The sequence below is a fragment of the Streptomyces sp. NPDC057424 genome (assembly GCF_042803315.1).
Classification (GTDB): Bacteria; Actinomycetota; Actinomycetes; order Streptomycetales; family Streptomycetaceae; genus Streptomyces.
On record NZ_JBHVCP010000001.1, the window covers coordinates 119,201 to 174,911 of the forward strand.

Consider the following 55,711-nt stretch of genomic DNA (forward strand, 5'->3'; position numbering starts at 1 on the left):
CCCAGCTCGTGGGCCGTGGTCACGACGTCGATCCAGTCGGCCGCGGGCAGCTTGCCCTTGGTGAGGATCCAGCGGACCTCGTCGTCGAGGATCTCGGCGGCCGTGCCCGGGATGGTGTCCAGACCGGCCTCCTTGGCGGCGGTCAGCCACTCGCGGACCGACATGCCGGTGCGGGTCGCGCCGTTGACGACCTCCATCGGAGAGAAGGCGTGCACATGCATGCCCGGGACGCGTTCCCTCACGGCCCGCGCGATGTCGAAGTACGCCGTGCCGGGCAGGTCCGGGTGGATGCCGCCCTGCATGCAGACCTCCACCGCGCCGACGTCCCAGGCCTGCTGGGCCCGGTCGGCGACCTGGTCGAGGGAGAGGGTGTAGGCGTCGGCGTCCGTGCGGCGCTGGGCGAACGCGCAGAAGCGGCAGCCGGTGTAGCAGACGTTGGTGAAGTTGATGTTGCGCGTGACGATGTAGGTGACGTCGTCGCCCACGGCCGACTTGCGGACGTCGTCGGCGACCCGCGCGAGGGCGTCCAGCGCCGGGCCGTCCGCGTGCAGCAGGGCCAGCGCCTCGTCGTCGGTGAGCTTCGTCGGGTCGTCGGCGGCCGTGCGCAGGGCCTGCCGTACGTCGGTGTCGATGCGCTCGGGTGCCATGCCCGGGGCGGCGGCCTCGCGCAGGGCGCCCCAGTCGCCGTACACCTCGTCGAAGTCGTCCCGGCGGTCCGACGTACGGCCCTCGGAGTCGATCGAGGAGTGCAGGTCGGTGCGGCCGGACGCCACGAAGACCTCCTCCGGCTCCTGCCACGGCAGGCCCTCCGGCAGGGCCTCGGGGCGGGCGAGGCCGGTCTCCGGGTCGGCCAGCGCGGCCACGTGCGGGCGCAGCCGCGGGTCCAGCCAGGGCTCGCCGCGCCGCACGAACTCCGGGTACACGCACAGGCGCTCACGCAGTTCGAAACCGGCCGCGCGGGACTTCTCGGCGAGCTGCTCGGTCTGCGGCCAGGGGCGCTCGGGGTTGACGTGGTCGATGGTGAGCGGGGAGACCCCGCCCCAGTCGTCGATACCGGCGCCGATCAGCCGCTCGTACTCGTCGTCGACGAGGTTGGGCGGGGCCTGGATGCAGCCCGAGGGGCCCATGAGGAGGCGGGCGACGGCCACCGTGGCGACCAGTTCGTCGAGTTCCGCGTCGGGCATGCCGCGCATCGCGGTGTCCGGCTTGGCGCGGAAGTTCTGGATGATCAGCTCCTGGACGCCGTGGTAGGACCGCGACACCTTCCGCAGCGCGAACAGCGACTCGGCGCGCTCCTCGTAGGTCTCACCGATGCCTATGAGGATCCCGGAGGTGAAGGGGACGGAGGAACGCCCGGCGTCCTCGATGACCCGCAGCCGGACGGCGGGCTCCTTGTCGGGCGAGCCGTGGTGCGGGCCGCCCGGCTCCGACCAGAGGCGGGTCGCGGTCGTCTCCAGCATCATGCCCATGCTGGGCGCGACCGGCTTCAGACGCTGGAAGTCCGTCCAGCTCATGACGCCCGGGTTCAGGTGCGGGAGCAGGCCCGTCTCCTCCAGGATGCGGATGGAGATGGCACGGACGTAGGCGATGGTGTCGTCGTAGCCGTGCGCGTCGAGCCACTCGCGCGCCTCCGGCCAGCGGTCCTCCGGCTTGTCGCCGAGGGTGATGAGGGCTTCCTTGCAGCCGAGGGCCGCGCCCTTGCGGGCGATGTCCAGCACCTCGTCCGGGGACATGAACATCCCGTGGCCCTCCCGGCGCAGCTTGCCCGGGACGGTGACGAACGTGCAGTAGTGGCACTTGTCCCGGCACAGCCGGGTGAGCGGGATGAAGACGCTCTTCGAGTACGTGATGACGCCGGGGCGCCCGGCCGCCTCCAGGCCCGCGTCCCGCACCCGGGCGGCCGACGCCGCCAGGTCCACCAGCTGCTCACCCCGGGCCTGGAGCAGCACCGCCGCCTCGGCGACGTCGAGCGAGACGCCGTCCCTCGCCCGTTTCAGGGCGCGACGCATGGAGTTCTCGGTGGGGCCGGTTCCGGAGGTCGCGGAAGTCGTCATCCTTCGAGCATACGAGTGTGCTGATCAGGCTCGGGTGAGCCCCGTCAGTGGAAGGCCAGCCACCCTATGCCCAGCGCCGAGGTGAGTCCGGCGGCGACGGCGGCGGCCGGTCTGTTGCGGTGCAGGGCGAACCAGACCAGCGCGGCGGTCACCAGCACGGCCGTCGTGCCGATCGCGGCGCGCAGCAGCCCCTGGCTGTAGCCGAACTCGGTGAAGTGACGTACGAGCCAGGAAAACCAGGCAAGCCTCATGAGGCTCTCCCCCCGTGGAGACGAGAGCCGGACGCGGCACGCCGTTCGGCGCGGTGGTCGGCCGCGCACCCGTGCGCACCCGGCTCGGTTACTGACCGGAAGTTTAGTAGCAGGAGCCAACCGCCCTGCCGGGCAGGGGAGTTGTCAGAGGTGTCCGGCGAGGCCGTCCAGGGCCTTCAGTACCTCCGCCTCCCCCGCCGGAGGCAGCTGTGCCACGACCTCCTCGATGCCGAGGTCGGCGTAGTGGGCGAGCTTGCCCGGGCTGGGGTGGACGGCGTAGGGGACGACCTGGAGGGCCTGGGGGTCGCGGCCGGCGTCGGCCCAGGCGGTGCGCAGGACCGGCAGCGCCTCGCCGAGGCCGCGGCCGCCGATCGGCAGCCAGCCGTCGGCGTACTCGCTGATGTGGGCGAACAGCTTGGGTCCGGCGGCCCCGCCGACGAGCGTGCGGGGGCCGACGACCGGGCCACGCGGCTTCTGCACGGGCTTCGGATACGCGTGGCTGGCCCGGACGCCGCCGAACTCGCCCTCGTGGGCGACCGGCTCCCGCGACCACAGGGCCCGCATCAGCGCCATCCGGTCCCGGACCAGCTCGCGCCGGGTGCTCCACCGCACGCCGTGGTCGGCGGCCTCCTCGACGTTCCAGCCGAGGCCGAGCCCGAGGGTGAACCGGCCGCCGGAGAGATGGTCGAGGGTCGCGACCTGCTTGGCCAGGACGATCGGGTCGTGCTGGGCGACCAGCGTGATGCCCGTGCCGAGCCCGAGCCGCTCGGTGACGGCGGCGGCCTGGCCGAGGGCCACGAACGGGTCGAGGGTGCGGCCGTACTCGGACGGCAGGTCACCACCGGGCGGGTACGGGGTGGTCCGCTCGACGGGGATGTGGGTGTGCTCGGGCAGGTACAGCCCGGCGAAACCGCGGTCCTCCAGCTCCCGGGCGAGCCGGGTCGGGGTGATCGTCTCGTCGGTGAGGAAGATCGTCACGGCGATGCGCATGACCTCATCACTACCCGAGAGAGGACCGACTGTCGATACCGACCGGTCGGCACTCCGCAGCCTCCGTTTCGGCGAAATCCGCCGATCCCCTTCCCGTGCGCGGGAGTTCACGGCTGAATGCCAGGGTTGCACGCACCACCCCCGCACCACCCATGCCTGGTCACCGACGACACCTTGGGAGCAGCAGCATGTGCGAGGACAGCCACGGCGGGCTCGGCCGGCGCGCCCTGTTCGTGACGGGAGCGGCGGCCGCGCTTACGTTGGGACATGTGAGCTTCGCTTCAGCGGCCGACGGGGACCAGGAGAGCAGGACCGTGCGCGGCACGCTGCCGCCCGGCTCCCCGGACTTCGTGTACGTGCCCGTCGAGGTCCCGGCCGGTGTCCGGGAGCTCAAGGTCGCCTACACCTACGACCGGCCGTCCGTCCCGGCCGGCACCACCGGCAACGCCCTCGACATCGGCGTCTTCGACGACCGCGGCACCGAGCTCGGCGGCCGGGGTTTTCGCGGCTGGTCGGGCGGGGCGCGCACCGGGTTCTTCCTCCGCGCGGACGACGCCACCCCGGGGTACCTCCCGGGCCCGGTGCGCGAGGGCACCTGGCACATCGCGCTCGGCCCGTACACGGTCGCCCCGCAGGGCCTGTCGTACGAGCTCACGATCACGCTGACGTACGGGGAGCCGGGCGAGACCGCCCGGCCGGTGTATCCGCCGGAGCGCGCGAAGGGCCGGGGACGGTCGTGGTACCGGGGCGACTGCCATCTGCACTCCTGGTACTCCGACGGCCGCCGCACCCCCGCCGAGATCGGGGAACTGGCCCGCGCGGCCGGCCTGGACTTCATCAACTCCTCCGAGCACAACACGCACGCGGCGCACGCCCACTGGGCCGACGTGGCCGGGGACGACCTGCTCGTCCTGCTGGGCGAGGAGATCACCACCCGCAACGGGCACGTCGTCGCGCTCGGCACCGACCCGGGCACCTTCGTCGACTGGCGCTACCGGGCCCGCGACAACCGCTTCGGCCGGTTCGCCCGGCAGATCCGCCGCGCCGGCGGCCTGGTCGTCCCGGCCCACCCGCACGCCACCTGTGTCGGCTGCCACTGGAAGTTCGGCTTCGGCGAGGCCGACGCGATCGAGGTGTGGAACGGCCCCTACACGCCCGACGACGAGATGGCACTGGCCGACTGGGACAGCATGCTCGTGGCGTCCGTACGGGACGACCGGGACTGGATCCCGGCGATGGGCGGCAGCGACGCCCACCGCTCCCCGGACGCGGTGGGCAGCCCCCAGACGGTCGTCCTGGCCGACGACCTGACCCGGGAGGCCGTGCAGGAGGGCATCCGGGCGGGGCGGTCCTACATCGCCGAGTCCGCGCGGGTCGCACTGTCGTTCCGGGCGTCCGGCGGTCGTGGCGAGCACGCGGGCATCGGCGAGCGCCTCACCGTCGGCCGCGACACCCCGGTCACGGTCCGCCTGGAGGTCACCGGCGCCCCGCGCTGCACGGTCCGCCTCGTCACCGACCAGGGCGTACTCCACACCAGCGGCCCGCTGCCGGTGTCCGGCTCGGGGGTGGTCGAGTGGCGGACGACACCGTCGTACGCGGCGTACGTACGGGCCGAACTGCGGCACGAGGCGGCGGCGGGGCCGCTGCCCGGGCCACTGGCGGCGTTCACCAACCCGATCTTTCTCGGACGCCAGTGAGATCGGGCGCGGGGCCGGGAGGCTCCCATGGCGGCCGCGAGCTCCTCCTCGAACCGCTCCCGGTCGCCCGGGATCCGTATGCCCAGCCACCCGCTCCCGTCGTTGCCGCGTCCGGGATCATCGGAGCAGGAGCCGTTGCAGAAACCGTGAGAGCTTCGTGTGAAGGAGACCGCCGGCCATGTCCCGCCCCACCGACCTGAGGTTCCGCGCCACCACCGCCGTCCAGCGCCGCCTCAACCCCCTCCTGCGGCGTCTCCCTCTCCAGACGGTCCTGGAGACGAGGGGCCGCGTCTCGGGGCTGCCCCGTCAGACACCGGTGGGCGGGCGCCGCGTCGGCGGCTCCTTCTGGCTGGTGTCGGAGTTCGGCGAGAAGTCGCAGTACGTGCGCAACATCAAGGTGGATCCGCGAGTGCGGGTACGGATCCGCGGGCGGTGGCACGAGGGCACCGCGTATCCGATGCCGCAGGACGACCCGGTGGCGCGGCTGCGGGGGCTGCCCCGGGTCAACGGCCTGGGGGTGCGGGCCCTCGGGACTAATCTGCTGACCGTACGGGTGGACCTGGATACCTGAGAGGCGTCAGCCCGGCCACACGATCGCCTGCACCTCGCTGTAGGCGTGCAGCGCGTAGCTGCCGACGTCCCGGCCGACGCCGCTCTTCTTGAAGCCGCCGAACGGCGCCTCCATGTTCCGCCCGACGGTGTTGACCCCTACGCCACCGGCCCGCAGTCGCCGCGCCACCCGGAACGCCCGGGCCACGTCTCCCGACCAGACGTAGTCGATGAGCCCGTAGTCGGTGTCGTTGGCGAGCGCGATGCCCTCCTCCTCGTCGTCGAAGGGGACGACGGCCACCACCGGCCCGAAGATCTCCTCGCGGACCACCCGCATGTCGTTGGTGCAGTCGGCGAGCAGGGCCGGGGCGACGTAGAAGCCCGAGGGCAGGTCGGGGCGTTCGCCGCCGGCGACCACCACCGCGCCTTCCTTCCGGCCCAGTTCGACGTACGACTCCACCCGGTCCCGGTGCGCCGCCGAGATCACCGGGCCGACCACGGTGTCCGGCTCGCGCGGATCCCCGACCTTCAACAGCCTTGCGTAGGAAGCCAGTTGCTCCACCAGCCGGTCGTAGATCCCGCGCTGTGCCAGCACTCGTGTCGGTGCCGTGCAGATCTGCCCGCTGTAGAAGGAGAAGGTGGTGCCGATCCCGGCCACGGCCGAGCCGAGGTCGGCGTCGTCGAGGACGACCGCCGCGCCCTTCCCGCCCAGCTCCATCAACTGCCTTTTCATGCCGCGTCCGCACACCTCGGCGATGCGCTGCCCGACCGCCGTGGAGCCGGTGAAACTGACCATGTCGACGTCGGGCGACGCCACGGCCGCCTCGCCGACCCCGGTCGACCGCCCCGACACGACGTTGACCACGCCCGGCGGCACCCCGGCCGCCTCCAGCGCCTCCGCCATCCGGTAGACCGACAGCGGATCCTGCGGGGCGGGCTTCACCACGACCGTGTTGCCCATGGCCAGGGCGGGGGCGACCTTCCCGGCCGTATTGGCCCAGGGGTTGTTGTACGAGGTGATGCAGGTGACGACCCCGACGGGCTGACGGACGGCCAGCGCGCCCATGACCCCCGCCCTCCCCATCGGCCCCGCTTCGTTAATCTGCGGCGGGATCGCCCACTCGGCGGGCTCCACGCGCGCGTAGCGCCGGAAGCGGGCGGCGGCGACCCCGACCTGCATGCCGCGTGCGGTGCCGGTGGTCGCGCCGGTCTCGGCTTGGGCCAGTCCGGCGTACGGCACCAGGTTCTCCCGGATGAGGTCCGCCGCCCGGCCGAGGACCGCCGCCCGCTCCTCCGCGGACGTCCGCGACCACGGCCCGAAGGCCTCCCGGGCCGCGGCGCAGGCCGCGAGCACCTGATCCCGGGAGGCCTCCGGCGCCCACCCGGCGGTCTCCTCGGTCGCCGGGTCGATCACCGCGTAGTGCCCGCCGTCCGGCTCCACCCAGGAGCCGCCGACGAACAGCGACTGCCGTGCCGTCACCTCGTGCTCACCGTCGCCGTGTCCCGCCCGGAGCGGAGCACCCGGCCGGGCACGGCCCCCGTCACCACGTCGTCCCGGATCGCCTCCACGCCGTTGACCCACACGGCCCGCACGCCGAGTGCCCGGGAGTCCAGCCGAGGGCTGTCGCCCGGCAGGTCGTGCACCAGGGTGGCCGGGCCCGCGTCGATCCGCTCCGGGTCGAACAGGACGAGGTCCGCATGCCAGCCCTCCCGCACCTGCCCCCGCTCGCGCAGACCGAAGAGCCGGGCCGGGTCGTCGGTCAGCATCTTCACGGCCTGCTCGAGACCGAGCAGCTTCCGGCCGCGCAGACAGTCCCCGAGGAACCGGGTCGTGTACGGCGCCCCGCACATCCGGTCCAGGTGGGCGCCCGCGTCGGACCCGCCGAGCAGCACGTCCTCGTGCTGCCAGGTCTCCGCCCGCAGCGCCCAGGACGCCGGGTCGTTGTCGGAGGGCATCGGCCACAGCACCGTACGCAGCTCGTCGTTGGCGCAGATCTCCACCAGGCACGCGAAGGGTTCCTGGCCGCGCTCCTCGGCGATGTCCTTCACGACCCGGCCGGTCAGCCCCGCGTTCGCCTCGCTGTAGGTGTCGCCGATGACGTACCGCCCGAAGTTCGCCAGCCGCCGGAAGACGCCCGCCTCCTTGGAGTTCGCGCGTCGCAGCAGCTCGGCCCGCACGTCCCCATCACGCAGCTTGCGGATCCGCTCGGGCACGGGCAGCCCGAGGACCGGGCCCCAGCCGGGTATGAGGTTCAGCGCGCAGAACGTCCCCAGCGACATGTTCATCGGCGTGAGGATCGGCATGGTCAGGGCCACGACCCTGCCGCCCGCCTTCCGTGCCTGCTCGCTCGCGAGCAACTGCCGGGGCACTCGCTCGGGCACGGCCGCGTCGATCGTGAGCACGTTCCAGTTGAGCGGCCGCCCCGCCGCCGCGCTCATCTCCACGAACAGGTCGATCTCGGCGTCGCTGAACTGATCGAGACAGCCCGCGACGATCGCCTCGATCTGCGTGCCCTCGTGCTCACCGACGGCCCGGGAGAGCGCCAGGAGTTCGGCCGGCTCGGCGTGCCGGGAGGCGACCGGATTCCCGTCGCCGTCGGAGTGGCTGGTCGACTGGGTCGTGGACAGCCCCCACGCCCCGGCGTCCATGGCCTCGCGCAGCAACCGCACCATCGCGGCCAGTTGCTCCGGCGCCGGCTGCCCGCCCACGGCCTCCGGGCCCATCACGTACCGCCGCAGCGCACAGTGCCCCACCATGAACCCGGCGTTCACGGCGATCCGCCCCTCCAGGGCATCGAGATACTCCCCGAAGCCGTGCCAGTTCCAGGGCGCACCCTCCTCCAGCGCCACCAGCGCCATGCCCTCGACCTTGGACATCATCCGCCGTGTGTAGTCGGCGTCCTCGGGCCGGTCCGGGTTCAGCGGCGCGAGAGTGAAACCGCAGTTGCCGCCGGCGACGGTGGTGACCCCGTGGTTGAGGGAGGGGGTGGCGTACGGGTCCCAGAAGAGCTGCGCGTCGTAGTGGGTGTGGGGGTCGACGAAGCCGGGGGTGAGGACGAGGCCGGTGGCGTCCTCGACCGACCGGGGTTCCTCGCCGACCGTCCCGACGACGGCGATACGCCCGTTCCGTATGCCGACGTCGGCGGTGTACGCCGGAGCGCCCGTCCCGTCCACGACGGTCACACCCCGGATGACGTGATCGAGCATGAGCTAGTCAACTCCCTTGGGTTCGTCGCCCCTGAGGGGCGCGGGGAACTGCGCGACGAGCCACGACGCACCCGCACCCGCCAACGGCGATCAGGCAGCACCCCGGAATCGCGAAGTCCGATGCACAGGATCCGTGTCGATCTTGGGAATCACGTGCTCCCCGACCAGCCGGATCGTCTGCAGGGTCTCCTCCTTCGGCACCCCCACGGGCAGCCCGAAGCTCAGCTGGTCGGCCCCGGCCTGCTCCCACCGCTTGCACTGCCGCAGCACCTCGTCCGGATCGCCGCAGATCAGCAACTCCTCCTCGATCAGCACCTCCACGAACTCCTCGGTGTACTCGGGCAGCGTCTCGGGCCAGACGGGAAAGCCCTCGGGCCGGGGGAACGTGTCGTGGTAGCGGAACACCAGCGACGGCAGGTAGTGCAACTGGCCGTTCGCCGCGATCCGCACCGCCTCCTCGTGCGTGGGCGCGCAGATCGCCGTGGTCGTCACCATCACGTTGTCGTTCACGAAGTCCCCGACGGGCTCCGCGTCGACGATCGCCGTCTTGTACTGCTCCAGCACCCACTCCATGTCGGAGACCTTCTGCACGCTGAAGCCGAGCACGCCGAGCCCCTTCCTCGCGGCCATGGAGTACGACGGCGGCGACCCGGCGGCGTACCACATCGCCGGGTGCGACCTGCCGTACGGCTTCGGCAGGACCTTCCTCGGCGGCAGTGACCAGTGCTTGCCCTGGAAGCCGACGTACTCGTCCTGGAGCCACATCTTGGGGAACTCGGCGATGGTCTCTTCCCAGAGCTCCTTGGTGTGGTTCATGTCGGTGATCCCCGGCAGGAACCCGAGGATCTCGTGCGACCCCGCCCCCCGCCCGCTGCCGAACTCGAACCGTCCCTCGCTGAGGTGGTCGAGCATGGCGACCTTCTCGGCGACCTTCACCGGGTGGTTGACCGGCGCGAGCGGATTGAAGATCCCGGAGCCCAGGTGGATCCGCTCGGTGGCGTGTGCCAGGTACCCGAGGAAGACGTCGTTGGCGGAGAGGTGCGAGTACTCCTCCAGGAAGTGGTGCTCGGAGGCCCAGGCGTACTTGAAGCCCGACGTGTCGGCCTGGATGACGTACTCGGTCTCCTCCATCAGTGCCTTGTGCTCGGCGAGCGGGTCGGTCTCGGCCCGTTTGCCCACGTATCCCTGTACGAAGACCCCGAATTCCAAGGAGACTCACCGCCCCACGATCACGTCCGACGTTTTCTGACGATCCGTCAGATTCATGGCTCCGACTGTTCCACCGGCCCTCATGAGCGTCAATAGCTGATACGCCGTCAGGTCAGATGACGCTGACGCCGGCCAGCCACCCCCCGTCGATCACGAACGGCTGCCCGGTGATGTACGACGAGTCCGCGGAGGTGAGGAAGAGGGCGAGCCGGGCCACCTCCTCCGGCCGTCCGGCCCGCCCCAGCGGCACGAGCTTGCGGTACAGCCGGTCGAGCCCCTTCGCCGCCTCCTCCTGGTCGGCGCCCGGATCCAGCCGCGCCGGGTTGGACATCGCGGTGTCGACGGCCCCCGGGCAGACGGCGTTGACGCGGATCCCCCGCCCGGCCAGCTCCAGGGCGGCGACCCGGGTCAGGCCGACGACGGCGTGTTTGGACGCCGCGTACGCACCCACCGCCGCCATCCCGGCCAGGCCCGTGTACGAGGCCGTGTTGACGATCGTGCCGCCGTCGGACATCTCCGGGGCGACGGCCTTGATACCGAGGAAGCACCCCACCTGATTGACCCGCACGACCTGCGTGAACTCGTCGAGGGGGGTGTCGAGGAGAGCGTTGAAGCGCAGGATGCCGGCGTTGTTGACGAGCCCGTCGACATGACCGTACGCCTCCCTTGCCGCGGCGACGGCCGCCTGCCAGTCGTCCTCCCGGCCGACGTCGAGATGGACGTACTTCGCGCCGATCTCCTTCGCCAGGGCCTCGCCCTGGTCGTCCAGGACGTCCGCGACGACCACCCTGGCGCCCTCGGCCGTGAACAGCCGCGCCTCCTGCTCACCCTGGCCCCGTGCGGCGCCGGTGACGATGACGACCCGTCCGTCGAGCTTGCCCATTACGGCCCCCTTCACGGGTGGACACGGTGGACTCCGCATCGTAGCGACATACCTGACGATGCGTCAGATGCAAGCCTCGGACGTTGCTGAGGCGAAACTCACGTGACCGGCAAGTAGGGATGTTTGACTCTGTCGGGGGCGATCAGGACCGTCCAGGATCTGGCTCATGGCCAAGAGAAGACTGAAGAACAGGAAGATCAGGACCGTCGCGATCGGATCGGCTCTCGTGACCGGCGGAGCCGTGGCCACGGTACTGCTGCCGTCGGCGAACGCCGCCGACGAGAAGACGCCCGAGCAGATCATGACGATGTGCCAGCGGGCGAAGGTACTCGACGGCAAGCAGCAGTCCATCTTCGATTTCGGCGGCCACCCGATCGCCGGACCGGGATTCGCGTCGGACAACTGCGAGTTCGTCGAGACGGACTTCGAGACCTTCGACGGACCGACCGAAAAGGCCTCCATCGACTTCCCCAACTGCGAACCCAACGCCACCGAACCGGCGAAGGTGTCGATCAGTTGGTCGGCGACGACGGCACAGGGCCAGGGCAAGTACACCGTCACCCAGCAGGGCGGCGGCGGAGGACTCTTCGGAGCCCTGAGCGGCTCCTGGGTCAAGCACAAGGGCACCCTCGACCTCACCCTGACGTCGGCGACCGCCAGTGACACGGAAGAGCGGGAGGTGCCGGTCGGCAAGGTGCTCCACATGGAGTTCACGCCCAAGATGCAGCGCATGACGGGCGAATGGCGGGTGCGGATCGACGCCCGCGCGGCGACGACCACCACCAACGCCACGCCGGAACAGAACTTCGTGGCACCGGAGGTCGTCGAGGGGCCGGTCATGCTGCCGGGCGCCGCAGGCGCTCCCGGTGTCGTGGACGGCACGTCCAGGCCCGTGCTGACCGATTGCTGACACCCCGCGCACCCCTTCCCCCACCCCCTTTCCCCCACAGGAGAACCCCATGACAAGCGCCGGCCGCAAGAGAAGCCACCGGAGCAGGAAGAAGCGCATCACCCTCGCCCTGGCCCCGGTGGCGGCCGTCGCGGTGGCCGTACCGCTGATGAACCCGGCCGGTGCCGCCACCCCTTCCGAAGTGAGCGCCGACTGTTCGGCGGACTCCGACAGGCTGGAGAACTGCGAGTTCGTCGACGTCCAGTTCAAACGGGACAACCTCGGGCCGAACCAGCGGGTCTCCCCGGTGTCCGACAACTGCGGATCGACGAGCACCGCCTCGAAGACCTTCGATGTGAGCACGTCCGTCACCAGGGTCGTTCAACTCGAGGACGGATTCACGGCCGGCGCCGACACGAAACTCGGCAACTCCTTCTTCGAGATCGGCCTGAAGTTCAGCACCTCGGACATCAACATCACGCGTGACGACAAGGCGACCGGCCTGGCGTTCAGCAGGACGGACACCGTGCAGGCGGACAGCATCGCCTTCTTCATGTGGTCCGCGAAACGCACCGACGTGAGCGGATTCCTGCGGGCCACGTACAAGGAGCCGCAGAACGGCCGGAAGGTGTTCTTCTCGCCGAGTGAGGGCGGCACGAGTGTGCACGTCTTCTATCCGCAGATCCTGAAGAACGGCACCCCCGACGGGCGCCTGTGGCTGCGCAACGTGAAGTGCGGGACGCCGGAGGCCGCGGGGCTGCTGAACTCCACGCGCGCCCTCAGGTCCGAACCGGGCTTCGGTGAGGGCGGCGAGAACGTCACCGACGTCGACATCCCCCTCTCGGAGATACCGGCGCCGTAACCGGGCGCACCGGAGGTTCTCAGACGCGAAGCATGGGCGCGGCTCCCACCCACCTCAGGACCGCGTCCGTGCTGCCGCGTGCGTCCAGCTTGGCGTAGATGTTGCTGAGGTTGTTGCGCACGGTCTTCTCGCTCAGCCGTAACCGCAGCCCGATCTCCTTGGCGCCCAGCCCGGTCGACAACAGTTCCATGATCTGGCACTCGCGCGGGGAGAGCAGCGTCCGCAGCCGCTCCATCGCCGCCCCGCCCTCGGACAGCCGCCGCAGTCCTTCCCGCAGGGCCGCGCAGGCCGCCGGGGAGAGGCAGGTGTGCCCGGCCGTGGCCCCCACGACGGCTGAGGAGAGCATGCGGGCGCAGTGGTCACCCTCGACCAGATAACCCGCTCCCGCGCGGAAGACCTCGATGATCGTCCTGTAGTCCCGGCGAGGGCTGACGACGATCACCGGAGCCGCCGTACGCTCGCGTACGGCGGGCAGACCGGACGCCGTGTCCGACGGATCCTCGCAGCGCAGGAGCACCACTTCCACGCCCCGGAGAGTCCGGAGCTCCTCGAAGGGCGGAGTCACCCGCACCGTCCGCCCCACGCACGGATCGTCCGGTGCCGGCCAGCCGGTGTGCGGCCAGGCGCCCTCGGGGCAGGCGAGGGCGACGGAGACTGACTGGGAAGTACGCACGTCGTTGTGTCCTTCCACCGGATCCGTGGGTCCGTACGTGCGTATATACGCGACGCGACGCGGACATGTTCAATCTTTCAAGGATTCTCGGCCCCCTGGTCGACGGCTGCGTGCTTCAGGTCCACGGGTTCGCGGAGCACGGCGTCGCGGTGGCGGCCCCGGTGGCGGGCACCTCCGGGACGATCAGCTCCTGGCCGGGGCTCAGCACGGGTTGGTCCAGGAAGTTGAGCGCCATGAGGTAGGGGACGTTCGTCCCGTACCGGCAGGCGAGTTCGGGCAGGGTGACGTTCGGCGGCACCCGGATCGTGCGGTGGGAGACGGCATCCTGGCCACTGGGGCTGGGCAGGGGCAGGCAGACGTACTGGTACGGCCGGTACCCGGACGGGCATGTCGGTGTCCGCGGCTCCAGGGTGGGTGTGAACACCGGTGGCGTGGTGCGATCCGGCGGCGGGAGATGAGAGATCCGGTAGTTGCCGTAGAACAACAGCAACGTCACCACGGACGCCAGGAAGGCTCCCACCTGAAGCTTTCGCGGCGGGCCGGCGGGGCGTCCCCGGCCGGCCGGCTCGGCGGGCCGGGCCGGGCCGGCGGCCCGGGACGGAACACCGGCGGCGGGACCGGCCGAGGCGAGCGGGGTCTCCAGGGCGACCTCACAGCGCAGGAGCGCGGACCGGAGCCGGGCCACCCGCCCGGGGCCCTCGACCGCACCGGCCACCGCCTCCAGCGCCGTGACCGCGTCGGTGTCCGCCGGGACCGGCACCCCGGGCCGCCCGGTCCAGTCGGCCCGCCAGCCCGCCCGGCCGGCGTCGACCAGGCTCTGGCCCACGAGCACCCGTAAAGCCACCGCGGACCGCTCCTCGCCGAGATCACCCCACTGCCGGGCACCCCAGCGGACGTCCCGCAGCGCCTGCGCCAGTTCCTCGCCCCGGCCCGCTTCGACGAGGTCCAGGACACCGCCGAGCGTCCGGCGGGAGCGCGCGAGGAGTCCCAGGGCCGCGTCCAGATCCGTCACGGCACGGACGGTTCGCCACTCCTCCGCCCGGGCCCGCCATTCCCGCCAGGGAACCGTGGACGGCTCCCCGTCCGGGGGAGCCACCTCGGACAGCAGCGCGGTCAGCACACCCTCCGGCAGGGTGCCCGAGGGGCCGAGCAGCGCCGCGGCGGGTCGTGGGTCACCGTGGTCCGGCGACGACGGGCACCGCTGAAGCGCCTGGAGCCGCTCGCGGAGCGGCGGGTGCGAGTCGAACAGCCGCCGCCGCTCCTGCGGGCGCTCCCGGCACCGGCGGTCCAGCACCGGGCGGTACCCGGCGTCGGTGAACATCGCGGTGAAGGCGGCCATCGGGTCGTCGGGCAGCCGGCCGGCCTCGGCCATGGGGGTGAGGTAGCGGGCGCGGAAGTCCTCCCAGGCGCCGGCGACCGTGCCGATGGCGCACAGGGCGTCGGCCGTCGCCCGGCCCCCCGCGACCGCGGCGGCCGCCGCGTCGGCCTCCAGCTCCTGGCGGCGCCGGACCGCGAAGGACAACGCCCGGTACATCCAGGCGTACGCGGAGACCGTCAGATGCTGGAAACCGGTGTAGACGGTGACGACGGGGTTGCCCACCTCCGGTCGTGCGAAGCTCTGCTGTGCGCGGTCCAGAGCGACCGCCCCCTGGTACACGGTCGCGGCGAAGCGGGTGTGGCCGTGCGAGTAGTGGCCCAGTTCGTGGCAGAGCACCGCGCGCAGTTCGTCCGCCCGCAACGCGGCCAGCAGCGGCAGCCCGACGTACAGGCACCGGCCGCCGCCCTGGGAGGGGCCCTCGCCGACCGCCGCGTTCGGCTCCAGGGTGACGCGGATGTCCGTGGGGATCGGCGCGTCCACCGCGTCCGCCAGCTCCATCACCGTCTCCCACAGCTCGGGGGCGTCGTCCAGGTCGACCGGCGTGGTCCCGGGACGGGGCCGGTGGCGGTCCGGAACGAAGACCTTCGTCAGCGCCAGAGCCGCCAGCACGCCGAACACGGCGTAGAACGGCGACATCGGCCAGCCCCACCGGGTCTCCGGATCGAACATGATCCGCATCATCTGCGCGCCGAAGACGGCGTAGCCCACGGTCAGCGCGACGGCCAGCAGGTAGAAACCCACCACCAGGGTCAGCGCGAGCAGGGAGCGCAGGGCGGCCGTCACGCCCGGTCCCCCGTCCCCCCGGGCCCGGTCGCCCGGGTCGCCCCGGCCGTCCCGGTCACCGCGGCGAGCACCGCGTCCAGCGCGTCCGACCGGGCGGCGACCCCTCCGCGCAGCCACAGCTCGGTGCGCCGCAGTGCTCCGGCCAGCGGATCCGCCGGTTCCGGCCCCGCGACCCGGTTCGCGGCGGGAGCGTCCCGGAAGGCGCCGGACGGCACCAGTTCGTCCCAGCCGTGCAGTCCGTCCCGGTCGCCCCCGCCCTCGTCGTCCACCATGCCGAGCCCCTTCTCGAGGTGCCTGCGGGCCCTGAACACACCAGCCGCGACCGAGCCCCGCCGCAGGCCCAGTTCCTCGGCGATCTCCGCCTGCGTCATCCCCTCCAGGCAGTGCAGGACCAGCACGGTCCGCTGCCGGGGCGGCAGCCCGGCCAGGGCGGACAGCACGGCGCGCGCCTCGGCCGTCTGTTCCACGCTCGCCGTCGGCGGCGGCTGGGGCAGCCGGGTCTCGGCCGAGCGGCGCCGGGCACGACGGCGGCCGGCCGCCCACAGCCGCTGGCGGACCACCCGGTACACCCAGGCGTCGGGCGCGTCGTAGGCACGCAGCCGCTCCCAGCGGCGGAACGCCTCCGCGTACCCCTCCTGGACGGCGTCCTCGGCGTCCTGGCGGTGGCCGCACAGCAGGAGGGCACGTGCCAGCATGCCGGGGTACGAGCGCTCGAAGAAGCCCGCGAACCCCCCGTCGGCCGTCTCGCCGGCCTCCTCGATCCCCGCCCTCTCCGCCCTCTCCACCTTCTCCGTCGTCATCCGCGTGCGTCCTCTCCCCGTGCCTGCCTCAGCGCCAGCCGCGCGCGGTCCGCTCCGCGGTGTTCCAGGACGAGTCCGTCGTGTCCGCAGGCCCGGGCCAGCATGACGAGCCGCCGCCGTTCCCGGCACATCAGGCAGAAGATCAGCACCCTCGGGAACGCCGTCACCACGCCCACCAGGGCCACTACGGTTACCGTGTCACGCATCGGGCAAGCACTCTCCTGTGTCCGGGGACGAATGGTGTGTCTGCCCAGTAACAGCACCTGAGCGGCAGAGTGTTTACCCGCACTTCGGGAATTCCCGCAGCACGCCCCGGCGACACCCGGTATCGGTGCCTCCCGGCCCGCCGGTATGCGCCCGCAGCGGTCCTTGCACCAGGAGGGTCCGATCAGGTCGCGTGGTCTGGTGCCGTGCATCGCGAGGCGCCGGAGGCCCCTGGACGGGGGTGCCCCGTTCTCGTGGAGGTCCGGCGCCGGTGACGGGCCGCGTGACCCGGGCGCTCGCAGGGCGAGGCCCCCTCAGAGCAACGGCCCCACCTCGGCTCCGAACGCGGCGATCTGGTCGACGAGTTCGCGTCTGCCCCGGCTGCGGAACCGTACCTGGATCTGGTGCACGCCCATCGCCCGGTACGCCCGCAGCGACTCGGCGAGCTCCTGGGGCCCGCCGGTGAGGGTCCGGCGCCCCGCGTCCCATCGGGGCGTGCCGACGTACAACGGCTCGACGATGGCGCCCACGGTGAACGCGCCCTGGACATGGGCCTTCTCGCGCAACTCCCTGATGCGTGCGATCTGTGCGGGCAGCCGGTCCCTCGGATCCCCCTGCGGGAGCCACCCGTCGCCCTTGAGCGCGGCCCGTCGTACGGCGGCGGGCGAGGAGCCGCCGACCCACAGGGGGACCCGGTCCTGCACCGGCCGGGGCCGCTGCCCGAGCCCCTCGAAGTCGTAGAACTTGCCGTGGTGTTCGGGGAACTCGTCCGGCCCGAGCGCGGTGCGCAGGGCGTCGACGCACTCGTCGAGCACGGCCCCGCGCCCGCGGAAGTCGACGCCCAGGGCCTCGAACTCCTCCTGGACGTGCCCGGCGCCGACCCCGAGGACCAGCCGGCCGCCACTGAGATGGTCGAGGGTGGCGTACTGCTTGGCGGTGAGCAGGGGGTGGCGCAGCCCGACGATCGCGACATGGCTGAGCAGCCGGACGCGTTCGGTGGCGGCGGCGAGGAAGGCGAGGGTGGCGACGGGGTCGTACCAGACGGTGCTCATGGCGGCGGCGAGCCGGCGGGGGATGCCCACGTGGTCGCAGCCGGCGAGGTAGTCGAACCCGGCCCGGTCGGCGGCGCGGGCGATCTCCAGCAGGTCCTCCGGCCCGGCCTCCGCCTCCCATCCCTCGGCGTAGAGGGTGCTCTGCGACTGGACGGGAAGCTGCATCCCGTACCGCAGGCTCACCGCGCGCCGCCGGCGCCCGGCCACAGCCCCTCGGCCGTCAGCCCGAGCAGCTCGATGGCGTTCCCCCGCACGATCCGCTCGACCACGTCCGGCTCCAGGTGCCCCATCTGCGCCTCGCCGACCTCGCGGGACTTGGGCCAGGTGGAGTCGGAGTGCGGGTAGTCGGTCTCGTAGAGGACGTTGCCGACGCCGATGGAGTCGAGGTTGCGCAGGCCGAAGGCGTCGTCGAAGAAACAGCCGTAGACGTGCCCGGCGAAGAGTTCGGACGGCGGCCGGTGCACCTTGTCGGCGACACCGCCCCAGCCGCGGTTCTCCTCCCACACCACGTCGGCCCGCTCCAGGATGTAGGGGATCCAGCCGATCTGCCCCTCGGCGTACATGACCTTGAGGTTCGGGAACTGCTCGAACTTGCCGCTCATCAGCCAGTCGACCATGGAGAAGCAGCAGTTGGCGTACGTGATGGTGGAGCCGACGGCGGGCGGGGCGTCCGCGGAGGTGGACGGCATGCGGCTGCTGGAGCCGATGTGCATGGCGATGACGGTGCCGGTCTCGTCGCAGGCGGCGAGGAAGGGGTCCCAGTCGTCGGTGTGGATGGAGGGCAGCCCGAGGTACGGCGGTATCTCGGAGAAGGCGACGGCCCGGACACCGCGGGCGGCGTTGCGCCGGACCTCCGCCGCCGCCAGTTCGGCGTCCCACAGGGGGATGAGGGGCAGGGGTATGAGCCGCCCGTGCGCGTCCGGGCCGCACCACTCCTCCACCATCCAGTCGTTGTAGGCGCGCACGCAGAGCAGGCCCAGCTCGTGGTCCTTCGCCTCGGTGAAGGTCTGGCCGCAGAAACGCGGGAACGTCGGGAAGCACAGGGCGGACTGGACGTGGTTGACGTCCATGTCGGCGAGCCGCGCGGTGACGTCGTAGGACCCGGGCCGCATCTGCTCGTACGTGATGACCTCGAGCTTGATCTCGTCCCTGTCGTACCCGACCGCGGTGTCGAGCCGGGTCAGGGGCCGCCTGAGTTCCTCGTAGACCCACCAGTCCCCGACGGGTCCGTCGTCCCCGGGCTGCCCCATGACCGGCCTGAAGCGGCCGCCGAGGAAGGTCATTTCCTTCACGGGAGCCCGGACGATCCGCGGTCCGACGTCCCGGAACCGCTCGGGAAGCCGGTCCTGCCAGACGCCCGCGGGCTCCACGGTGTGGTCGTCCACGGAGATGATCAGCGGAAACGTGCTGTCGTGGGTGTCCATGGCGCTCACGGTAGCGCCGATCTGACGGTGCGTCAGCTATGCGGTACCGGAGCGTTTGGGGCTCCAGCCCCTGCCCGTACCTGCCGCCGGGTTCTGGACACACCTCGGCCGCGACGGCTCCCCCTCCGCGCCGCCGCGGCCGAACCCCGTGTGGTGGTGGACTACTTCGCCGGCTTGAAGGGCTCCGACGTCGCGTGCAGGTCCTTGACCTCGAGCGGCTCCCCGGTGGCGTGCAGGTCCTGCTTCTTGACGGCGCCCTCGTCCGTGGCGTGCAGGTCCTTGGTCTCCAGCGGCTCGTCGGTGGCGTGCAGGTCCTGCGGCTTGAGCTCGTCGCCCATGATCGTCACTCCCCTTGGCATGGTTCACGCAGTGAGGTCGGTGGGCCCGCCCGGTCACTCCCCCGAGGATGACCGGGCGGGCCCACCCGGGCCGCTCGCCCCGGATCACCGGAGCGAGGCCCGTGCGGTGACCCGTCTGCCCCCCGACGCGACGGATCGACTGCGTCCATGATGGCGTGGGGCGATAAACGAATGATGAACGCCTCCACGGCGGCTCAGGCCGCCTGCACCGGGGACAGCAGCGCACGCACCTCGGCGGCCTCCGGAGAGCCCAGCTCCTCGTAGATCGCGGCCGCTTCCTGCCAGCAGACCTGGGCCCGGCCGGTCTGGCCGATGCCGCTGAGCGCGCGTCCGAGGACGGTGAGGACGTTGCCCCGCCGCCACTCGCCGCCGATCCCGCGGAGCACCGTGAGCGCCATCTCGGCGTTGGCGGCGGCCCGTGCCGCGCGCCGGGCGGCGAGGTCCACCTCGGCCAGCCGGAACAGGCTCATGCCCTCCCAGAGGCGCTGCCTGCTGTCGCGGAACACCTCCAGCGCCTCCCGGAGCCGGTCGGCCGCGTTGCCCAGCTCCCCGCTCTGGGTGAGGGCGAGCCCCAGGGCGTAGCGGGCGTTCGCCCCGCGCATGGAGTTGCCCATGACGTCGTAGATGCCGATGCCCTCCTGGGCCAGTGAGACCGCGCTCTGGGTCCGCCCGGTCGCGAGGTGGATCCGGGAGAGGTTGCAGAGCGCGGAGGCCTCGCCGGGGCGGTCACCCAGGGCCCGGAAGTGCTCGATGGCCCGGGACAGGTGTTCCTCGCCGTCCTCGTGCCGGTTCTGGTACAGCGCGATGATGCCGCGCGCGTTGCGCGCCCAGCAGACGGGGAGCAGGTCGTCGGACTCCTGCGCGAGGCGGATGGCCCGTTCCGCCTCCTCCTCGGCCCGTTCGAAACGGCCGCTCACGTGGTGGACGTTGACGAGCGTCATCAGCGCCCGAGCCTCGGCCCGCCCGAGGCCGTGCGACCGGGCCGCGTCGACGAGCGCCCCGGCCGTGGCCTCGTACTCGCGGGAGTTGGCCCCCGACTCGGAGAGGTCGTGCGCGGCCCACAGCATGTCGATGGCCCGGGGGAGCGTCTCCGGCCGCCCCGCGGACTGCCGTACGCACGCGAGGAGGCAGATGGCCTCCGCGTACAGCCAGTCCTGCGCCGCGTGCCGGTTGTCGAACCGCAGGCCCGGATACGACGTGGGCTCCAGGTGATCCACCAGCCGGTCGCCCGGCCGCTCGATCGCGTACACGCCCGCCGCGGACGCCAGGTAGAAGTCCAGCAGCCGGGACAGCGCCGACCCCCGCTCGCTGGGCGGCAGTTCGTCCCTCTCCGCGCAGGCACGCGCGTAGAGCCGCACCAGGTCGTGGAAGCGGTAACGGCCGGGGGCGGCCGATTCGAGGAGGGAGGTGTCCACGAGGGACTCCAGCAGGTCCTCCGTGTCCTCGGCCGGCAGGTCCAGGACGGCCGCCGCGGCGGCGAGGGAGATGTCGGGGCCGTCCGCCAGGCCGAGCAGGCGGAACGCGCGGGCCTGGGCGGGTTCCAGCTGGCCGTAGCCGAGCTCGAAGGTCGCCTTGACGGCCAGGTCGCCGGCCTGGAGTTCGTCCAGGCGGCGGCGCTCGTCGGCGAGCTTCGCCGCGAGGACCGACACCGTCCAGGTGCGGCGGGCCGCCAGGCGGGACGCCGCGATGCGGATCGCCAGCGGCAGGAAACCGCAGGCCGCCACCACGTCCAGGGCGGCCTTCCGCTCGGACGCCACCCGCTCCTCGCCCACGATCTTCGTGAACAGCGCCAGTGCCTCGTCCGGGGACATCACGTCGAGGTCGATGAGGTGGGCGCCCGCCAGGTCCACCATCCGCACCCGGGAGGTGACCAGCGCGGCGCAGCCGTCCGTGCCGGGCAGCAGGGGGCGTACCTGGGCGGCGTCCCGGGCGTTGTCCAGCAGGACCAGCACGCGGCGGCCGGCCAGGACCGAGCGGTACAGGGCCGCGCGCTCCTCCAGGGAGTCGGGGATCGCCGAGTCTGCCGTGCCGAGGGCACGCAGGAAGGAGCCCAGGACGGCCTCCGGTTCCGCCGCCCGGGCGCCCGCGCCCTGCAGGTCGACGTACAACTGCCCGTCCGGGAACGTCGCGCGGGCCTGGTGGGCCACGTGTACCGCGAGGGTCGTCTTGCCGACGCCGCCGATCCCGGCCAGGGCCGAGACCGCCATGACCCGGCCCTCGGCGGAGGCGAGGATGTCGCCGAGTTCGCGTACGAAACCGGTGCGGCCGGTGAAGTCCGGTACCGTCGCGGGCAGTTGTGCCGGGCGTACCGGGACGGAGGCCGGCTCGGGGGCCGGGGAGGACGGCTCCGCCAGCCCGGGGTCCGCCTGGAGGATCCGCTGCTGCAGCTCGCTCAGGCCGGGGCGCGGGTCCACGCCGAGTTCGTCGGCGAGCAGACGGCGGGTGTCGGCGTACACGGCGAGTGCCTCGGCCTGGCGACCGCTGCGGTAGAGCGCCAGCATCAGGAGCTCGCGGAGCCGCTCGCGCAGCGGATGGGCCGCGGTGAGGGCCGTGAGCTCCGAGACGGCCTCGGCGTGGCAGCCCTGCTCCAGGTCCATGTCCAGGCGCGATTCGAGGAGCTGGAGCCGCCACTCCTCCAGGCGGACGCGCTGGGCCTCCGCGTAGGGGCCCGGCACTCCGGCGAGGGTCTCCCCGTCCCACAGGGCGAGGGCGCGGCGCAGGGTGTCGCGGGCGTGGCAGAGGTCGCCGGTGGAGCGGGCCTTCTCCGCCTCGGTCGCGAGGTCCTGGGCGACGGTGAGGTCCAGGGCGCTCTCGGCGAGGCCGCGGACCGCGTAGCCGCCGGACTCGCTGACCAGGGCGGTGGGGGCGGTGGTGCCGGTGCCGCCCGACCGGCGTCCCGCACCGCCCGGGTCCAGCACCTTGCGCAGGCGGGAGGCGTACGTCCGTACCGCCGCCAGTGCCTGCGAGGGCGGTTCCTCGCCCCACAGGGCGTCGATCAACTCCGCCGCCGTGGCCGTGCGGCCCTCGCGCAGCAGCAGGGCGGCGAGCAGGGCGCGTTGCTGGGGGGACCCGGTGGCGACCGGCTCGTCACCGCGCCAGGCGCGCACGGGGCCGAGCACGCTGAAGCGCAGGGTCGCGGACTCCGCCGGCTTCTCCGGCCCAGCCGTCGTCGCCGGCTCGGCGCGGGCGGCCGGCGACATCGGCGTGAGGTCGGGACGCCGCTGCTCCGGCGTGCGCGGCACACCGTCCGGTACACCGTCCATGCAGTCCCCCTAGACATCCTGAGCAACCACGCCAGTTTGCCTTGTTGACGGCGGATACGTCAGCCGTGCGAGACACCGATCACAGGGCGGCGCACGGGAGTCCACCAGGTCTGCACACTCTCTCCCCACACGGGCGGCCAGGGCCCCTTACGGAGGGGGAGTCGGAGCGTCCGGGCAGGACGACACGGTGCCGTGCCCGGGTCACGAGGTGAGAGGGCCGCCCGGCTGCTCCGGTTGACGGGTGGTGTCGCCGAGACGCGCCGGGGGACGTCGCGCGATAGTGGGTCCCGCGCATCACCCTCCCGACCCGAAGGCGGCCCCATGCCCGGCGAGCAGCCCCACCTGTACGAGACCCTCGACGAGCGGTTCCGGACCGGCAGGTGCCAGGCGGGGGACTCGCGGCTGGAGACTCTGTACGACGGGTGCCGGTGGGCCGAGGGGCCCGTGTACGTGCCCGCCGGGCGGTACCTCGTGTGGAGCGACATTCCCAACGACCGGCTGCTGCGGTGGGACGAGACGACCGGGGCCGTCGGGGTCTTCCGCTCGCCCGCCGGGTACCCGAACGGCAGCACCCTGGACGGCGAGGGCCGTCTCATCACCTGCGAGCAGGGCAATCGGCGGGTGACCCGCACCGAGCACGACGGCTCGGTCACCGTGATCGCCGAGCGGTTCCGGGGCAAGCGGCTCAACAGCCCGAACGACGCCGTCGTGAGGTCGGACGGGTCGGTGTGGTTCTCCGACCCCGAGTTCGGGATCGCCACCGACTACGAGGGACATCGCGCCGAGAGCGAGATCGGCGCCCGGAACGTCTACCGCGCCGACCCCGCGAGCGGCGAGGTGCGGCTGGTCGCCGACGGGTTCCAGGGGCCCAACGGCCTGGTCTTCTCGCCGGACGAGCGCCAGTTGTTCGTGTCCGACAGCGTCGCCAACCACATCCGCGTCTTCGACGTCGGCGAGGACGGCACCGCCCTGTCCGGTGGCGATGTCTTCGCCACGTGCGGGAACGGCAGCTTCGACAACATCCGGTTCGACGACCAGGGGCGGCTCTGGGCCGCGGCCATGGCCGGGGGCGTGCACTGCTACGACCCCGACGGCACGCTGATCGGCCGCGTCCTGGTGCCCGGTACCGTCGCCAACGTCCGGTTCGGCGGCGCCCGGCGCAACCGCCTGTTCATCGCCGCGGACACCACCCTGTACTCGTTGATGATGTCGGTCACCGGTACTCCGGCCCTGCCGCTCAGCCGGTGACCGGATCCCGCAGCGCGCCCTTCACGACCTTCCCGCTCGCGTTGCGCGGCAGTTCCGCGACGAACTCCACCGCTCTCGGGACCTTGTAGTTCGCCATCTCCCTGCGGGACCAGGCGATCAGGTCGTCGGCGGTCAGCAGGGCACCGGGGCGCCGCACGACGTACGCCCGCCCGACCTCCCCGAGCCGGGCGTCCGGTACGCCGATCACCGCGACGTCCGCCACGTCCGGGTGAAGGCCCAGGAGCTGCTCTATCTCGGCGGGGTAGGCGTTGAAGCCGCCGACGATGAACATGTCCTTGAGGCGGTCGGTGATGCGCAGGTTGCCCGCCGCGTCCAGGACGCCGACGTCGCCGGTGCGCAGCCAGCCGTCCGGCGACAGCACCTCGGCGGTGGCCTGCTCGTCCTCGTAGTAGCCGGACATGACGTGGAAGCCGCGCACCTGGACCTCGCCCGGCAGGCCGGCGTCCAGGGTCCTGCCCCCGGGGTCCACGACCCGCACCTGCGTGCCGGGGATGGCCCGGCCCGACGTGGACGCGATGACCGTCGGGTCGTCGCCGCGCCGGCACATCGTGACGACACCGCTCGCTTCGGAGAGGCCGTAGGCCGTGAGGACCGTGCCGATGCCGAGTTCGGTGCGCAGCCGCTCCACCAGGCGGAGGGGAACGACCGCCGCTCCCGTGACCACCAGGCGGAGGGCGGAGAGGTCGTGGGCGTCGCGGGCGGGGTGGTCCAGGAGGGACTGGAGGAGGGTCGGGGGGCCGGGGAGCACGGAGACCCGCTCGGCGGCGATGTTGGCCAGGACCGTGTTCACGTTGAACACCGGCTGGGGGATCATCGTCGCGCCCCGCATGAGGCAGGCGATCACCCCGGCCTTGTAGCCGAAGGTGTGGAAGAAGGGGTTGACGATCAGGTAGCGGTCGCCCCGGGTGAGGCCCGCGAGGTCGCCCCAGATGTCGTACGCCCGCAGCGTCTGGTGGTGGGTGATGACGGCGCCCTTGGGGCGGCCGGTCGTGCCCGAGGTGAAGATGATGTCCGAGGGCCAGGTCCCCCGCACGACCGCGGACCTCTCCCGGACGTCCGCCGGCCCCGTACCCTCCCCGCCGGCCAGGAAGTCCTTCCAGGTCAGGAAGCCGTCCGGGACGTCGTCCGAGAGGACGACCGCGTGCTTCAGGGCGGGCAGGCCGGGCAGCGGGCCGCGGCACGGGCCGTCCCCCGCCGCCCTGCGCAGGGACGCCACGTACGACGTGCCGAGGAACGTGCCCGTCACGAACAGCAGCCGGGCGCCGCTGCGGCGCAGCACGTCCGCCGCCTCGGCGCCCTTGAACCGGGTGTTCAGCGGCACGAGCACCGCACCCGCGGAGACCGCGCCCAGGGCTGCGACGATCCAGTCGAGCGAGTTCGGGGCCCAGATGCCGACCCGGTCGCCCGGTTCGACGCCGGTCGCCAGGCAGGCCGCCGCCGCGCGCTCCACGCGTGCGCCCAGTTCCGCGTAGGTGACACGGGTCCGGCCCTCGACGACCGCCTCGACGTCTGCGTACCGCTCGGCCGCCGTCCTGACCAGGCCCGGAACGCTTTCCCATGCCGTATCCGCTCGCACAGCACGCCTCCCGACGACGTAGGAGCTGACTACCCGTCAGATTATCTGTAATCTGACGACCTGTCAGCGACCGTTCGGCCCCGGAGGTGCGCGCAGCATGGCAGCAGGATCGGGAGGCCTCAAGGACGCCACCGCCCTCGTCGGCATAGGCCAGACGCCCTTCGCCAAGCGGCTCCCGGAGGACGAACGCACCCTCGCCTGCCGCGCCGTCCTGGCCGCTCTCGACGACGCCGGGATCGCGCCCGGCGAGGTCGACGCCCTCGCCTCCTACACCATGGAGGAGACGGACGAGGTGGAGCTGGCGAAGGCCTGCGGCTTCGGCGACCTCACGTTCTTCAGCAAGGTCGGCTTCGGGGGCGGGGGTTCGTGCGCCACCGTCGCCCATCTCGCCGCCGCCATCGCCGCCGGGCAGGCGAGCGTCGGGGTGGCCTGGCGGTCCCGCAAGCGGGGCAGCGGGCCCCGGCCCTGGACCAACACCGCCGTCCAGCTCCCGACCCCGGCCCAGTGGACCCGGCCGTACGGGCTGCTGAGACCCGCCGACGAGATCGCGATGCTCACCCGCCGCTACCTGCACGAGTACGGCGCCACCCGGGACCACCTGTTCAACGTGGCCCTGGCCTGCCGCAACCGGGCCAACCAGAACCCCGCCGCGATCATGTACGACCGGCCGCTCACCCGCGAGATGTACATGAACTCCCGCTGGATCAGCGAGCCGCTCTGCCTCTTCGACAACTGCCTGGAGACCGACGGGGCGCTGGCGTGTGTCGTGGTCTCCGCCGAGCGCGCCCGCGACTGCCGGCGCAGGCCCGTCTACGTCCACTCCGCCGCCCAGTCGCTCCCCGCCCAGCACCACGGCATGGTCAACTACTGGAACGACGACCCCCTCACCGGCCCCGCCTGGACCGCCGCCCGGCACCTGTGGAAACACTCCGACCTGGCCCCCGAGGACGTCGACGTCGCCCAGATCTACGACGCCTTCACGCCCCTGGTCCTGCTGTCCCTGGAGGGCTACGGCTTCTGCGGGCGCGGTGAGGGCGGGGCGTTCACCGAGGGCGGGGCACTGGAGATCGGCGGGCTGCTGCCGGTGAACACCGGCGGGGGCGGGCTGTCCGAGGCCTACGTGCACGGCTTCAACCTCATCAACGAGGGGGTCAGGCAGCTGCGCGGGACCAGTACCGCGCAGGTGCCGGGCGCCTCCGCCTGTCTGGTCACGGCGGGGGAAGGGGTCCCGACCTCCGCCCTGCTGCTGAGGAGTTGAGGAGCATCCCATGCTGCGTCCCGTCCCCGACACCGACGGCGCCCCCTTCTGGGAGTACGCCGCACAGGGCGAACTCCGCGTCCAGGCCTGCGCCGACTGCGGAGAGCTCCGCTTCCCGCCCCGGCCCTGCTGCCCGCACTGCCAGTCCTTCGACGCCGAGTGGCGGCCGGTGTCCGGCCGGGGCCGGGTCTGGTCGTACGTGGTCGCCCATCCACCGCTGCTGCCCGACTACGCCGCGCAGGCGCCGTACAACGTGATCGTCGTCGAGCTGGACGAGGCGCCCCGCATCCGCCTGGTGGGCAACCTGGTCGCCGGGGCCGGCCGGCCTCTCGGCTCCCTCCCGCCGCAGAGCCTGCGCATCGGCGCCCGGGTGCGGGCCGTGTTCCACGACGGCCTTCCCCAGTGGGTTCTGGAACGGTCATGAGCAGTGTGCTCGTGCGGACCGACCGGGACAGCGGGGTCGCGGTCGTGACGCTGAACCGGCCCGAGCGGCTCAATGCCGTCGACGTCGCCATGGCCGACGAACTCGCCTCCACATGGCACGCGTTGCGGTTCGACGACGCCGTGCGGGCGATCGTCCTCGCCGGGGCCGGCGAGCGTGCCTTCTGCACCGGCATCGACCGGGGCGCCGTCGTGCCGCAGCCGAACTCGCCGTACGCGCAGGACGATCCGCTGCTCGGCATCGGGCCGAAGGCGAACGACCTGTGGAAGCCGGTCGTCGCCGCCGTGCACGGCATGGCCTGCGGAGGGGCCTTCTATCTGCTCGGTGAGGCGGAGTTCCTCGTCGCGGACACCACCGCCGCCTTCTTCGACCCGCACACCACCTACGGCATGGTCAGCGCCTACGAGTCGGTCCTGATGGCGCAGCGCATGCCGTACGGGGAGGTCGCGCGGATGGCGTTGATGGGCACGGCGGAGCGGATCTCGGCGCGGCGGGCGTACGAGGTGGGGCTGGTGTCGGAACTCGTCGCGGAGGGGGAGGCGTTGCGGGCGGCGACCGCGTGTGCCGCCGTGCTCGCCGGGTATCCGACCGAGGCCGTGCAGGGGACCGTGCGGGCGCTGTGGGCCGCGAGTGAGGCGGGACGTTCGCAGGGGGTCGCACAGGCGCCGCATCTCATCGCACTCGGGAACGCGGCAGGTGAGCGGCAGGCCCGGCTGTTCGCGGGGCGGTCGCGGGAGTACCGGTTGCGTTAGGGAATCGTTGACTCCTACATGCGTATGCTCGGGGCGTGGTTGAGCATCGGATGATCGACGTCAATGGCATACAACTGCACATCGCGGAGCAGGGCGAGGGCCCGCTCGTGGTGCTGCTGCACGGTTTCCCGGAGTCCTGGCACTCCTGGCGGCACCAGTTCGGTCCGCTGGCCGAGGCCGGTTTCCGGGTGGTGGCACCCGACCAGCGCGGGTACGGCGGCAGTGACCGCCCCGAGGACGTGGCCGCGTACAGCATCTTCCACCTGGTGGGGGACGTGGTCGGGCTGATCCACGCGCTGGGCGAGGAGCGGGCGTTCGTCGTCGGGCACGACTGGGGCGCGCCGGTGGCCTGGCACACCGCGCTGCTGCGGCCGGACGTGGTGCGCGGGGTGGCCGGGCTGAGCGTGCCGCCGCCCTTCCGGGGCAGCCGGCCTCCGCTGGAGACCATGCAGGAGCGGTTCGAGGGCCGCTTCTACTGGAACTACTTCAGCCGGCCCGGCGTCGCGGACGCCGAGTTCGCCGCCGACACCCGCACGACCCTGCGCAAGCTGCTGTACTCCGCCTCCGGTGACGCGCCGGACGCCGGGCGCCCCGAGCAGGCCCTGGTCGACCTGGAGCGCGGCTGGCTCGCGGACGCGCCGAACCCCGAGATGCTGCCCGAGTGGCTCACCGAGGAGGACCTCGACGTGCTCACCGAGAGCTTCGAGCCCGGCTTCACCGGCGCGCTGAACTGGTACCGCAACCTGGACCGCAACTGGGAGCTGACCGCCCCCTGGCAGGGCGCGGTCGTGTCTCCGCCCGCGCTGTACGTGTACGGCGACCGGGACCTGGTGCCGGCCTTCCCGGGAACGCCGGAACTGATCCAGCAGCTGCCCGAGTTGATGCCGGACCTGCGCCGCAAGCCGCTCGTGCTGACGGGCTGCGGCCACTGGACACAGCAGGAGCGGCCCGCCGAGGTGAACGAGGCGCTGATCGACTTCCTGACGGAGCTGCGGGACTGACGTCCCGCACGTCGCTCGTCCCGTCAGTCGCTCGTCCCGTCAGTCGTCGACGAGGGCCCGGCGGTCGACCTCGCAGTGGTCGACCGAGTCCACCAGGCCCGAGCCGCCCACCCGGACGTCGACGGTGGCCGTGCCGTTCGCGGGGACCGTGACCTCCCCGTACCGGTCGACGACGGTGATGCCCCGGGCGTCCTCGAAGGTGACCGAAACGGAGAAGCCGGCCTTGCGGCCGTTGGGGTTGCGGACCTCGACGGTCGCGTAGGGGGCCTCCGGGGTCGCGCAGCTGATCAGCTGCGCCGTGCCGTCCTTCAGGGCCCTGCCGCCGCCGGAGGAGGACGTCGGCGTGGAGCCGTAGTTCGGCCGGCGGGTGTACGAGCTGCCGCCGCTGCTCGCGTGACCATCGTCGTCGGAGCCGTACGAGCCGCCGCTCGACGTCGACGACTTCGAACTGTCATGGTCCTGGCTGGAGCTGCTGCACCCGCCGCCTCCGCTGCCGCCGTGGCCGCCGCCGCGGCCCCGGCCGGACGAGAAACCGGTCAGTGCCAGTACCACCAGGACAGCCACCGCCGTGAACCTGAGCCTGCGCCCCCGTATCCGCATGACGGTGAGCCTAGTGATCTTCTGTCACGGGCATGTCACAGCATGGCGACCGGCACGTGCCCGGCGTAGCGTCTTGGGTGGGAGCGGTGAACGCTCTCCCCGACAAGCGACGGCCGCCGTCCGGAGCACCCCTTCCGTACGCCGGTGCGACGGCCGTCCCGGGCCGGTCAGGCGGTGCGCGCCGTGCCCGTGCCCTTCTCCGCGTCCAGCGCGTACACGCAGCGGTCCTTGCTGCACGCGTACACCACCCCGTCCCGGACTACCGGGGAGCCGGTGATCTCGCCGCCGGTGGCGAGTTTCCAGCGCAGCCGGCCGTCGTCGGCCTTCAGGGTGTAGAGCAGGTGGTCGGTGGAGCCGAAGTGGATACGGCCCTCGGCGACCGAGGGGGTGCCCACGATGTCGCCGCCCGCCTGGAAGCGCCACTTGGGCGTGCCGGTGACCGCGTCGAGGGTGTAGAGGCCCTTGCCGCTGCCCACGTGGACGTGGCCGGCGGCGACCAGGACGGGGTCGACACAGGAGCGGGCCTCGGTGGCGATGCGCCAGCGGTCGCGGCCGTCGGTGGCGTCGAGGGCGTAGACCGTGCCGAGGTAGTCGGCGAGGTAGATGCCGCCGCCCGTGACGGCCGGGCCGGGGACGAAGGTGGGCGGGCTGAGGAAGACGGCCGGGGCCTCGAAGTGCCACTTCACATGCCCGGCGGCCACGTCGAGGGCGAGGACGCGGGTGCCGGCGCAGACGTAGACGTAGCCGTCGGTGGCCTGGGTGAGCCGGATGGGGACGCCGCCGCAGGAGGCGGCGTCGCCGATCGGGTACGACCAGCGTTCGTCGCCGGTGCGGGCGTCCAGGGCGCGCAGCCGGGCGTCCTGCCACACGTAGACCGTGCCGTCGTGCAGGGCGGGTCCTGCCTCGGGGGACTCGAAGTCGGACTGGCAGCCGGTGATCTCCCAGAGCTTCTGGCCGCCGGAGGCCTCCCAGCCCTGGACGCCGCCGCCGCGGGTGCCGGTGACGACGGTGCCGCGGCCGGCCTGGAGCGAGTAGACCCAGGCGTCCGTCTGCAGGCGCCACAGGTCGGCGCCCTCCCGGGCGTCCAGGGCGAACAGGGTCGGCCCGTCGGAGGCGTGGATACGGCCGTCCGCGACCGCCATGGACCAGGCGACGTCCCGGGTCTTGAAGCGGCGGCGGCCGGTGGCGACGTCCAGCGCGTGCACCTCGAAGGAGGTGACGTAGACCAGGTCGTCGGCGACCGAGGGCGTGCCCCAGACGTCGTTGGACATGCGGAAGCGCCACGGCCGCCAGCCGCCGGCCTGCTCCGGCGGGGCGGCCGGGGCCGGGGGTGCGGCGACGGCAGCGCCCACGACGGGGTCGGCGCCGTTGACGCCGGGGCGTGGCTTGGACCAGGAGGCGGCGAGGGCGGCCTCCGGCGGAGGTGCCTTGACGGCGGCGGCCCGCACGTCGGCGACGCGCGGGCCCGGGCCGATGGGCACCTGGGCGCCGGCCAGCCGGACGGGGCCGGTGTCGGGCCCGCCGGCCGGGGCCGGTACGGACGCCGGGACGACGGGGTCGTGCGAGGGCGGGGGCGGGATGGGGGCAGGGCCCGGGGCAGGGCGTCCGCCGCCGCGGCCGGCGCCGGGGGTGGGCTTGCCGGCCGGGCGGCCGTTGCGGCGGGACTCGATCAGGCCCACGGCCCGCTCGGGCAGCCACGCGGAAGCCGTGCCGCTGTCGTCGGAGCCGGAGCCGAAGAGGTGGGGGGCCAGCTGGGACTGGAGGTCGGCCGGGTTGGGGCGGGCCGTCGGGTCCATCTGCATACAGGACTCGATGAGCGGCCGCAGTTCGTCCGGGAGCCCTTCCAGGTCCGGGCCCTCGCGCAGCAGCATGAAGACCGTCTCGACCGGGTTGGCACCGTGGAAGGGCGGGTGCCCGGTGGCGGCGAAGACCAGCATGGAGCCGAGGGAGAAGACGTCGCTGGCGCCGGTGACGCTGCGGGAGTCCTTGGCCTGCTCGGGCGACATGTAGGCGGGGGTGCCGACGGCGACGTTCGTCATCGTCAAACGGGTGTTCGAGACGCCCGAGGCGATGCCGAAGTCGATCACCCGGGGGCCGTCCTCGACGACGAGGACGTTCGACGGCTTGAGGTCCCGGTGCACCAGGCCCGCGCCGTGGATGGACTGGAGCGCCTCGGCCACACCCGCCGCCAGCCAGCGCACCGCCTGGGCCGGCATCGGGCCGCAGTCGTTCACTATCTCCTCGAGGGAGGGCGCGGGGACGTACGCGGTGGCCAGCCACGGCACGGCGGCACGCGGGTCGGCGTCCACGACCGCGGCCGTGTAGAAGCCGGAGACGGCGCGGGCCGCCTCCACCTCGCGGGTGAAGCGGACCCGGAACAGCTGGTCCTCGGCCAGCTCCGTCCGGACGGTCTTGATCGCCACACGCCGGCCGGACGCCGAACGCGCGAGATAGACCAGCCCCATGCCGCCGGCACCCAGCCGTCCCAGCACCTCGAACGGCCCGATCCGCCGCGGATCGTGCTGCGTCAGCTGATCCACCACTCTGCCTGCCACCTCCCCGTACGAGCCGCGCCAAGCCACATGTTCCACGCGACCCCGTGCAGCGTCTCACCACCGCACCGCCATGGCGGCACGCACCCTGATTCTTCCTGGCCCGAGCCCTGGTTGCGAACCCGGTGACAAATGGGATGTCTCGGCACGGAAGTGATCAAACAGTGACCAAACAATGCCTGCTCAGCGGCGCAGCAGCGCGAAGGACGCCCCCTGATTGTCGGTGACGACGGCGACCTCGCCGTACGAGGTCCCGAACGGCGGGGCCTGGACCCGGCCGCCGAGCCGCGTCACCTCCTCCAGCGCGGCCGGTACGTCCTCGACGGCGAAGTGCACGAGGAAGTGGGGCGGCATCCGGTCGGAGAACACGTCGGAGACGGGGGCACGGCCGAAGTCGGGCTCGGCGTCCGGCCCGAACAGGGCCTCCCGGAAGAGGTCGCCGTAGAAGGCGTTGGCCGCCTCGGTGTCCCTGGCGTACAGCTCGGCCCAGGCGAAGGTGCCCGGCTCGTGCCGCTTACCGAAGCCGGGGTGCTCCTCCGGCTGCCACAGGGCGAACACGGCACCCTCGGGGTCGGTGACGAGCGCGGTGACACCCAGCTCCCCGGCCGGCACCGGCGCCGAGACGATCTGCCCGCCCGCGTCCCGGATGCGCCGGGCCAGAGCCGGTGCGTCCGGGGTCGCGAAGTACACCGTCCAGACGGTGGGCAGCCGTCCGTCCACCTTGCGGACCAGAGCGGCCACGGGTTCGCCGTCCTTCAGCGCCTGCGCGAAGGAGCCGAACCAGTCCTCGAAGGTCCACCCGAAAAGTTCACCGTAGAACCGCTTGCCCGCCTCGACGTCGGGAAGCTGCGCGTCCACCCAGCAGGGGACGCCCTCTCCGTACACCGATGCCCTGTTTTCGGCCATGCGGCCAACGTAACCGCGACGGCCGCAACCCGCAGACCAGGCACACCGGCCTCCGCACCCTCCTGCACCCCATTTGCAGTCGGCCGAATCGCGCCCCGATCACGCCTCGGTAAGCTGACGGCATGACAGGACAAGTGCGTACCGTCGACGGCCGCGTGGCCGGCCGGCGTGGGCAGGCGACCCGGCAGAAGCTGCTCGACTGCCTCAGCGAGATGCTCAGCTCCTCCCCGTACCGGGACGTCAAAGTCATCGATGTCGCCCGGAAAGCGGGCACTTCGCCCGCGACCTTCTACCAGTACTTCCCGGACGTCGAGGGTGCCGTCCTGGAGATCGCCGAGCAAATGGCAGCCGAGGGCGCCGCGTTGACGGAACTCCTGGAGGGCCGTTCGTGGGCCGGCAAGGCCGGCTGGCAGACGGCGCAGGAACTCGTCGACGGCTTCCTGGAGTTCTGGCGCAAGAACGACGCCATCCTCCGGGTCGTCGATCTCGGCGCCGCCGAGGGCGACAAGCGCTTCTACAAACTCCGGATGAAGATCCTCAACTCGGTGAACAACTCCCTCGCGGACGCCGTCGCCGAGCTCCAGGCCAAGGGCAGGGTCGACAAGGACGTGAACCCGGCGGCCGTCGCCGGTTCGCTGGTCGCGATGCTCGCGGCCGTCGCCTCCCACCAGAAGGGCTTCTCCTCCTGGGGCGTGAAACAGGCCGAACTGAAGCCGAACCTCGCCCTGTTGGTGCACCTGGGCGTCACCGGCCGGAAGCCGACGAAGTAGCGCGGCGCAGCGGCCTCTTACGTACCCGAGTCCTGTCTGGCAGGCGGTGGTCCACCCCGGTGGACCACCGCCTGTTGCGCTCTCTCCGTCCGTTTCTACCTCCGTACGAGCCGGAAGACCCGGATCTCCCGCTCCACCCGCGCCTGGTAGGCCGCGTAGGGCGGCCAGAACGCCAGCAGCGCCCGCCACGCCGCCGCCCGCTCCTCCCCCGCCAGCAGCCGGGCCGTGACCGGGACGTCCTGGCCCTTCCAGCTGATCTCCGCGTCGGGGTGCGCGAGCAGGTTGTGGCTCCAGGCGGGGTGCCCCGGCCGCCCGAAGTTGGACCCGACGAGGATCCAGCAGCGCCCGCCGTCCTGCGGCATGCAGGCCAGGGGCGTACGACGGGGCAGCCCGCTCCTCGCCCCGGTCGAGGTCAGCACCACCCCGGGGAGCAGTTGCGCGCTGAGCAGCACCCTTCCCCTGGTGAGCCGGTGGACGGCCCGGTCCAGGGCGGGCACCACGTGCGGCGCCACGCGCGCGAATCCCCTGGTCGACGACACCTTCTGCACCACGCGCGCACCCCTCATGTGCCGGCCTCCTCGAAGACGTGTGCCGCGTCGGCCGCGTGCGCCCGCAGCCGGTGCACCGGCCCGAACAGCAGGTCGTCGCCCGCGGCGCGCTTGAAGTACAGATGAGCCTCGTGCTCCCAGGTGAATCCGATGCCGCCGTGCAGCTGAATCCCCTCGGCGGCGGCGCGGCGCAGCGCTTCGAGCGCCTGGGCGAGCGCGAGGCCGCCGGCCGTCTCCTCGCCGGCCGGGACGGTGGCTTCGGTGGCGGCGGCCCAGGCCGCGTAGTACGCCGCCGAGCGGGCCGCCTGGACCTGGACGTACGCGTCGGCCAGCCGGTGTTTGACCGCCTGGAAGGAGCCGACCGGCCGCCCGAACTGCTCGCGCTGCCGCACGTGGTCGACCGTCCGCTCCAGCACCCGGCCGGCCGCCCCCACGGCCTCGGCGGCGAGGCAGGCGGCGACGGTGTCGCCGAGCCGGGCGAGGGCGGGGAGGCCGTCTGCGGCTTCACCGCCCAGCAACTCCGCTGGTGTGTCGCGGAGTTGGACCCGTCCCTGCGGGCGGGTCGCGTCCAGCGCGGTCTGCCGTGCACGGGTGAGACCGGCGGCGTCACCGCGCACCAGGAAGAGCAGCACGCGGGAACGGGCGAACCCCCCGGCGTGCGCGGCGACCACGAGCAGCCGGGCACTGTGCCCGTCGAGAACCTGGTCGGCCTGCCCGTACAGCTGCCAGCCGTCGGCGGTCCGCCGGGCCTGCACACCTCCGGCCCGGCCGCCACCGGCCCACTCCCCGCGCGGGTCGTGGCCGGTGAGGGCGAGGGCGGTGGTGAGGGCGGGACCCGGTATCGCGAGGGCCGCGGTGAGTGCGCCGGCGGCGATGCGCGGCAGGAGCTCGGCGCGCTGGGCGCCGGTACCGAGGGCGAGCAGCAGGGGGGCGGTGAGGACGGCCGTGGCGAGCAGCGGGGAGGGGACGAGCGCCCGGCCGGTCTCCTCGCAGGCCAGGGCCAGCTCGGTGACCGAGCAGCCGACACCACCGTAGGCCTCGGGCAGTGCCAGTCCGGGCAGGCCGAGCTGTTCGGCGAGGGCGGTCCACAGGGCGGGGTCGTGCCCGGCGGGGGTGTCGACGGCGGCCCGCAGCGCCTCGGGACCGCACCGCTTGTGGAGCAGTTCGCGCAGGGTGCGGCGGATCTCGTCCTGTTCGGCGGTGAAGCGGGCGTCCATGGGGGCCACCTCTCTGCGCATCTGACGGTGCGTCATATTAGGGCGGCGGGGCCGGGATGCCCAGAGCCCTGCCGCTCCCCCTGGCGGCCCACCTGATGTACCGTCAGATTCATGGTGGCCCGGAGGAAAGTGGCCGTCGTCGGCGTGGCCCTCTCGGACTGCGGCCGCGTGGACGGCGTGACCCCGTACGCACTGCACGCCCAGGCCGCCCGCCGCGCCCTGGCCGACGCGGGCCTGGATCGCTCGCTGATCGACGGCTTCGCCTCGGCGGGCCTGGGCACCCTGGCGCCCGTGGAGGTCGCCGCGTACCTGGGCCTGCGCCCCACCTGGGTCGACTCCACCTCCGTGGGCGGCTCCACCTGGGAGGTCATGGCGGCCCACGCGGCGGACGCGATCGCGGCCGGGCACGTCCGCGCGGTGCTGCTCGTCTACGGCTCGACGGCCCGCGCGGACGTCAGGGCCGGCCGCCGCACCGGAACGCTGTCCTTCGGCACGCGGGGCCCCCTGCAGTTCGAAGTCCCCTACGGCCACACCCTGATCGCCAAGTACGCCATGGCGGCCCGACGTCACATGATCGAGTACGGCACGACGATCGAGCAGCTGGCGGAGGTGGCGGTGCAGGCCCGGGCCAACGCGGCCCTCAACCCGGAGGCGATGTTCCGCACACCGGTCACGGTGGACGAGATCCAGGACGGCCCCGTGATCGCGGACCCCTTCACCAAGCTGCACTGCTGCGTCCGCTCCGACGGCGGGGCGGCGGTGCTGCTGGCGGCGGCGGAGTACGTGCGGGACTGCCGTACGTCCCCGGTGTGGGTGCTGGGGAGCGGGGAGTCCGTCTCGCACGCCGCGATGTCCGAATGGCCGGACTTCACGGTGTCCCCGGCGGCGGTGAGCGGGCGGCTGGCCTTCGAGCGGGCGGGAGTGCGGCCGGACGAGATGGACTTCGCCGAAATCTACGACGCGTTCACCTACATGACCCTGGTGACGCTGGAGGACCTCGGCTTCTGCGGGAAGGGCGAGGGCGGGGCGTTCGTGGAGCGGGGACGGCTGCGGGTCGAGGGCGGAGGGCTCCCGGTGAACACCGACGGGGGTGGGCTGTCGGCTCAGCATCCTGGGATGCGCGGGTTGTTCCTGCTGGTGGAGGCCGTACGGCAGTTGCGCGGGGAAGGCGGGGAACGGCAGGTGCGGCGCGGCGACGGGGGGCTGCCGCGGCTGGGGGTGGCGTCCGGGACGGGTGGGTGGTTCTGCTCCTCGGGGACGGTGGTGCTGGGGGCGGGGTGAGGGGACTCGGGGAGGGGCCCTTGCGTGCGGCCGCTCGGCGCGCCTGCCGGTCCCGGCCTGAAAGACAGCGCTCTCCCCAGGCGTAAGGGGTGCATCCCGGCAATTACCAAGTGGTAACCCTGCAGGGTGCACCCCCTACCCTTGCCGGAAACCGTCGTGTGGGATGACCTGAAGCACACAGGACACACGGGACACCCGAGCAGCACGACAAGCACCACAACCGAAGGGGGAGCCGTGGCACGAACGCGGGCGCAGAGCCTACGCAGCGTCGCCGAGGCCGTCGCATCCGGCACCGATCCGCGAGCCGCGGCGCAGGAGGAACTGCGCCGCCGCACCGGACTCGGCACCACCGGTGGCCAGGAAAGGAACACGCGGTACGCGGGCTCCCAGGACGGCGACGACGAGCAGTACGAGACCGAGAGCGAGGGCATGGACCCGGCCGACTTCCCGGCGGCCCGGGAGCAGGGCGGTTCCATCGCCACCGTCATGCGGCAGAAGACGGTGCCGCTGGACGAGGCCGGGGAGGCCCTCGGCCGCAGCGAGCAACTGCAGGAGCAGGGCGAACCGGTGCACGCCATCTGCCCGATGGTGATGCCCAGGGGCCGCTCCTTCCTGTCCATGCTTCCGGTGCTGTCGCTGCTGGTGCTGGGCGCGGTGGGCACCGCGGTCGTGTCGGCGGTGGGCGCCGGACCGCTCACCAACCCGCTGTTCGGGCTGCATTACTGGATCATCGCGCTGCTCGCCGTGTTCTTCGTGTGGTGGCGGCAGGGCCTGGTGATGGTGCCGGAGGGCAGCCAGGCGCTGATCACCCGGTTCGGCAAGCTGGAGAAGGTCGTCGGCCCCGGTCGCGTCACCCTGCTGAGCCCCTGGAAGCGGGTCTCGTACATCGTCAACACCACCCGCGAGTACCCGTTCAACGCGCCCGTGCGCGAGGCCCCCACCAAGGGCGGCGTCAAGGCGTCCATCGACCTGTTCATCCAGTTCCGGATCAGTGACCCGGTGGAGTTCGTCTACACGCTGGGCGCGGTGCGCGGCTTCGAGGAGAAGCTGAGCAACGCCGTCAGCGAGACCATCCGCAGCCTGATCTACGAGCAGGAGGCCGCCGGTATCTACGACATGGTCGGCGAGGACACCGGCCGCCTGCTGGAGCAGCTCAACCAGCAGTTCCGGCCCGCCGTGGAGCTGACCAACGCGAACATCACGCACGCCGAGCCGTCCGACCGGCGCTACCGGATGGACCTGGCCGCACCCGAGATGGTCCGCGTGGCCAAGGAGGCGTACACCCACGAGTACGCCCTCCAGCTCCGCAAGCAGCAGGACGAGGGCGACCTGACCAGGGAGCTCGCCTCCAGCCACGAGACCCTCTCGGCGATCCAGGCCGACATCGCCCAGTACCAGGCGCAGATGGACACCGCCGTGGAGCGGGAGACCAACCGCGCCGAAGCGACGGCCCGCCAGCGTTACGTGCAGGCCGAGTCGGAGGCGAAGGCCAACGCGGCGCTGCTGGAGGCGCAGGCCCTCGACATCCGCGCGGTCACCGCGGCCGAGGCACCCGAGATCCTCGAGTACCGCTACCAGCAGCAGGTGCTGGACACCCTGGAGCAGGTCGCCGACCACCTGCCGCGCCTGGTGCGCATCGGCGGGGGCGGCGCGGACGGCGTCGGCGGCGCCGGGATCGACTTCCTCGAACTGGCCCGGGAACTGGTCGGCGAGCGCGGCGCGGAACTGTTCACGGACGAGGACATGGCGGCCGTCCGGGCCCGTCTGGGTGAGGTGTCCGAGCGCATCGCCGCGCGCCAGGACGAGATCGGCGCCCTGCTGGCCGCCGAGCGGCCCACGGTGCCGCAGATGCCCGACGAGGCCGGCGCACCGGCTGAACCCGGTGCCGCGAGTGCGGCACCGCACGCCGCGGAGGAACCGTCCGCCGTGTCCGAGGAGGACCAGCAGTGAGCACCGCCCGTATGAGCCGCCGCTCGGTCATCGCCGAGGCGGTGGCCCCCTGGAACGACATCGCCCGTCTGCTGCGCGGTGGCGAGGCCGACACGCTGATCCCCGTCATCATCCCGCGCCACCGCCGCCGTCTGTGGTGGATGCTGCCGCTCTGGCTCGGCGTCTACGCCCTGCTGGCCGGCGTGATGCTGTCGCTGCGCGAGGCGGACTCCGAGGGCGCCGCCGATCTCGCCTACGGCACGCTGGGCACCCTGTGCTACGTCGCCGGCGTGGTCATGCTGCTGGTCGGCGGCCTGTGGTGGTGGCGTTCGTCGATCGTCGAGATCGAGCAGGGCACCCACGGCGTGCTGACCCGCTACGGCGCCGTCACCCGCACCCTGGACGCCGGCCGGCACTACCTGTGGCACCCGTGGTCCCGCGTCGACTTCGTCGTCGACACGGCCACCGAGATCCCGTACTCGGCGCCCGTGATGGCCTGTCCGACGCAGGAGAACGTGCCGCTGCGGTCCATCGAGTTCTTCCTGAAGTTCCGCATCACCGACGCGGTGCTGTTCGTCCGCACCATCGGCGCGGGCAACTTCGACCTGGTGCTGTCCAGCGCGGTGCAGGACGCGATCCGGCAGCGGGCCCGCAGGATGCGCACCGAGCGCGCCTACGACCTGCGCGGCTCGGACGTCGCCGACATGCAGGAACTGCTCAACCGCCAGCTGTCCGGCTACGGCGTGCGCATCACCGGCTCCAACATCCCCGACGTGCAGCTGCCGACGCAGTACCAGCAGCACCTGGCCACCCGCGAGCGGGTCTCCAAGGAGCGCACCGCCTACGACCAGGAATGGGGCCTGATCCGCAAGCGCCGCATCGACAGCCTGGGCATGGACATCGAGCGCGCCAAGAAGGTCCGCGACGCCCGGATCGTCGAGGTGAAGGCCGCGCTGAACAGGGCGCGCGAGCAGGTCGCCCAGCTGCTGGAGCAGCAGGAGACCCAGGCGCAGCGCGTCCGGTTCGAGATCGAGACGCGGGGGCGCAGCGGCCTCATCGCCGCCGAGAACGAGGCCCGCGCCCAACGGGCCCTGGCCAAGGCCTACCGGGACAACCGGGCGGTGCTCCAGTACGAACTGGCCCGCCGGCGCCTGGACGTGGGCGCCCAGCTCGCCGGGAAGGCCCCGCAGCCGGTGGTCGTCCGCACGGACGGCACGGGCACCGACACCTCGGCCCTGACCACCCTGCTCACCGCGCAGCTGCTGCCGCAGCTGACGGCCCCGCCGACGGACGGCCGGATGCGCCTCGACGACCACGTCCGGTACGGCGACGCCGAGGGCGGCGACGCACGCTAGTGCCGCGACAGGCAACGTTCGCCCCGTCGCGGCACTAGGTCCGCTCTCCGAGCGGCCTCGCCCGGAGCGGGAACGACGCCCGACTGACCGCTGCCTCGCAGGAGGTGGCGGTCTTGTCGTTTCCGGTGGCGATGCCGCGGCGGGCTTTGCCGAGCGTCCGCTCCGGGGCTTGTTGCGGCAGCCAGATCTGACGTACCGTCAGATGCGGCTGTCGGGCGGCGATGCGGGAGCATGGCATGGACACGATCTGGCTCACCGGGGCGGAATGGCTGGCCGTGCTGCGGATCGGGCTCGGACTGTGGTGGCTGGAGAGCTGGCGGCACAAGGACCGCAAGGCCTGGTTCCAACGGGGCACCGGCATCACGTGGGCGGCGGGGATAGCCGCCGAGCACCGCTGGAGCGCCGTCCGCTCGGGCTTCGAGACGGCGGTCGCGCCGCACCCGCGCGTGATGGCGTACGTCGTCGTCTACGCCGAACTCGCCCTCGGGCTGGGCCTGATCACCGGCTTCCTCACCCCGGTCGCCCTCGCGGGCGGGTTCCTCCTCAACGCCCTCTACTTCACGCTCATGATCCACGACGTCGCCGAGCAGGGGCAGAACGCGATGATGGCGCTGATGTCGCTGGTCGGGCTGTTCGGGATGTCCTGGCAGACGTGGTCGCTGGACAGTGCGCTGGGACTGTTCTGATGACCGGCCGCCACGACCTGCCCGAGCCCGACGCCTTCACCCGGACGTACTGGGACGCGGCCGCCGAGGGCCGGCTGCTGATCCGCCGCTGCGGGGCCTGCGGCCGGGCCCACCACTACCCGCGCGAGTTCTGCCCCCACTGCTGGAGCGAGGACGTCACCTGGGAGACGGCGAGCGGCCGGGCCACGCTCTACACCTGGTCCGTCGTCCACCGCAACGACCTGCCGCCCTTCACCGAGCGCCTCCCCTACGTCGCCGCCGTGGTCGATCTGGCCGAGGGGCCGCGGATGATGACGGAGATCGTCGGCCCGGGGGCACCGTCGGCCGGAGCGGAGCTGCGGGTGGGGTTCCGGGAGGGGATCCCGGTCTTCCGGCTCCTGCCCGGCGCGACCGGCAGGTGAACGACGCGGCCCCACGCGCTTGAATGGCCCCATGGCCCCCATACGTGACCACTCCCCGACCGGCCCCCACCCGGAACTGAACGGCCACGGACTGCGCCTGCGCCCCTGGGACGCCGGGTCCGGCTCCGACGTCGACGCCTGGCTGCGTGGGATGCGGGACCCCGAGTTCCGGCGCTGGAACACCCCGCTGCGGCCGGTCACGGACCACAGGAGTGCCCGGGAGTCGCTGCTGGCGCGGGAGCAGAGCGCCACGGAGGGTACATCGCTGTCGTTCCGGGTCGCGGACGCGCGCAGCGACACGGCACTGGGGCACATCGGCGTCAATGAGATCAGGTACCACCTGAGGGTCGCCCGCGTCGGCTACTGGGTCCTGCCCGAGGCCCGTGGCCGGGGCGTGGCCACCCGGGCCCTCCTGCTCGCCACCCGCTGGGCCCTCACGGAACTCGGGCTGCACCGGCTGGAGCTGGATCACGCGGTGGGGCACGAGGTGTCGTGCCGGATCGCCGAGCGGTGCGGCTTCGCGTACGAGGGCACGTTGCGCGGGGCGATCTTCCAGGAGGACCGCCACGACGCGTTCCGGGACGCCCACCTGCACGCCCGCCTGGCCACGGACCCGGACCCGGCGGGTCCATGAGGGCCTGGAGCCGGGCAGGAGTGTGGCGCAGGTCACTCGACGCGTGCGATCAGTTGGTCCCGTCGCCCCGGTCATCACCGGCGACAACAGCGAAGGGACCACCGAGATGACCGCACCCGTGAAGGGCCCCGCGAGCTACTTCCCCTCCATCGAGAAGAAGTACGGCCGGCCGATCGCCGACTGGCAGGCCCTCATCCGCTCCTCGCCGCTGACCCGGCACCTGGAGCTCGTCAACTGGCTCAAGTCCGAGCACGGCCTCGGGCACGGCCACGCCAACGCGCTCGTCGCCCACACCCTCGCCGAGGACAGCGGCAAGTGAGCGGAGGGGGCCGCTAAACGGGAGGTGCCGGGACGGAGGCCGACGGCATCATGAGGCATGGACACGGAGACCCGCCACTGGCACCTCACTCACGACCTCGACGGCTTCCTGACCCGCGCCGGCGCCTTCCTCCAAGCCCAGCCGGCGCTGCACACCGTCCCGTTGACGGTCACGGACAACCTGCGCACGCGCGGCCCGCACATCTACGGCGACGGCGTGCCGGAGTTCGGCGTACTGGAACAGGACGGCGTGGTCCTGGCGACGGTCTTCCGCACACCACCGCACCGGATGAACCTCACCGCCCTGACCGCCGAGGCGGCGGAGGCGCTGGCCGCACGCCTGGCCACCCTCGGCCACCGCCTGCCCGGCGTGCACGCCGACCGCGACACCGCCGCCGCCTTCGCCGAGGCCTGGCAGCGGCACACGGGCGCCGCGGCCACGCTCCGGCAGCGTCAGCGGCTCTACCGGCTCGGCACCCTGACCGTGCCCCGTCCCGTACCGCCCGGCGGGCCCCGCATCGCCGTCGAGGCAGACCGCGACCAACTCTGCCGCTGGCACGACGAGTTCGTTGCCGCCGTCGGCGAGGGCAGCTTCCGGGACGCCGCCGAATGGGCGGACGCCCGTATCGCCGGCGGCGGCATCACCTTCTGGGAGACGCCCGGCGGCACGCCCGTGGCCATGGCCGGCGCGACGCCCGAGGTAGCCGGCCAGGTGCGCGTCGCCCCGGTCTACACCCCGCCCCACCTGCGCGGCCGAGGCTACGCGGGCGCCGCCACGGCCGAGGTCAGCCGCGCCGCCCTGGCCGCCGGAGCGCAGGAGGTGCTCCTCTTCACGGACCTGTCCAACCCGACCAGCAACGGCCTGTACCAGCGGATCGGGTACCGGCCGGTGGCGGACTTCGCGGTGTACGACTTCACGGGACGGCCGGCGCCCACGTGACCTTGGCACAGCGACAAGGCCTTCCCGCGTTGCCCGGGACCCGCAACGCGCCACAGCCCCAGGCCCGGTCACGGCCACAGCAGTTCCCGTGCCCACCCTCCCTCTGTGCTCCGATAGCGGAGCCGTACGTGCCGCCGTGCCTCGTCTCCCTGGAAGAACTCCACCTCCTCCGGCCGCAGCCGGTACAGGGTCCAGGACGGTACGGGAGCCTCCGGCTCACTGCGGGCCCGTTCCCACGCCGACTCCGAGGCCCGCGCCAGCTCCTCCACCGAGCCCAGGATCTCGCTCTGGCGGCCGGTCAGTGCCGCGGCCAGCGCGCCCGTCGAGCGGGCGTGGAGGTCGCCCTGGGCCTCCTCGGACGGGGCGGCCGACACCGGGCCGCGGACCCGTACCTGCCGGCCCAGGACCGGCCAGTAGAAGCCGAGCGCGGCGCAGGGGCGGGCGGTGAGGTGGCGGCCCTTGCGGCTGCCGGCGTGGGACGCGAAGAACCAACCGGCCTCGTCGGCGCCGTGCAGCATGACGATCCGTACGTCGGGCCGGCCGGACTCGTCGGAGGTCGCCAGCGACATGGTGTGCGGCTCGGTCTGCCCGGCCGCCACCGCCGCCGCGATCCACTCGGTGAAGAGGGGCAGCGGGGCGGCGGGGGCGGTCGTCGGGTCGAAGGAGGGCAGTCGCGTGACCTCCGGGTCCCAGACCCGCAGTGACCTCAGCAGCTCGTGAAGATCCGTTGACATCCCCCGATTGTCACCCCGGAGGGCTCCTCACACCTGACCGAGGTCCGACGAGACCCACCGCTCCGGCCGCATCCGCAGCACCAGCATTTCGCCGTGGTTCTTCCAGGAGAAGTCGACGTAGCCGTCGACCTTGTCGGCCGGCAGATAGCGCGCCGAGATCTCCCGAAGCTGGTCGAGGGTGGCGGGGGCCGTGCCGACGACCGGGCCCTCGACCGACACGTACCGGATCGTCGGCTCCAGCCGGTCCACCATCAGCGAGAACCGGCCCGCCGCGCCGATCAGCTCGTTCTTGCGGGAGTCGAGGCCGGTCATGATCCAGATGTCGCCGCCGGGCTCGTACTGGTACCAGATCGGCACGGTCAGCGGCGCGCGGCCCGGCCCCGCGTCGACCGCCAGTGCGGCGACGTGCGGCTCAGCCAGGAACTGTTCGCGCTCTTCGCGGGTCAGGGCCATTCAGGTCTCCTTCGCAGGGCCGTTCCGGTGTCCATCGACGTCATCTCAACACCGGTTCCACGAGCGGGTGTTCCCGTGTGCCCTCACCCGCGCACGACCGTGCACCCGATCGGCCGACGGCGGCTACGAGGGGCACTGGGGCACTGGGGCACCAACGTCACCCAGAGCACGGGCAAGGTCGTCGACCGGACGGTGTCGAAGCCGATGCCCCTGACCGGGTCCCGGCCCAACGCCCACCGCACCAAGCAGTGATGGATCCGCCTCGGCACCAAGGACTCCGGCACCTCGCACACCGTCTCCGCCGACCTGCCAGGGTGACCGGCCACCGCGCCCGGTAGCCCACACAAGCCCGCACCGGACCGCGTCCTCGGTCTTCCCGTCCGCATCGGAGGCCGCACCCCGCGATCCGTCAGGAACGATCACCGGCTCGCCACAACCGGGCCCTCCGCGCCACCGGCCCCACCCCGTCCCCTCACAGCCGTGATCAATCCGCAACCAATTCCGGTCTTGACCGAGACCCATCAAGCTGGCACGGGATTACGCTCCCGCTCATGGCCGACTCCACACCCCCCACTCACCCCTCCGCGCACCCCCCGCCCGACCGCCCCGTCTACGTCATCGGCGGCGGCCCCGGCGGACTCGCCGCCGCGTACGCGCTGCGGGCCCGGGGCATACGGGCCGTCGTCCTGGAGAAGTCCGACCGGGTCGGGGCGTCCTGGCGCCGCCACTACGACCGGTTGCACCTGCACACCACCCGCCGCCTGTCGTCCCTGCCCGGGCTGCCGATGCCGCGCCGGTTCGGGCGGTGGGTCTCCCGGGACGACGTGGTGCGGTACCTGGAGAAGTACGCCGAGCACCACCGCCTGGAGATCGTCACCGGTGTCGAGGTCTCCCGCGTGGAGCGCGCCCCCGACGGCACGGGCTGGCTGCTGCGCGCCACCGGTGGCCGTGAGCTGACCGGCGCCGCGGTGGTCGTCGCGACCGGCTACAACCACACCCCGCGAGTGCCGGAGTGGCCCGGCCGCGCATCCTTCACGGGCGAGTTCCTGCACGCCGGCGAGTACCGCGACGGCAGGCCCTACGCCGGCCGGGACGTCCTCGTCGTGGGCGTCGGCAACACCGGCGCGGAGATCGCCGTGGACCTGGTGGAGAGCGGCGCCTCCCGGGTCCGGCTGGCCGTGCGCACCGTCCCCCACATCGTGCGCCGCTCGACCGCCGGCTGGGCCGCCCAGTACAGCGGGGTCCTGGTACGGCGGCTGCCGGTCGGCCTCGTCGACCGGATCTCCCGGGTGCAGGCGAAGGTGGCCGTGCCGGACCTGTCGGCGCACGGACTGCCCCGCCCCGACACCGGGTTGTACAGCAGGGTGAAGCAGGGGGCGATCCCGGTGCAGGACGTCGGGCTGATCGACGCCGTACGCAAGGGCAAGGTCGAGATCGTGGCCGCCGTGGAGGGCTTCGAGGACGGCGGCAAGATCGCACTGGCCGACGGAACCCGGATCGCGCCCGACACGGTGATCGCCGCCACCGGGTACGTCCGCGCCCTGGAGGACCTGGTCGGCCACCTCGACGTGCTCGACACCCGCGGCAGGCCCGTCGCCCACGGCGGCCGCACCCCGGGGGCCGCCCCCGGCCTGTACTTCACCGGCTTCACCAACCCGATCAGCGGCAATCTCCGCGAGATGGCGATCGACGCGGTGCGGATCGCGAAGGCCCTCGAGAAGGCCATCGCGAGGGGCGGTTCGGGAACGGTGCCCCGACTGCCGGGCTGAGCGCCGGCACGGGCCCCGGCACGCCCCGCTGCCGGGCTGAGCGCCCGCCGGGACACCGCGGCCCGCTGCCGGCCCGGCCCCGCGCCCGCCCCGGGCCGGGGCCCAGCCCTCACCGGACCACGCCAGCCCGGCCCTCCGGCCCGGCCCGTCGGCCGTCCCGGCGTCACCTGTCATCCGAACCCGGCAACTTCACCTGCACGCAACCGTTCCTGACGTCGCATCAGTTCAGTAATCTGACAGAGCGTCAGTTAGCTGCTGTCTCACAGGAGCGGGCGGAAACGATGCTTGGATCGACCCACGGCACCCTCACCACCGACTCCCGCCGGGCCCGGGCCATCGCCTGTGGCGAGCGGTCCGGGCCTGCCGTGCACGGCAGGCCGGCCCAGGTGGGCGACCTGGACGTCAGCGGACGGCCGCTGCACGCCGGCGTACCCGATCTGGACCGCTTCTTCCGCCCCCGGTCCGTCGCCGTGATCGGCGCCTCGGACGCCGAGGGTCGCCCGAACAGCGGTATCACACGGCAACTGACCGACTGGGCGGAGCGCGTCGGCGCCACCCTGTATCCGGTGCATCCCGGCCGGCCGTCCGTCTTCGGCCTCCCCTGTTCTCCTTCCGTCGCCGACCTGCCCGAACAGGTCGACCTGGCCGTGGTGCTGGTCGGCGACCCCGTGCCGGTGATCGAGGAACTGGCCGAGGCCAAGGCGCGGTTCGCGGTCGTCTTCGCCTCCGGATTCGCGGAGACCGGGCCGGAGGGCGAGGCCGCCCAGCGGCGACTGGCCGCCGCCGTGGAGCAGTCCGGACTGCGGCTGCTGGGGCCCAACACCAACCTCAACGCCTTCGAGCGGTTCCGCGAGGACCTCCAGGGGCCGGCGATCGCGCTGATCACCCAGTCCGGCCACCAGGGCCGCCCCGTCTTCTCCCTGCAGGAACTCGGCATCCGCCTCTCCCACTGGGCGCCCACCGGCAACGAGGCCGACCTGGAGAGCGCCGACTTCCTCTCCTACTTCGCCGAGCAACCCGAGGTCGGCGCCATCGCCTGCTACCTCGAAGGGCTCAAGGACGGCCGCTCCTTCCTGCTCGCCGCCGACCGGGCCGCCCGGCGCGGCGTACCGGTCGTCGCCGTCAAGGTGGGCCGTACCGAGACCGGCGCCCGCACGGCCGCCTCCCACACCGGCAAACTCACCGGCGCGGACGCGGTGGTGGACGCGGCGCTGCGCCAGTACGGCGTGATCCGGGTCGACGGGCTCGACGAACTCCAGGACACGGCCGCCCTCCTGGCCCGGGCCCGCCCGCCGCGCGCCGACGGGGTCGTCGTCTACTCGATCTCGGGCGGCACGGGCGCGCATGTCGCCGACCTGGCGACCGAGGCGGGCCTGCGCCTGCCGGCCCTGTCCGAGGCCAAGCAGGCCGAACTGCACCAGTGGATACCCGAGTACCTGAACGTCGCCAATCCGGTCGACAACGGCGGGCACCCGGTCGGGGACGAGCGCGGCCGGAAGATCATCGACGCGATCCTCGACGACCCGGGGGTGGGCGTGCTGATCTGCCCGGTCACCGGGCCGTTCCCCCCGCTCAGCGACCGGCTCGTACGGGACCTGGTGGACGCGGCCGAGCAGACCGACAAGCTCGTCTGCGTGGTGTGGGGTTCGCCCGTCGGCACCGAGCCCGCCTACCGCGAGATCCTGCTCGGCTCCTCCCGGGTGGCCACCTTCCGCACGGTCGGCAACTGCCTCACCGCCGTCCGCGCCCACCTCGCCCACCACCGCTTCACGGCCGCCTACCGCTCCCCCTTCGACGAGGCCCCGCGCACCCTCTCCCCGTCCTACCGCAAGGCGCAGGCCCTGATGCAGCCCGGCCGGCAGCTCAGCGAGCACGCGGCGAAACAACTGCTGCGGGCGTACGGCATCCGCGTACCGCGCGAGCAGCTGGTGACCAGTGCGGCGGCGGCCGTCCGCGCGGCCGGGCTCGTGGGCTACCCGGTGGTGATGAAGGCCTCCGGCGCCCGGATCGCCCACAAGACCGAGCTGGGCCTGGTGAAGATCGGGCTGACCTCGGCCAGCCAGGTCCGCGACGCCTACCGTGAGCTGACCGACATCGCCCGCTACGAGGACGTCGCCCTGGACGGCGTCCTGGTCTGCCAGATGGTGGAGCAGGGCGTGGAGATGGTCGTCGGTGTCGCGCACGACGACCTGTTCGGCCCGACCGTGACCGTCGGGCTCGGCGGGGTGCTCGTCGAGGTGCTGCGCGACACCGCCGTAGGGGTGCCGCCCTTCGGGGAGGAACAGGCGCGGGACATGCTCGCCGGGCTGCGCGGGCGGGCCCTGCTGGACGGGGTCCGGGGGCGGCCGGCGGCGGATCTGGACGCGCTGGTCGAGGTCGTCCTGCGCGTGCAGCGCATGGCCCTGGAACTCGGCGACCAGCTCGCGGAACTGGACATCAACCCGCTGCTGGTCCTGCCGCAGGGGCAGGGCGCGGTGGCGCTGGACGCGCTGGCGGTGTGCCGCTGATGACACGGGCCGCGGTGCTGCACACGACCGGCGACCACGTCCTCTCCGTCACCCTCAACCGGCCCGAGAGCCTCAACGCCCTCACGCCGGAGCAGCGCGAGGACATCATCCGGTTGCTGACGGAGGCCTCCGCCACGCCGGAGGTGAGGGCCGTCGTGATCACGGGGACGGGCCGGGGCTTCTGCGCCGGAGCGGACCTCCGGGCCGGCGGCCCGACCGGCGAACGCCTCCCGGGCGATGTCGCGCGCACCCTCCGTACCGGCGCCCAGCGCCTGATCGCCGCCGTGCTCGACTGCGAGAAACCGGTGATCGCGGCCGTGAACGGCACGGCGGCCGGCCTCGGCGCGCATCTGGCGTTCGCCTGCGATCTGGTCCTCGCGGCCGAATCCGCCCGCTTCATCGAGGTGTTCGTACGCCGCGGCCTGGTCCCCGACGGCGGCGGCGCCTACCTCCTCCCCCGCCTCGTCGGCCCGCAGCGCGCGAAGGAGCTGATGTTCTTCGGTGACGCGCTCAGCGCGCCGGACGCCGAGCGCCTCGGGCTCGTCAACCGGGTCGTCAGGGACGAGGAGCTGGGTAGGACGGCGCACGCCTGGGCCGAGCGCCTCGCCTCCGGCCCGACCCGCGCCCTCGCCCTGACCAAGCAGCTGGTCAACGCCTCCCTCGACACCGACCGCACCGCCGCCTTCGCCGCCGAAGCCGCGGCGCAGGAGATCAACATGGCGACGGCGGACGCGCAGGAGGGGGTACGGAGCTTCGTGGAGCGGCGGGACCCGCAGTACAAAGGCCACTGACTCGCCCTGCCCCTTCCCATCTGACTCTGCGTCAGTTTCAATGCTGGTTGTGATGGGACAAGCAGGAATGGCCGAAGCCGCCGTCCGCTACCTCAGGTCGGTCCGCACAGCCGCCCCGGAGCCCGTCGAGGTGCTGCCGCCGCCCGAACTGCGGTGCGTCGGCGCCGACGAGCGCGCTCCCCTCGACCCCCGGGAGTTCCGCCGGGTCCTGGGAAACTTCGCGACGGGCGTGGCGATCGTCACGGCACCTCCCGCCACCGCAGGCGAACCTCCCGCCGGCTTCGCCTGCCAGTCCTTCACCTCACTCTCCCTCGACCCGCCCCTGGTCGCCTTCATGGTCGGCCGTGCGTCGACGACATGGCCGCGCATCGCCCGCGCCGGGGTGTTCTGCGTGAACGTCCTGGGCTCCGGGCAGGGCGAGTTGTGCCGCGCCTTCGCGGTGAGCGGCGCGGACAAGTTCGCCGGCGTGGCCCACGACGCGGCACCGGTGTCCGGCTCGCCGCGCCTGACGGGCGCCGTGGCGTGGATCGACTGCGCGATCCACGCCGTCCACACCGGCGGCGACCACCTCATCGTGGTCGGACGGGTGAACGCCCTCGGCGCGGCGGACACCGACGGCCCGGGCGGACCGCTGCTCTTCCACCGGGGGCGTTTCGCGCGGCTGGCGGACGAACCCTGACGCCAGGGCGCGTCTCATCCGGAGGGGATATCGTCAGCCATCGCGGTGAGGGGCAGGGCGTACGTTCCCATCGCCCCTGTGATGGTCGCCCAGGAGCCCGGATCGGGGCGCGTGCGGGCCGGAAAGGTACTCCACATGAGCGCCGGAGACACGGAGAAGGAACCCGGGGAACACGTCCGTTTCGCCCGCTACCTCGACGAACTGGAGCGCGTCACCGAGGCGGACGAGGCCGACTTGACCGGCAGGATCCTCACCGACCCCGACCCCACGATGGCCCGGTCCGCCGTACTGCGGCACGTGGACCGCCGGGGCGCGGAACTCTGCCTCGGCCCGGCCTGGGAGGAATGGGTGGAGACCATGACCGCGGCCGTGCTCCGGCATCCGCTCCTGACCCGGCGCCTGCGGGAGTGGGCCCTCTTCCGCGCCGTCACGCTCCGACTGCCCTGGCGCCGGGAGGACCTGATCGCGTCGTCCGACTGGCTCCAGCTCAAGGCCGCGGCCGGGCCGAGCCCCGAAGGCAGACGGGTCCTCGCCGAGCACGGCCGGACGAAGAGGATCCGGCACACCGCCAGGACCGGCCCCGCCCCGCACGGCGAGCACTGAGCCCGCGGCACCTGGCGGCCCCGCCCTCAGACAGCGGCGGCCACGCCCCCGGCCGCCCTCCGCCGGATCACCAGCGCCATCAACGCCGCAGCCGCGCACAGCGCCCCCGACGCGTACCAGACCACGTCGTACGAGCCGAACGTGTCGCGCGCGACCCCGCCCAGGAAGGCGACCAGGGCCGCACCGACCTGGTGGGACGCGAGGACCCAGCCGAAGACGATCGCGCTGTCGTCGCCGTACTGCTCCCGGCACAGGGCGAGGGTGGGCGGGACGGTGGCGACCCAGTCGAGGCCGTAGAAGACGATGAAGAAGATCATCGGCGGGTGGACGGTGGGCGCCAGGAGGATCGGCAGGAACATCAGGGACACGCCCCGCAGCGCGTAGTACACGGCCAACAGGCGGCGCGGCTCGAAGCGGTCCGTGAACCAGCCGGAGGCGATCGTGCCGACGACGTCGAAGACGCCGATGACCGCGAGCAGGGAGGCGGCGGCCTGGACGGGCATGTGGTGGTCGTGGGCCGCGGGGATGAAGTGGGTCTGGATCAGGCCGTTCGTGGAGGCGCCGCAGATCGCGAAGGTGCCGGCGAGCAGCCAGAACGGGCCCGTGCGCGCGGCCGAGAGCAGCACGGTCACGGCCCGGCGCGCGGCGCCGGGGACGGGCGGCGGCTTCGGCACGAACTCGGCGGCCCCGTACGGCTTCTGGCCCACATCCGCCGGGTGGTCGTGCAGCAGGAGCCACACGAACGGGACGACCGCGAGCGCGGCGAGCGCGACCGTCACGGCCGCCGGGCGCCATTCGTACCGGGCGATGATCCAGGACAGCAGGGGCAGGAAGATCAGCTGGCCGGAGGCCGAGGCGGCGGTGAGGATGCCGCTGACCAGGCCGCGTCGTTCGGTGAACCAGCGGTTGGTGACGGTGGCCGCGAAGGCCAGGGCCATGGAGCCGGAGCCCAGGCCGACCAGCAGGCCCCAGCACAGCATCAGCTGCCAGGCCGCCGTCATCCACACGGTGAGCCCGGAGCCGAGAGCGATCATGGTCAGGGCGACCGCCACGACCCGGCGGATGCCGAAGCGGTCCATCAGGGCCGCCGCGAAGGGGGCTGTCAGGCCGTACAGCGCGAGATTGACGGAGACGGCGGCGCCGATCGTGCCGCGCGACCAGTCGAACTCGGCATGCAACGGATCGATGAGCAGACCCGGTACGGAACGGAAGGCCGCGGCACCGATGATCGTCACGAAGGTGACGGCGGCGACGAACCAGGCGCGGTGCAGCCGCGCGCGCGTCGGCTTCGGCGGCTCCTGGACGGCCGCTGCTTCGGTTGTCTGGGTCACGACATAGAGCTTCCGACCTGCGGCGCACTCCATCGAGTGGCCCGAAGGACAGCATTCGTTAGGATCGGGCCATGCGCCGCGACACGGAGTTCCGCCCGCACCGCGTCGTCGTCCTCGCCCTCGACGGCCTGCTCCCTTTCGAGCTGGGCATCCCGCACCGCATCTTCGGCCGTCCCAGGGACGCCGGGGGGCGCCTGCTGTACGACGTCGTCACCTGCTCGATCCGCCCGCCGGGCCCGGTGCAGACCGACGCCGACTTCGCCGTCCAGGTCGAGCACGGCCCCGAGACCCTGGCCACCGCCGACACCGTGATCGTCCCGGCGTCCTACGAACTCGGCCCGGTCTTCGAGCAGGGGGTTCTGACCGGCGAACTGGCCGCCGCCCTCGCCCACATCCGGCCCGGCACCCGGCTCGCCTCGATCTGCACCGGCGTCTACGTCCTCGCCGCCGCCGGTCTCCTGGACGGCCGCCCCGCCACCACGCACTGGGCCGACGCCGAGCGGCTCCAGCGGCTGTTCCCGCAGATCAAGGTCGACCCGGGCGTCCTGTTCATCGACGACGGCGACGTCCTGACCTCCGCCGGCGTCGCGGCCGGCATCGACCTGTGCCTGCACATGGTGCGCCGCGACCACGGCACGGCGGTCGCGAACGACGTGGCCCGCCGCACGGTCGTACCGCCCCACCGCGACGGCGGGCAGGCGCAGTACATCGCGCGACCGGTGCCCGATCCGCAGCAGGCGTCCACCACCACCGCCCGCGCCTGGACCCTGGGACGTCTCCACGAGCCGGTCCAGCTGCGCGACATGGCCGCACAGGAGTCCATGTCGGTGCGCACCTTCACCCGCCGCTTCCGCGAGGAGACCGGCGTCAGCCCCGGCCAGTGGCTCACTCAGCAGCGCGTGGAGCGGGCCCGCCACCTCCTGGAGTCCACCGACCGCTCCGTCGACCGGGTGGCCCGGGACGCCGGCTTCGGCACGGCCCAGTCGATGCGCCGGCACCTGCAGGCGGCGCTCGGCGTGACGCCGACCGCCTACCGGCGCACGTTCCGGGCGGAGAGCGCCGACGCCGCCTCCCTCAGAAGGTGAGCACCGCCCGCGCCACCCGGCCCGCCTCCGCGTCCGCCGCCGCCTGGTCGAAGTCCTCGACGGGGTAGGTCCGGGTGACCAGTTCGTCGAGCAGGAGGCGTCCCCGGCGGTACAGGCCGGCGTACAGGGCGATGTCGCGCTGGGGGCGGGAGGAGCCGTAGCGGCAGCCCAGGACGGACTTGTCGAGGTACATCGAGGAGACGCGGAAGGACGCCTCGGCCGTGGCGGGCGGGACCCCGAGGAGGACGGCCTGGCCGTGCCGGTCCAGGGCGTCGATCGCCTGGCGGATCAGCTCCACCCGGCCGACGCACTCGAAGGCGTGGTCCACACCGGTGGGCAGGAGGTCGCGCACCCCTTCCGCCGACGTCAGGAAGTCGGTCGCGCCGAACGTGCGTGCCGGCTCCTCCTTCGCCGGGTTGGCGTCGACGGCCACGATCCGCCCGGCCCCCGCGAGCCGCGCGCCCTGGAGCACGTTCAGGCCGATGCCGCCCGTCCCGATGACCAGGACGCTGTCACCCTGGTTCACCCGCGCCCGGTTCAGTACGGCGCCCACCCCCGTCAGCACCCCGCACCCGATGAGCGCCGCCGACGTCAGCGGGACGTCGTCGGGGATCCGGACGGCCTGTACGGCCTTGACGACCGTGCGCTCGGCGAACGCCGAGTTCGACGCGAACTGGTGCAGCGGCGCGCCGTCGTGGCGGAACGGCCGGCCCGGGCGGCCTATGGCCTGCCGGCACATGGTCGGCCGGCCCCGGTCGCACTCGGCGCACGTGCCGCAGTTCGCCAGGGTGGACAGCGCCACATGGTCACCGGGCGCGACGTGGGTGACGCCCCCGCCCACCGCCTCCACGACCCCGGCCCCCTCATGGCCCAGGACCACGGGAACGGGGAAGGGGATGGTGCCGTCCACCACCGACAGATCGCTGTGGCACAGCCCGGCCGCGGAGATCGCGACCCGCACCTCGCCCGGCCCCGGCTCGCGCACCTCCAGGTCCGACACGACCCGGACCTGCTTCCCGTCGAAGATCACGCCTCGCATCACACGGCTCCCTTGGGCTCCCGGGGCAGACCGAGCACGCGCTCGGCGATGATCGTGCGCTGGATCTGGTCCGTGCCGCCGTAGAGGGTGTCGGCCCGGGAGAAGAGGAACAGGTGCTGTGCCGCGTCCAGTTCGTACGGCGACCGCGCCGACCAGTCGGCCGGTCCGGCGCTCGCCGCGGCGCCCCGCACCTGCACCGCCAGCTCCCCGAGCCGCTGGTGCCAGCCGGCCCACAGCAGCTTGGCCACGCTCGAGGCACCCGCGTCCCCGGAACCCCCCAGCGTACGCAGGGCGTTCCAGCGCATCGTCCGCAGCTCGGCCCACTGCCGCACGAGCCGTTCCCGTACGACGGGGTCGTGCACCGCGCCCGACTCCACGGCCGCCCGCACCACACCGTCCAGTTCCTCGGCGAACCCGATCTGCTGGGCCAGCGTGGACACGCCCCGCTCGAAACCGAGCAGGCTCATGGCGACGCGCCAGCCGTTGCCCGCACCGCCGACGACGTGCTCCGCGTGCGCGCCGTCGAAGAAGACCTCGTTGAAGTCGCTGGTGCCCGTCATCTGGCGGATGGGGCGGACCTCGATCCGGCCGGGCTGGTCCATGGGGACGAGGAGGAAGGTCAGCCCGTGGTGCCGCACCGAGCCGGGTTCGGTCCTGGCCAGCACGAAACACCAGTCCGCCTCGCGCGCGAGCGATGTCCAGATCTTCTGCCCGGTCACGCGGTAGGTACGGCCGTCCGGCTCGCGCACGGCCGCGGTACGGACACCGGCCAGGTCCGATCCGGCGCCGGGTTCGCTGTAGCCCTGGCACCAGAGTTCCTCACCGGCGGCGATCGGCGGGAGGAAGCGGGACTTCTGCTCGTCGGAGCCGTGGGCGAGGAGTGTGGGGGCGAGCAGGTTCTCCCCGATGTGCCCGGAGCGCGGTGGCGCGGCCGACCGCGCGTACTCCTCGGCCCAGACGACCTGTTGGGTGAGGGTGGCTCGGCGATTCCCGTACCCGGACGCGGACCACCCGAGCCCGATCCAGCCGGCTGCTCCCAGCGTGCGTTCCCATGTGCGTCGGTCGCTCGTGACCCCGGCATGCGCGGCAAGCCAGTCACGGACCTCGCCGCGAAAGTCCTCGTCTTCACGCGTGAACCCAAAATCCATGAGGTTCGTTCCTCCCTCAGGGGCGCGGGGAACTGCGCGAACAACCACACTCGACCCGCACCCGCCATACGGACACGCACCCCCGGGCTACTGGGCGTTGGGCCGCTCCCCCTCCCGAGCCGCCCTCTCCATCTCCCGCACCTTCTCCAGCATCGGCATCGGGTCCACCCCCACCGTCCCGGGCAGAAACTCCGCGATCCGTTCCACGGTCCAGCCGCCGGAGGCGTACGCCGCCCGCAGTTCCCGCGGCTGTGCCCACACCGCGATCTTCGCCCCGGCCACCGTGTACACCTGCCCGGTCACCCCGTCCCGCCCCGCCGCATCGGACAGCAGGTACACCACCAGCGGGGCGACGTCCTCCGGCTCCCCGATCTCGGCCAGTTCCATCGGCACTCCCGCCGACATCCTGGTCCGCGCGACCGGCGCCACCGCGTTCGCGGTCACCCCGTACTTGTGCAGCCCCAGCGCCGCGCTGCGCACCAGCGAGATGATCCCGCCCTTCGCGGCGCTGTAGTTGGCCTGTGACACCGATCCCTGGTGGTTGCCGCTGGTGAAGCCGATCAACGTCCCGGCCCGTTGCTTCCGCATCACCGCGGAGGCCGCCCGGAAC

At 72.7% G+C, this 55,711-nt stretch carries 52 protein-coding genes (2 of these 52 cut by a window edge); 25 read left to right on the top strand and 27 right to left on the bottom strand.

The window, feature by feature from the left end:
• The 3 genes from ACFU3E_RS00620 to ACFU3E_RS00630 all read right to left on the bottom strand — a co-directional run.
• Positions 1–2,054: the 5' portion of a bifunctional FO biosynthesis protein CofGH gene (locus tag ACFU3E_RS00620; protein WP_384149806.1), read on the bottom strand. It extends 532 nt beyond the left edge of the window; the window shows 2,054 of its 2,586 coding nt (coding positions 1–2,054); it begins with the start codon at positions 2,052–2,054; its stop codon lies off the left edge, out of view.
• Between the two features lie 44 nt (positions 2,055–2,098).
• Positions 2,099–2,305 (bottom strand): hypothetical protein, encoded by a 207-nt coding sequence (locus tag ACFU3E_RS00625; protein ID WP_384149809.1) that lies wholly within the window; start codon positions 2,303–2,305, stop codon positions 2,099–2,101.
• Positions 2,306–2,449: 144 nt separating this feature from the next.
• On the bottom strand, positions 2,450–3,295 hold the full coding sequence (locus tag ACFU3E_RS00630) for an LLM class F420-dependent oxidoreductase (RefSeq protein ID WP_384149812.1): 846 nt from the start codon (positions 3,293–3,295) through the stop codon (positions 2,450–2,452).
• A 188-nt stretch (positions 3,296–3,483) separates the two neighbouring features.
• On the opposite strand from ACFU3E_RS00630, the gene ACFU3E_RS00635 reads away from it, so the two are divergent.
• Together ACFU3E_RS00635 and ACFU3E_RS00640 are read left to right on the top strand one after the other, a co-directional pair.
• Positions 3,484–4,992 carry a CehA/McbA family metallohydrolase gene (locus tag ACFU3E_RS00635; protein ID WP_384149815.1) on the top strand — a complete coding sequence of 503 codons (1,509 nt, stop codon included), beginning with the start codon at positions 3,484–3,486 and terminating at the stop codon, positions 4,990–4,992.
• Between the two features lie 178 nt (positions 4,993–5,170).
• Complete coding sequence (locus ACFU3E_RS00640) at positions 5,171–5,563, top strand: nitroreductase/quinone reductase family protein (RefSeq protein ID WP_384149818.1); 393 nt, start codon at positions 5,171–5,173, stop codon at positions 5,561–5,563.
• A 6-nt stretch (positions 5,564–5,569) separates the two neighbouring features.
• On the opposite strand, the gene ACFU3E_RS00645 is transcribed toward ACFU3E_RS00640, so the two are convergent.
• The 4 genes from ACFU3E_RS00645 to ACFU3E_RS00660 form a co-directional block, all read right to left on the bottom strand.
• Positions 5,570–7,021: an aldehyde dehydrogenase family protein gene (locus tag ACFU3E_RS00645; protein ID WP_384149821.1), complete on the bottom strand. Its 1,452-nt coding sequence runs from the start codon at positions 7,019–7,021 to the stop codon at positions 5,570–5,572.
• Entirely contained in the window at positions 7,018–8,748 is a 1,731-nt protein-coding gene (locus ACFU3E_RS00650; protein WP_384149824.1) for an amidohydrolase family protein, read from the bottom strand. Before ACFU3E_RS00650 ends, ACFU3E_RS00645 begins: the two co-directional genes overlap by 4 nt.
• 90 nt (positions 8,749–8,838) lie before the next feature.
• Complete coding sequence (locus tag ACFU3E_RS00655) at positions 8,839–9,957, bottom strand: LLM class flavin-dependent oxidoreductase (protein WP_384149827.1); 1,119 nt, start codon at positions 9,955–9,957, stop codon at positions 8,839–8,841.
• 112 nt (positions 9,958–10,069) lie between these two features.
• Positions 10,070–10,840: an SDR family NAD(P)-dependent oxidoreductase gene (locus tag ACFU3E_RS00660; protein ID WP_384149830.1), complete on the bottom strand. Its 771-nt coding sequence runs from the start codon at positions 10,838–10,840 to the stop codon at positions 10,070–10,072.
• 166 nt (positions 10,841–11,006) lie between these two features.
• Here ACFU3E_RS00660 and ACFU3E_RS00665 point away from each other — a divergent pair, with 166 nt between their 5' ends.
• Together ACFU3E_RS00665 and ACFU3E_RS00670 are read left to right on the top strand one after the other, a co-directional pair.
• Positions 11,007–11,750, top strand: a complete 744-nt coding sequence (locus ACFU3E_RS00665; RefSeq protein ID WP_384149833.1) for a hypothetical protein — start codon at positions 11,007–11,009, stop codon at positions 11,748–11,750.
• Between the two features lie 49 nt (positions 11,751–11,799).
• Positions 11,800–12,591 (top strand): hypothetical protein, encoded by a 792-nt coding sequence (locus ACFU3E_RS00670; protein ID WP_384149836.1) that lies wholly within the window; start codon positions 11,800–11,802, stop codon positions 12,589–12,591.
• 19 nt (positions 12,592–12,610) lie between these two features.
• Here the strand turns inward: ACFU3E_RS00670 and ACFU3E_RS00675 are convergent, their stop codons facing one another.
• The 8 genes from ACFU3E_RS00675 to ACFU3E_RS00710 form a co-directional block, all read right to left on the bottom strand.
• Positions 12,611–13,264 carry a response regulator transcription factor gene (locus tag ACFU3E_RS00675; protein WP_384149839.1) on the bottom strand — a complete coding sequence of 218 codons (654 nt, stop codon included), beginning with the start codon at positions 13,262–13,264 and terminating at the stop codon, positions 12,611–12,613.
• Positions 13,265–13,379: 115 nt separating this feature from the next.
• Positions 13,380–15,425, bottom strand: coding sequence for a M48 family metalloprotease (locus tag ACFU3E_RS00680; protein WP_384149842.1), 2,046 nt, complete (start codon positions 15,423–15,425; stop codon positions 13,380–13,382).
• The gene (locus ACFU3E_RS00685) at positions 15,422–16,225 is read right to left on the bottom strand and encodes an RNA polymerase sigma factor (RefSeq protein ID WP_384149845.1); all 804 of its coding nucleotides are present in this window, start codon (positions 16,223–16,225) and stop codon (positions 15,422–15,424) included. Before ACFU3E_RS00685 ends, ACFU3E_RS00680 begins: the two co-directional genes overlap by 4 nt.
• Positions 16,222–16,431, bottom strand: a complete 210-nt coding sequence (locus ACFU3E_RS00690; RefSeq protein WP_384149848.1) for a hypothetical protein — start codon at positions 16,429–16,431, stop codon at positions 16,222–16,224. The genes ACFU3E_RS00685 and ACFU3E_RS00690 overlap by 4 nt, the downstream gene beginning before the upstream one ends.
• Before the next feature lie 312 nt (positions 16,432–16,743).
• Positions 16,744–17,646, bottom strand: coding sequence for a TIGR03619 family F420-dependent LLM class oxidoreductase (locus tag ACFU3E_RS00695; RefSeq protein ID WP_384149851.1), 903 nt, complete (start codon positions 17,644–17,646; stop codon positions 16,744–16,746).
• 14 nt (positions 17,647–17,660) lie between these two features.
• Positions 17,661–18,905, bottom strand: coding sequence for an amidohydrolase family protein (locus ACFU3E_RS00700; RefSeq protein WP_384149853.1), 1,245 nt, complete (start codon positions 18,903–18,905; stop codon positions 17,661–17,663).
• Between the two features lie 161 nt (positions 18,906–19,066).
• On the bottom strand, positions 19,067–19,243 hold the full coding sequence (locus ACFU3E_RS00705) for a hypothetical protein (protein WP_384149856.1): 177 nt from the start codon (positions 19,241–19,243) through the stop codon (positions 19,067–19,069).
• Between the two features lie 215 nt (positions 19,244–19,458).
• The gene (locus tag ACFU3E_RS00710; protein WP_384149859.1) at positions 19,459–22,527 is read right to left on the bottom strand and encodes a BTAD domain-containing putative transcriptional regulator; all 3,069 of its coding nucleotides are present in this window, start codon (positions 22,525–22,527) and stop codon (positions 19,459–19,461) included.
• A gap of 321 nt (positions 22,528–22,848) precedes the next feature.
• Here ACFU3E_RS00710 and ACFU3E_RS00715 point away from each other — a divergent pair, with 321 nt between their 5' ends.
• The gene (locus tag ACFU3E_RS00715; RefSeq protein ID WP_384149862.1) at positions 22,849–23,775 is read left to right on the top strand and encodes an SMP-30/gluconolactonase/LRE family protein; all 927 of its coding nucleotides are present in this window, start codon (positions 22,849–22,851) and stop codon (positions 23,773–23,775) included.
• Here the strand turns inward: ACFU3E_RS00715 and ACFU3E_RS00720 are convergent.
• Positions 23,765–25,372, bottom strand: a complete 1,608-nt coding sequence (locus ACFU3E_RS00720) for a FadD3 family acyl-CoA ligase (protein ID WP_384149865.1) — start codon at positions 25,370–25,372, stop codon at positions 23,765–23,767. The genes ACFU3E_RS00715 and ACFU3E_RS00720 overlap by 11 nt on opposite strands.
• 97 nt (positions 25,373–25,469) lie before the next feature.
• Between ACFU3E_RS00720 and ACFU3E_RS00725 the strand changes: the two genes are divergently transcribed.
• From ACFU3E_RS00725 to ACFU3E_RS00740, 4 genes are read left to right on the top strand one after another with little or no spacing between them, the layout of a single operon-like run.
• Positions 25,470–26,630, top strand: coding sequence for a lipid-transfer protein (locus ACFU3E_RS00725; RefSeq protein WP_384149868.1), 1,161 nt, complete (start codon positions 25,470–25,472; stop codon positions 26,628–26,630).
• Between the two features lie 10 nt (positions 26,631–26,640).
• A complete protein-coding gene (locus ACFU3E_RS00730; protein WP_384149871.1) occupies positions 26,641–27,054 on the top strand; it encodes a Zn-ribbon domain-containing OB-fold protein in 414 nt (137 codons plus the stop codon).
• A complete protein-coding gene (locus tag ACFU3E_RS00735; RefSeq protein WP_384149874.1) occupies positions 27,051–27,824 on the top strand; it encodes an enoyl-CoA hydratase/isomerase family protein in 774 nt (257 codons plus the stop codon). The genes ACFU3E_RS00730 and ACFU3E_RS00735 overlap by 4 nt, the downstream gene beginning before the upstream one ends.
• 50 nt (positions 27,825–27,874) lie before the next feature.
• Entirely contained in the window at positions 27,875–28,825 is a 951-nt protein-coding gene (locus ACFU3E_RS00740) for an alpha/beta fold hydrolase (RefSeq protein ID WP_384150583.1), read from the top strand.
• Positions 28,826–28,864: 39 nt separating this feature from the next.
• On the opposite strand, the gene ACFU3E_RS00745 is transcribed toward ACFU3E_RS00740, so the two are convergent.
• The 3 genes from ACFU3E_RS00745 to ACFU3E_RS00755 form a co-directional block, all read right to left on the bottom strand.
• The gene (locus tag ACFU3E_RS00745; protein ID WP_384149877.1) at positions 28,865–29,425 is read right to left on the bottom strand and encodes a hypothetical protein; all 561 of its coding nucleotides are present in this window, start codon (positions 29,423–29,425) and stop codon (positions 28,865–28,867) included.
• Positions 29,426–29,592: 167 nt separating this feature from the next.
• On the bottom strand, positions 29,593–31,968 hold the full coding sequence (locus ACFU3E_RS00750; protein ID WP_384149880.1) for a PQQ-binding-like beta-propeller repeat protein: 2,376 nt from the start codon (positions 31,966–31,968) through the stop codon (positions 29,593–29,595).
• Positions 31,969–32,160: 192 nt separating this feature from the next.
• A complete protein-coding gene (locus ACFU3E_RS00755; RefSeq protein ID WP_384149883.1) occupies positions 32,161–32,883 on the bottom strand; it encodes a VOC family protein in 723 nt (240 codons plus the stop codon).
• A gap of 134 nt (positions 32,884–33,017) precedes the next feature.
• On the opposite strand from ACFU3E_RS00755, the gene ACFU3E_RS00760 reads away from it, so the two are divergent.
• The gene (locus tag ACFU3E_RS00760) at positions 33,018–33,653 is read left to right on the top strand and encodes a TetR family transcriptional regulator (RefSeq protein ID WP_102913743.1); all 636 of its coding nucleotides are present in this window, start codon (positions 33,018–33,020) and stop codon (positions 33,651–33,653) included.
• A gap of 95 nt (positions 33,654–33,748) precedes the next feature.
• Here the strand turns inward: ACFU3E_RS00760 and ACFU3E_RS00765 are convergent, their stop codons facing one another.
• Both ACFU3E_RS00765 and ACFU3E_RS00770 read right to left on the bottom strand, forming a co-directional pair.
• Positions 33,749–34,219: a nitroreductase family deazaflavin-dependent oxidoreductase gene (locus ACFU3E_RS00765; protein WP_384149886.1), complete on the bottom strand. Its 471-nt coding sequence runs from the start codon at positions 34,217–34,219 to the stop codon at positions 33,749–33,751.
• Complete coding sequence (locus ACFU3E_RS00770; protein WP_384150588.1) at positions 34,216–35,418, bottom strand: acyl-CoA dehydrogenase family protein; 1,203 nt, start codon at positions 35,416–35,418, stop codon at positions 34,216–34,218. Before ACFU3E_RS00770 ends, ACFU3E_RS00765 begins: the two co-directional genes overlap by 4 nt.
• Positions 35,419–35,529: 111 nt before the next feature.
• On the opposite strand from ACFU3E_RS00770, the gene ACFU3E_RS00775 reads away from it, so the two are divergent.
• The 8 genes from ACFU3E_RS00775 to ACFU3E_RS00810 all read left to right on the top strand — a co-directional run bounded on the left by ACFU3E_RS00775 (position 35,530) and on the right by ACFU3E_RS00810 (position 42,962).
• Positions 35,530–36,699 (top strand): acetyl-CoA acetyltransferase, encoded by a 1,170-nt coding sequence (locus ACFU3E_RS00775; protein ID WP_384149889.1) that lies wholly within the window; start codon positions 35,530–35,532, stop codon positions 36,697–36,699.
• 234 nt (positions 36,700–36,933) lie between these two features.
• Complete coding sequence (locus ACFU3E_RS00780) at positions 36,934–38,649, top strand: SPFH domain-containing protein (RefSeq protein WP_384149892.1); 1,716 nt, start codon at positions 36,934–36,936, stop codon at positions 38,647–38,649.
• Complete coding sequence (locus ACFU3E_RS00785; protein ID WP_384149895.1) at positions 38,646–39,983, top strand: SPFH domain-containing protein; 1,338 nt, start codon at positions 38,646–38,648, stop codon at positions 39,981–39,983. Before ACFU3E_RS00780 ends, ACFU3E_RS00785 begins: the two co-directional genes overlap by 4 nt.
• Before the next feature lie 236 nt (positions 39,984–40,219).
• Positions 40,220–40,669 carry a DoxX family protein gene (locus ACFU3E_RS00790; protein WP_384149898.1) on the top strand — a complete coding sequence of 150 codons (450 nt, stop codon included), beginning with the start codon at positions 40,220–40,222 and terminating at the stop codon, positions 40,667–40,669.
• On the top strand, positions 40,669–41,070 hold the full coding sequence (locus ACFU3E_RS00795) for a Zn-ribbon domain-containing OB-fold protein (RefSeq protein ID WP_384149901.1): 402 nt from the start codon (positions 40,669–40,671) through the stop codon (positions 41,068–41,070). Before ACFU3E_RS00790 ends, ACFU3E_RS00795 begins: the two co-directional genes overlap by 1 nt.
• Positions 41,071–41,101: 31 nt before the next feature.
• Positions 41,102–41,704: a GNAT family N-acetyltransferase gene (locus ACFU3E_RS00800; RefSeq protein WP_384149904.1), complete on the top strand. Its 603-nt coding sequence runs from the start codon at positions 41,102–41,104 to the stop codon at positions 41,702–41,704.
• Between the two features lie 106 nt (positions 41,705–41,810).
• Positions 41,811–42,023, top strand: a complete 213-nt coding sequence (locus ACFU3E_RS00805; RefSeq protein ID WP_384150591.1) for a DUF4287 domain-containing protein — start codon at positions 41,811–41,813, stop codon at positions 42,021–42,023.
• Between the two features lie 57 nt (positions 42,024–42,080).
• Positions 42,081–42,962 (top strand): GNAT family N-acetyltransferase, encoded by an 882-nt coding sequence (locus tag ACFU3E_RS00810; RefSeq protein WP_384149907.1) that lies wholly within the window; start codon positions 42,081–42,083, stop codon positions 42,960–42,962.
• Between the two features lie 68 nt (positions 42,963–43,030).
• Here ACFU3E_RS00810 and ACFU3E_RS00815 read toward each other — a convergent pair whose 3' ends face one another.
• Both ACFU3E_RS00815 and ACFU3E_RS00820 read right to left on the bottom strand, forming a co-directional pair.
• Complete coding sequence (locus ACFU3E_RS00815) at positions 43,031–43,696, bottom strand: pyridoxal 5'-phosphate synthase (protein WP_384149910.1); 666 nt, start codon at positions 43,694–43,696, stop codon at positions 43,031–43,033.
• Between the two features lie 27 nt (positions 43,697–43,723).
• Positions 43,724–44,149 carry a pyridoxamine 5'-phosphate oxidase family protein gene (locus ACFU3E_RS00820; RefSeq protein WP_384149913.1) on the bottom strand — a complete coding sequence of 142 codons (426 nt, stop codon included), beginning with the start codon at positions 44,147–44,149 and terminating at the stop codon, positions 43,724–43,726.
• A gap of 75 nt (positions 44,150–44,224) precedes the next feature.
• On the opposite strand from ACFU3E_RS00820, the gene ACFU3E_RS00825 reads away from it, so the two are divergent.
• The 6 genes from ACFU3E_RS00825 (at position 44,225) to ACFU3E_RS00850 (ending at position 50,498) form a co-directional block, all read left to right on the top strand.
• Positions 44,225–44,401, top strand: a complete 177-nt coding sequence (locus ACFU3E_RS00825; RefSeq protein ID WP_384149916.1) for a hypothetical protein — start codon at positions 44,225–44,227, stop codon at positions 44,399–44,401.
• Between the two features lie 299 nt (positions 44,402–44,700).
• Positions 44,701–45,918 (top strand): flavin-containing monooxygenase, encoded by a 1,218-nt coding sequence (locus ACFU3E_RS00830; RefSeq protein ID WP_384149919.1) that lies wholly within the window; start codon positions 44,701–44,703, stop codon positions 45,916–45,918.
• Positions 45,919–46,199: 281 nt separating this feature from the next.
• The gene (locus ACFU3E_RS00835) at positions 46,200–48,425 is read left to right on the top strand and encodes an acetate--CoA ligase family protein (protein WP_384149922.1); all 2,226 of its coding nucleotides are present in this window, start codon (positions 46,200–46,202) and stop codon (positions 48,423–48,425) included.
• Positions 48,425–49,216: an enoyl-CoA hydratase/isomerase family protein gene (locus ACFU3E_RS00840; protein WP_384149925.1), complete on the top strand. Its 792-nt coding sequence runs from the start codon at positions 48,425–48,427 to the stop codon at positions 49,214–49,216. Before ACFU3E_RS00835 ends, ACFU3E_RS00840 begins: the two co-directional genes overlap by 1 nt.
• A 67-nt stretch (positions 49,217–49,283) precedes the next feature.
• On the top strand, positions 49,284–49,895 hold the full coding sequence (locus ACFU3E_RS00845) for a flavin reductase family protein (protein ID WP_384150594.1): 612 nt from the start codon (positions 49,284–49,286) through the stop codon (positions 49,893–49,895).
• Between the two features lie 135 nt (positions 49,896–50,030).
• On the top strand, positions 50,031–50,498 hold the full coding sequence (locus ACFU3E_RS00850) for a hypothetical protein (protein ID WP_384149928.1): 468 nt from the start codon (positions 50,031–50,033) through the stop codon (positions 50,496–50,498).
• 26 nt (positions 50,499–50,524) lie between these two features.
• Here ACFU3E_RS00850 and ACFU3E_RS00855 read toward each other — a convergent pair whose 3' ends face one another.
• Positions 50,525–51,829: an MFS transporter gene (locus tag ACFU3E_RS00855; protein WP_384149931.1), complete on the bottom strand. Its 1,305-nt coding sequence runs from the start codon at positions 51,827–51,829 to the stop codon at positions 50,525–50,527.
• A gap of 71 nt (positions 51,830–51,900) precedes the next feature.
• On the opposite strand from ACFU3E_RS00855, the gene ACFU3E_RS00860 reads away from it, so the two are divergent.
• The gene (locus tag ACFU3E_RS00860) at positions 51,901–52,914 is read left to right on the top strand and encodes a GlxA family transcriptional regulator (protein ID WP_384149934.1); all 1,014 of its coding nucleotides are present in this window, start codon (positions 51,901–51,903) and stop codon (positions 52,912–52,914) included.
• On the opposite strand, the gene ACFU3E_RS00865 is transcribed toward ACFU3E_RS00860, so the two are convergent.
• From ACFU3E_RS00865 to ACFU3E_RS00875, 3 genes are all read right to left on the bottom strand, one after another.
• A complete protein-coding gene (locus ACFU3E_RS00865; protein WP_384149937.1) occupies positions 52,904–53,953 on the bottom strand; it encodes a Zn-dependent alcohol dehydrogenase in 1,050 nt (349 codons plus the stop codon). The genes ACFU3E_RS00860 and ACFU3E_RS00865 overlap by 11 nt on opposite strands.
• A complete protein-coding gene (locus ACFU3E_RS00870; protein WP_384149940.1) occupies positions 53,953–55,101 on the bottom strand; it encodes an acyl-CoA dehydrogenase family protein in 1,149 nt (382 codons plus the stop codon). The genes ACFU3E_RS00865 and ACFU3E_RS00870 overlap by 1 nt, the downstream gene beginning before the upstream one ends.
• An 87-nt stretch (positions 55,102–55,188) precedes the next feature.
• On the bottom strand, positions 55,189–55,711 hold the 3' portion of the coding sequence (locus ACFU3E_RS00875; RefSeq protein ID WP_384149943.1) for an SDR family NAD(P)-dependent oxidoreductase. The gene runs 392 nt beyond the window's last position; 523 of the gene's 915 nt are visible here — the last part of the coding sequence; its start codon lies beyond the right edge, outside the window; the stop codon is at positions 55,189–55,191.

What these genes read in the sequence shown, in the direction of transcription:
- ACFU3E_RS00625 (WP_384149809.1), bottom strand. Translation starts at nt 2,305, where the DNA reads ATGAGGCTTGCCTGGTTTTCCTGGCTCGTACGTCACTTCACCGAGTTC.
- ACFU3E_RS00630 (WP_384149812.1), bottom strand. Translation starts at nt 3,295, where the DNA reads ATGCGCATCGCCGTGACGATCTTCCTCACCGACGAGACGATCACCCCG.
- ACFU3E_RS00635 (WP_384149815.1), top strand. Translation starts at nt 3,484, where the DNA reads ATGTGCGAGGACAGCCACGGCGGGCTCGGCCGGCGCGCCCTGTTCGTG.
- ACFU3E_RS00640 (WP_384149818.1), top strand. Translation starts at nt 5,171, where the DNA reads ATGTCCCGCCCCACCGACCTGAGGTTCCGCGCCACCACCGCCGTCCAG.
- ACFU3E_RS00650 (WP_384149824.1), bottom strand. Translation starts at nt 8,748, where the DNA reads ATGCTCGATCACGTCATCCGGGGTGTGACCGTCGTGGACGGGACGGGC.
- ACFU3E_RS00660 (WP_384149830.1), bottom strand. Translation starts at nt 10,840, where the DNA reads ATGGGCAAGCTCGACGGACGGGTCGTCATCGTCACCGGCGCCGCACGG.
- ACFU3E_RS00665 (WP_384149833.1), top strand. Translation starts at nt 11,007, where the DNA reads ATGGCCAAGAGAAGACTGAAGAACAGGAAGATCAGGACCGTCGCGATC.
- ACFU3E_RS00670 (WP_384149836.1), top strand. Translation starts at nt 11,800, where the DNA reads ATGACAAGCGCCGGCCGCAAGAGAAGCCACCGGAGCAGGAAGAAGCGC.
- ACFU3E_RS00685 (WP_384149845.1), bottom strand. Translation starts at nt 16,225, where the DNA reads ATGACGACGGAGAAGGTGGAGAGGGCGGAGAGGGCGGGGATCGAGGAG.
- ACFU3E_RS00690 (WP_384149848.1), bottom strand. Translation starts at nt 16,431, where the DNA reads ATGCGTGACACGGTAACCGTAGTGGCCCTGGTGGGCGTGGTGACGGCG.
- ACFU3E_RS00695 (WP_384149851.1), bottom strand. Translation starts at nt 17,646, where the DNA reads ATGCAGCTTCCCGTCCAGTCGCAGAGCACCCTCTACGCCGAGGGATGG.
- ACFU3E_RS00700 (WP_384149853.1), bottom strand. Translation starts at nt 18,905, where the DNA reads ATGGACACCCACGACAGCACGTTTCCGCTGATCATCTCCGTGGACGAC.
- ACFU3E_RS00705 (WP_384149856.1), bottom strand. Translation starts at nt 19,243, where the DNA reads ATGGGCGACGAGCTCAAGCCGCAGGACCTGCACGCCACCGACGAGCCG.
- ACFU3E_RS00710 (WP_384149859.1), bottom strand. Translation starts at nt 22,527, where the DNA reads ATGGACGGTGTACCGGACGGTGTGCCGCGCACGCCGGAGCAGCGGCGT.
- ACFU3E_RS00715 (WP_384149862.1), top strand. Translation starts at nt 22,849, where the DNA reads ATGCCCGGCGAGCAGCCCCACCTGTACGAGACCCTCGACGAGCGGTTC.
- ACFU3E_RS00725 (WP_384149868.1), top strand. Translation starts at nt 25,470, where the DNA reads ATGGCAGCAGGATCGGGAGGCCTCAAGGACGCCACCGCCCTCGTCGGC.
- ACFU3E_RS00730 (WP_384149871.1), top strand. Translation starts at nt 26,641, where the DNA reads ATGCTGCGTCCCGTCCCCGACACCGACGGCGCCCCCTTCTGGGAGTAC.
- ACFU3E_RS00735 (WP_384149874.1), top strand. Translation starts at nt 27,051, where the DNA reads ATGAGCAGTGTGCTCGTGCGGACCGACCGGGACAGCGGGGTCGCGGTC.
- ACFU3E_RS00740 (WP_384150583.1), top strand. Translation starts at nt 27,875, where the DNA reads ATGATCGACGTCAATGGCATACAACTGCACATCGCGGAGCAGGGCGAG.
- ACFU3E_RS00745 (WP_384149877.1), bottom strand. Translation starts at nt 29,425, where the DNA reads ATGCGGATACGGGGGCGCAGGCTCAGGTTCACGGCGGTGGCTGTCCTG.
- ACFU3E_RS00755 (WP_384149883.1), bottom strand. Translation starts at nt 32,883, where the DNA reads ATGGCCGAAAACAGGGCATCGGTGTACGGAGAGGGCGTCCCCTGCTGG.
- ACFU3E_RS00765 (WP_384149886.1), bottom strand. Translation starts at nt 34,219, where the DNA reads ATGAGGGGTGCGCGCGTGGTGCAGAAGGTGTCGTCGACCAGGGGATTC.
- ACFU3E_RS00770 (WP_384150588.1), bottom strand. Translation starts at nt 35,418, where the DNA reads ATGGACGCCCGCTTCACCGCCGAACAGGACGAGATCCGCCGCACCCTG.
- ACFU3E_RS00775 (WP_384149889.1), top strand. Translation starts at nt 35,530, where the DNA reads ATGGTGGCCCGGAGGAAAGTGGCCGTCGTCGGCGTGGCCCTCTCGGAC.
- ACFU3E_RS00790 (WP_384149898.1), top strand. Translation starts at nt 40,220, where the DNA reads ATGGACACGATCTGGCTCACCGGGGCGGAATGGCTGGCCGTGCTGCGG.
- ACFU3E_RS00795 (WP_384149901.1), top strand. Translation starts at nt 40,669, where the DNA reads ATGACCGGCCGCCACGACCTGCCCGAGCCCGACGCCTTCACCCGGACG.
- ACFU3E_RS00800 (WP_384149904.1), top strand. Translation starts at nt 41,102, where the DNA reads ATGGCCCCCATACGTGACCACTCCCCGACCGGCCCCCACCCGGAACTG.
- ACFU3E_RS00805 (WP_384150591.1), top strand. Translation starts at nt 41,811, where the DNA reads ATGACCGCACCCGTGAAGGGCCCCGCGAGCTACTTCCCCTCCATCGAG.
- ACFU3E_RS00810 (WP_384149907.1), top strand. Translation starts at nt 42,081, where the DNA reads ATGGACACGGAGACCCGCCACTGGCACCTCACTCACGACCTCGACGGC.
- ACFU3E_RS00815 (WP_384149910.1), bottom strand. Translation starts at nt 43,696, where the DNA reads ATGTCAACGGATCTTCACGAGCTGCTGAGGTCACTGCGGGTCTGGGAC.
- ACFU3E_RS00820 (WP_384149913.1), bottom strand. Translation starts at nt 44,149, where the DNA reads ATGGCCCTGACCCGCGAAGAGCGCGAACAGTTCCTGGCTGAGCCGCAC.
- ACFU3E_RS00830 (WP_384149919.1), top strand. Translation starts at nt 44,701, where the DNA reads ATGGCCGACTCCACACCCCCCACTCACCCCTCCGCGCACCCCCCGCCC.
- ACFU3E_RS00835 (WP_384149922.1), top strand. Translation starts at nt 46,200, where the DNA reads ATGCTTGGATCGACCCACGGCACCCTCACCACCGACTCCCGCCGGGCC.
- ACFU3E_RS00840 (WP_384149925.1), top strand. Translation starts at nt 48,425, where the DNA reads ATGACACGGGCCGCGGTGCTGCACACGACCGGCGACCACGTCCTCTCC.
- ACFU3E_RS00845 (WP_384150594.1), top strand. Translation starts at nt 49,284, where the DNA reads ATGGCCGAAGCCGCCGTCCGCTACCTCAGGTCGGTCCGCACAGCCGCC.
- ACFU3E_RS00850 (WP_384149928.1), top strand. Translation starts at nt 50,031, where the DNA reads ATGAGCGCCGGAGACACGGAGAAGGAACCCGGGGAACACGTCCGTTTC.
- ACFU3E_RS00860 (WP_384149934.1), top strand. Translation starts at nt 51,901, where the DNA reads ATGCGCCGCGACACGGAGTTCCGCCCGCACCGCGTCGTCGTCCTCGCC.
- ACFU3E_RS00865 (WP_384149937.1), bottom strand. Translation starts at nt 53,953, where the DNA reads ATGCGAGGCGTGATCTTCGACGGGAAGCAGGTCCGGGTCGTGTCGGAC.
- ACFU3E_RS00870 (WP_384149940.1), bottom strand. Translation starts at nt 55,101, where the DNA reads ATGGATTTTGGGTTCACGCGTGAAGACGAGGACTTTCGCGGCGAGGTC.